Below are 53708 nucleotides of genomic sequence, written 5' to 3'. Positions count from 1 at the left end.
TGGAGCGCCTTCATGACCGGCGACGGCACGCCGATGGCTCATCCAGGCACGGCGCATTTTCCCTATGTCCGCCGTCGCGGACCGCTGGCCCTGGTCGGCGTGTCGACCGCCCGCGCCACGGCGCCGGGCTTTGCCACCGGTCGGGTCGGCGTGCGCCAGACCCGGCGGCTGACCGAGGTGCTGGCGGGGCTGGGCGAGGAAGGCCTGTTCCGGGTCGTGCTGATCCACCACCCGCCGTTTCAGGGCGCGACAAGCTGGTACAAGCGGCTGGAAGATGCCTCCCGCGTCCGCGCGGCCATCAAGCGCGCCGGCGCGGAACTGGTGCTGCACGGGCACACGCATGTCGACAGCCGCACCAGCATCGAGGGGCCGGATGGACCGGTGCCGGTGATCGGCGTGCCGTCGGCAAGCCATGCGCCGGGTGGCCGCAAGCCGGCGGCCCGCTACAATCTGTTCACGATCACCGCCGCCGGGGATGCCGGCTGGACCTGCAGCCTGGAGGAACGCGGCTTCCGGACCATCGATGGCGGCATCGAGGAGATCGACCGGGCCGACCTGACGATCCCGCGCCGCAGACGCTGAGCCGCCGGGCTCAGCCCATCGGATTGGCGAACCAGGCATAGGCCACGAGGGCCACCATGCCGGCGAGGATGCCGCCGAGAAACGCCACCAGCACCGGGCCCCAGGCGGAGGCCGCGCGACCGGAGGCGACGGCTGCCTGCTCACCGGCAATCGCGGCCTTCATGCGCTTGTCGAGCCAGTCCCCCTCCAGCGCGCGCTCGCGCTCGATGATGCGCTCGGCAATGTATTCGGTGACGCAGTCGGCCATGTCGTCCAGATCCGCCGTCTCGAGAATGACGACCCGGCCAAGGCGGGTGTCCTTGAGGAAGCGGTAGGTGCGGCGGTCGCCACCGACAGCGATGTGGCTGGTCATGTCGATCCACAGGCGCGGCGTCGAGCCCGGGACGATCTGGAAGGAGAACTGGTCGTCGTTCTCCGGCACTTCGCGGAAGACGTCGGTCAGCTCGTCGGCCAGCATCTCGAGGCGCGTGCGCTCGGTCTCCTGCAGCTCGATCACCACATCGGCGCGTTCGGCCTCGCCGAGGCGGACCTTGCGAATGGCATCGCGCAGGCTGCGCACCTTCGCGTGGGGCACGACATTCGTGGGGGAGCCGCTGCTCTGTTCGTTGGCCATGGTGATTCCAGGTTCGGGGACGCCACAATCGTTAAGCGGACTTTTACCGGAAGCGGCCGGCGGGAAAACCGTCGGCCCCGTCCCGACTGCACTCGTCCACCGGCAATGTCGGCGGTTTGGTTAACCCTTCTTAAGCCATTTTAACTGTTACCGCCACCACGGCCGTGGCCGGCTGCCAACCCGCGTACCGGGCAGACAGAGGAACCGTCACGTGCCGGCGAAGGGGCCGGGGACGGGGCACGCAAGGGATGGAGCGGGGAGACTGGCTGGCGCGACAGGCCGTCCAGAAAGAGAGGCAAGAAGGACAGGACAGGCCAGTGAGGCAGCGCGCGGGTGGCAAAGTGCGGGCGGCAAGAGTGCCCTTGCGGAGGGGAGAGGGGCACGCGCCCCGGCTCAGGGCCGCAGCAGCGGGATATGCGCGCCGGCGGTCTCCGGCAGCACCCCGAGAAGACGCGGATCGTCGACGATCTCGATCGACCGGCTCACCGGCACGAAGCCGCTGGAGCGGTAGAAGCCGAGCGCGGACGGGCTGTCGCCGGTGCAGGTGTGAACGAAGAAGCGGCGCGTCTGCGGGCGGGCCCAGGCCATGTCGAGCCCCGCCTCCATCAGCCAGCGCCCGAGACCACGGCCGGTTGCCTGCGGCACGAGGCCGAAGAAGGCCAGCTCGACATTTGCCGGGTCCGCAAAGTCCAGTTCGAGAAGCCCGACCGGCTCGCCGTCGGCCATGGCGACATGGATGGTGCGCGTGTCCTCGGCGAGAACGGCGGCCAGGCGCGCGCGCGGCATCCGCACCCGCGAGAACCAGAGCCAGTCATCGCCCACCGCACGAAACAGCGGCAGGTAGGTCTCCGGGTCCGGCTTCACCCAGGGCACGAGCGTGACGCCCTCCGGCGCAGGCAGGGCCCGCGGCACAGGACGCGCCGTCATCTCCAGAAAGGTGACAACGAACGCGATCTTGCCGGCGGGCACGGCAGTGTAGCCGTCGAGATTGAGGCTGGTCATGGGGGCTCCGGACAGGTCTGTCGTGAGGCGCTCTGGGTCTGGCTGTCTGGCAGGGGACAGCCCGGACAGGGGCGGAGTAGCATCGCAAGCCGACCGGCGGCAACCGTCATTCGAAGCAGATTGCGGGCGTTAACCGTGTGTTAACCATGATCGGCCACCCTTTTCTCATGAGCGGCATCGGCAACAAATTCGGACAGAGAAACGAGCGCGTCACGCTGAAGGACTACAATGACGCGTGGGCGGCGCAACGCCGCAAGGGCATCGAAAGAACCCAGATGCTGTCCCAGCAGATCCAGAGTTCGGTCTTCCAGACGGCCGTCACCGTGTCGCAGCAGCAGACCTACAACGCCTTCCAGGGCAGCGCGATCAGCACCGCCTCCGCCCTGTCGCGCCTGAACCTGCTGGTCTGACCCTGCCGGTCTGACCCTGCTGGTCTGACCCTGCTGGTCTGACCCTGCCGGTCTGAACGGGCCCACACCTCAGATCGACCCGATGGTCTTCAGCTTGACGCGGGGATGCACCTCGTTCTGGCTCATGACCGTCGTGTGCGCGCGGAAACGCTCGACGATCGAGCGGACGAAGGGACGGGTCTGCGGCGAGGTCAGGAGCACGGGTACCTCGCCCTGCTGCGCCGCCTTCTCGAAGGCATCACGCACGAGGGTGACGAATTCCTGCAGCTTCGACGGCTGCATGGCCAGCTGCCGGTCATCCCCCTCCCCGACGATGGACTCGATGAAGGACTGTTCCCAGCGAGGGGACAGGGCAACCAGCGGCAGATAGCCGCCCGGCGACATGTTGGCGGCGCAGATCTGGCGCGCCAGCCGCGCACGCACATGCTCGGCGATGGTGTTGGTGTTGCGGGTAAAGCCGGCCGCCTCCGCGACGCCTTCGAGGATCGTGCCCAGATCGCGCACCGACACGCGCTCGGCCAGCAGCGTCTGCAGCACCCGCTGGATGCCCGAGACGGTGATCTGGGTCGGGATGAGATCCTCCACCAGCTTGGCCTGCTCGCCCTTCAGCTCCTTGAGAAGCTTCTGCACATCGGCATAGGTGACCAGCTCGGCAACGTTGGCCTTGATCGTTTCGGTCAGATGGGTGGAGAGAACCGTGGCCGGATCGACCACCGTGTAGCCGCGCAGCGACGCATCCTCGCGGTAGATGGCCTCGATCCAGGTGGCCGGCAGGCCGAAGGTGGGCTCGGTCGTGTTGGTGCCGGGCAGCTTCACCTGACCGCCGGCCGGATCCATCACCATGAAGCGGTTGGGGTAGAGCGTCCCCTTGCCGGCCTCCACCTCCTTGACCTTGATGGTGTAGTCGTTGGCGCCGAGCTGGATGTTGTCGAGGATACGCACCGGCGGCATGATGATGCCCATGTCGGCAGCAATCTGCCGGCGCAGCGCCTTGATCTGCTCCGTCAGCTGGTCCGGCTGCCCGGTCTGCTGGCCGTTGATGAGCGGCAGCAGCGCGTAGCCCAGCTCGATCCTGAGCTCGTCCATCTTCAGCGCGTCGGTGATCGGCGGTTCGGCCGGGGGCTTCGGCGCCGTCTCGACGGCCTTCACGGCCGCCGCCTTGAAGGCCGAGAGTTTCTTGGCGTTGCCGGCCTTGATCGCAAGCCAGGCCGCCAGACCGGCAAGACCGAGGAACGGGATCATCGGGATGCCCGGCAGCAGGGACAGCGCCACCATGACGAAGGCCGACATGCCCAGCGCCTTCGGATAGCCGGTGAACTGGGCGACCAGCGCCTTGTCGGCCGAGCCGCTGACGCCGGCCTTGGACACCAGGATACCGGCGGCGGTGGAGACGATCAGGGCGGGGATCTGCGACACCAGACCGTCACCGACGGTCAGGATCGTGTAGTTCTCGGCCGCCTCGCCGAAGGTCAGCCCCATCTGGGCGACGCCGATGATGATGCCACCGATGATGTTGATGAAGGTGATCAGCAGGCCGGCGATGGCATCGCCGCGCACGAATTTCGACGCACCGTCCATGGCGCCGAAGAAGGTGCTCTCCTCCTCCAGCTCCTTGCGCCGCCGCTTGGCTTCCGCCTCGTCGATGAGGCCGGCAGACAGGTCGGCGTCGATTGCCATCTGCTTGCCGGGCATGGCGTCGAGGGTGAAGCGGGCGGCCACTTCCGCGATACGGCCCGAACCCTTGGTGATGACGACGAAGTTCACGATCACCAGGATCGCGAACACGATCACGCCGATGACGAAGTTGCCGCCCATGACGAAGTTGCCGAAGGACTGGATGACCTGTCCGGCGGCATCGGTGCCCTCGTGACCGTGGGAGAGGATCAGGCGCGTCGAGGCGAGGTTGAGCGCCAGACGCAGCATGGTCGAGATCAGGAGGACGGTCGGGAAGGACGAGAATTCCAGCGGCTTCTGGATGAACAGGCCCGTCATCAGGATCATCACCGAGGTGATGATCGAAATGGCGAGGAAGAAGTCCAGCAGGATCGCCGGCATCGGCATGATGAGCATCACGAGGATGATCATCACGCCGACGGCCAGACCGACGTCGCCCTTGCGGATTGAATCCCAGAACTCCGCCATCGTCGGCAGGCCGAGCGAAGGCACCGGCGGACGCGGCTGCTTCGGTTCAGTCGGATCGTTGGCGGAGGTGTCGGTCATGGACTGTGGCAGGCCCGTTCCTGGTCAGCGTGTCAGACGCCCCGCGCTTCGCCGGGACCGGGCACGAGGACGCCTTCGTCCATGTACTGGTTCAGCTTGTTGCGCAGGGTGCGGATCGAAATGCCGAGGATCTTGGCGGCATGGGTGCGGTTGCCGAGGCAATGGTCGAGCGTGTCGAGGATGAGATCGCGCTCCACATCGGCGACGGTGCGCCCGACCAGCGAGCGCGACACAGCCTCGGCCACCTCGGCGGCACGCTCGACCGGCCCCCGGGCCGCCATCAGCGGCGTGCCGTCGGGCATGCGGATGGCATCGACCCCGATTTCGGGACCGCTGGCCAGCAGCACGGCGCGGTGCATGGTGTTTTCCAGCTCGCGCACGTTGCCCGGCCAGGGATTTCCGGTCAGCGCCCGGCGGGCATCGGAACTGATCGGCCGGTCCGGCAGGCCGTTGGCCTGGGCGTAATGCCGGGCGAAATAGTCGGCCAGCTCAAGGATGTCGGCCGGCCGCTGGCGCAGCGGCGGCAGCTTGAGATTGACCACGTTGAGGCGGAACAGCAGATCCTCGCGGAACGTGCCCTGGCGGACACTGTCAGCGAGATCCCGGTTCGACGTGGCGATGATGCGGATGTCGACAGGAACCGGACGCGTGCCGCCGACCCGGTCGATGACGCGCTCCTGGATCGCGCGCAGCAGCTTGGCCTGCAGGCGCACGTCCATCTCGGAAATCTCGTCGAGCAGCAGCGTGCCGCCATCGGCCTCCTCGAACTTGCCCACCCGGCGGGCGACAGCGCCGGTGAAGGCGCCCTTCTCGTGGCCGAACAGCTCGGATTCCAGCAGCTGCTCCGGGATGGCGGCGCAGTTGATCGAGATGAAGGGCTTGCCGGAGCGCGACGACGAGCGATGCACGTGACGCGCGATCACTTCCTTGCCGGTCCCGGACTCGCCCGTGATCAGGATCGAGGCATCGGAGGGGGCCACCTGCTCCGCCAGCTTGACGACGGCGGCCATGGCCTCGTCGCGGTAGATGAGATCGCCGCGCTCCTGCGCGACCGCCGCCAGGACCGCCGCGATCATCTCCGGATCCGGCGGCAGCGGAATATACTCCTTGGCGCCGGCCCGGATGGCGGCCACGGCGGCACGCGCGTCGGTCTCCACGCCGCAGGCGACGACGGGAACATGGATCCGCTCGTCGGCGAGGCTTGCCAGGATCCCGGCGATGTCGAGCTTGACGTCGACCATCAGGAGATCGGCACCCCGGCCGGACCGCAGCACCTTCAGCGCGGCTTCCGCATCCTCGGCATGGGTGACCTGGGCCCCCCGCTGCATCGCGATCCTGGAGGCTGTCGTGAGCTGGCCGCCCAGCGTACCGACAATCAGCAAGCGCATCGTCTTCTCCTGCCCGAGCGTCAGCGCTCGGCCTTGATGATTTCCGTCATGGTGACCCCGAGCTTGTCCTCGACGAGCACCACTTCACCGCGCGCGACCAGCCGGTCGTTCACGTAGATGTCGATCGCCTCGCCGACCTTGCGGTCCAGCTCGAGCACGGTGCCCGACGCCAGCTTGAGCAGATCGGACACATGCAGGCGGGAATGGCCGAGTACGGCGGAAATGCGCACGGGCACATCGAACACCGCCTCGAGATCCGCCGCCGACTGCGCCGTGCTCACCTGGTCGTCACGGTCGTCGCGACGGCGGCCTTGCGGCTGAAGCTCGTCGAGCGGAAGGCCGCGGTCACTGTCATCGCTCATGATTCAGTCTCCCTGGCACCTGCCTCGGCGCCTTGCCGGGCCTTCGCCCGTGCCGCGGCCTTGGCCTCGAAATAGGACTTGATCGACTGGTCGATCTGGGTTTCCAGCGCCTTGCGGTCGCGCAGGATGCCCCCGTCGGCCCATTCGATGCGGCAATCGCCGCGGGCAATCTCCGGCTCGCCGAGCAGCACCAGCCGCCCGTCGAAGCCCTTCTCCCGCACCACCGGATCGAGCCGCGCCTTCAGCGCGTCCACATCGCGCTCGGCCACGCGGATGACCAGATGCGGCGCGCCGCGCAACGGACCGAGGCACTCGGCCACCAGCGCCACGGTCTCCGCCAGCGGATTGCGGGCGATGAGATGGGCCGACAGGCGCCGGGCGATGAGAAAGGCCAGCGTGGTGGCGTCCTTCTCGGTCTGCTCCCGGTACCCGTCGATCTCCGCCAGCAGCCCGGCCACCACGCGCGACAGGTCGCCGACCTGCTCGGCCAGGCGACGTTCCTCGCCGGAGCGGCCTTCGACCAGCCCCTCGGCGTGCCCCTGCCGGCGCGCCTCGTCGCGGGCGGCAGCCAGAAGGCGCTCGTGTTCGGCGACCGTCATCATCGGTTCGACCGGTTCCGGCGGCGCCGTCACCACCGGCACCTCCGGCTCGCTGAAGTTCTTGTCGAACAAGAACTTCGACGGTTTGCCCAGGCGTGTCATGTGCGGTTCCCACGGTTACCGGTCATCGGGTGTTGCATGTCATCAGTAGATGATCTCGTCTTCGCCCTTCGACTTCGAGATCATGAGTTCGCCGCGCGCGGCCAGATCCTTCGCGGTGTTGACCATGGCCGACTGGGCCTCGTCCACATCGCGCAGGCGCACCGGTCCGAGCGCGTCCATGTCGTCCTGCAGCATCTTCGCGGCACGGCCGGACATGTTGCCGAAGAAGAAGGCGCGCACCGCGTCGTTGGAGCCCTTGAGGGCGATGGCGAGACGGTCCTTCTCGACATTGCGCAGCAGCGTCTGGCACCCGGCCGCATCGAGCTTCATCAGGTCGTCGAAGGTGAACATCAGGTTCTTGATGCGCTCGGCGGACTCGCGGTTCTCCTCCTCGAGGGCGGCAAGGAACCGGGCTTCCGTCTGGCGGTCGAAATTGTTGAAGATGTCCGCCATCATCTCGTGGCTGTCGCGGCGGCTGGTGTTGGTGAGGTTGGACATGAACTCCTTGCGAAGCGTCAGCTCGACCTTTTCCAGCACTTCCTTCTGCACCGCCTCCATCCGAAGCATGCGGTTGATCACCTCGAGCGCCAGGTCTTCCGGCAGGATGCCCAGAACCTTGGCGGCGTGATCCGGGTCGATCTTCGACAGCACCACGGCGACGGTCTGCGGGTATTCGTTCTTCAGGTAGTTGGCGAGAACGTTCTCCTGCACGTTGGAGAGCTTTTCCCACATGTTGCGGCCGGCAGGACCACGGATTTCCTCCATGATCGTCGCCACCTTGTCCTGGGGCAGGAAGGCCGCGAGCAGCCGCTCGGTCGCATCGACGTTGCCCATCAGCGCGCCGCGCGACGACAGCTTGCGCACGAAGTCCGAGAACAGGTTCTGCAGCATGTTGGGCGTCACCGGGCCAAGCTTGGCCATGGCGGCCGAGATCTGGCGGATCTCGATCTCGTCCAGCCGCGCCCAGATCTGCTTGCCGTGCACCTCGCCCAGCGCCAGCATGAGAACGGCGGCCCGCTCCGGCCCCTTCAGCTCGCGCTCGACACCATCTTCGGAGATGGTCAGCTGGTTCTGCATTGAGTCGAGAGACATGGTCAGGCCGCCTCATCCAGCCAGCCGCGCACGATGGTCACGGCTTCCGTCGGATAGTCCTCGATCATCGCGCCGACCTTGGCGATGGAAGAGGCCTGCAGCGCGCCCTCGCGCTTGGCTTCTTCCAGCCACTCGATCACGACGCCGTCGTCCTCGTCTTCGGCCAGCTCCCCGGCCGGCAGCTCGGACTGGGCCACCAGCGTGCCGTCCGGCGCGATCACCAGCTCCTGCGCGGTCTTCTCCTCCGGCGTCACGATGCGCTTCAGCAGCGGACGGACGACGAACAGCAGCAGCAGGAGCGAGATCAGCAGCAGCACGCCCAGCTCGGCGAAGCGCATGATGTCGTCGCGGGTGAAGTCGAACAGACCCTGCTCGGCAGATTCGAAATCGGTCTCCGGCGGGGCGGCGAACTGGAGGTTGACCACCTCGACCACGTCGCCACGCGACTCGTCGAAGCCGACAGCGGAGCGCACCAGCACGGCAATCCGGTCCAGCACCTCCTGCGGGCGCGGCGTGTACTGCATCGCGCCGTCCGCATTGGGCTCGTAAAGGCCATCGACCAGCACGGCGACCGACAGGCGCTTGATGCGTCCGGCCTCGAGCGTCTCGGTCCGGATGGCCTTCGACACCTCGAAGTTGACGATTTCCTCGGTCAGGCTGGAAGCCTCGGCATCACCGGCCCCGCCATTGGCGTCCGCATTGGGGAGCTGGTTGCCGGCCGTCACCCCGCCCTGCTGGGCGTTGCGGGTGGTGTTCTCTTCCTTGGTCTGCGTCGAGCGCACGACCTGGCCTTCCGGATCGAAACGCTCCTGCGTCTCGGTGACCCGGTTGAAATCGACCTCGGCAGCGACGCGCACGCGGGCACGACCCGGGCCGACGACGCTGTTCAGGATCTCCTCGATCTGGTTGCGCAGGCGCTGCTCGATCTCGAAGGTCCGTTCCTGCAGCTCGCCGGACGCCATGCTGTCCGCAGTGCCATCGGTCGCGGTCGCCAGCAGGCGGCCGGTGTCATCGACAATCGACACGCGCTCCGGGGTCAGGCCATCGACCGCAGCGGCGACAAGGTGCTGGATGGCCCGCACCTCGCTGGCCCCGAGCCCGCCGCGCACCTTGATGGCAATGGAGGCCGACGGCGGCCGCACGTCGCGCTGGAACAGCTGCCGTTCCGGGATCACCAGATGCACGCGCGCCGACACGACCCGGTCAATGGAGCGGATGGTGCGCGCAAGCTCTCCCTCGAGGGCTCGCAACTGGTTGATGTTCTGGACGAAGCTGGTGGCCCCCAGCGTATCGGTCCGGTCGAAGATCTCGTAGCCGACCGACCCGCCCGTCGGCAGCCCCTCTTCTGCCAGCCGCATGCGGGTGCGGGCGATCTGATCCTTCGGGATCAGGATCGTGCCGCCGTCCTGCCGCAGCTCGTAAGGGATCGCCAGCTGTTCCAGGTTGTTCACGATCTGGGCGGAATCCTCGATCGTCAGGTTGGAATAAAGCTGTCCCATCTCCGGCGCGGTGACGCGGAAGATGATGAAAGCGAACATACCGACCAGAATCGCGGCCACCGCCCCCATCGCGGCGACGCGCGTTGGACCCAGAGTCCTGATGAATTCGATCAATCCGTTCACGTTTGCCCGCCAGCTGATCCTGCCCCGCCGCTGGTACCGGGGGAATCAAAGTCCCACCCGATGCCGACGACGCATTGTCCGATAGGCAAAATTTGCCCGCCAGAAGGTAAACAAGTTATTAACGAGTATTGACGCCGTTTCAGGAATTGGCGGATTTCCGCCATTTCAGGGCAAGCGGGCGGTTTCGCAAAATGGAAGAAATTGCCTGTTCGCGTTAACCTTGCGGTCAGAATTGCGCCGGAGAGGCACGACCCTTGCCCGAATCCCCGGCACCGGCCTGCAGCAGATGGCCCGCAGCCGTGCCACAGACGGGGCCATAAAAAAAGCCTGGCCGGTGGGCCAGGCTTCAAGGTTTGGAGGTTCGAGCCGTGCGCGCGGGGGGCGCCGGACCGTTAATTGCGGTACTGCTGGATGCGGGTTGCCCGCAGGCCAGCCAGTCCATGGCGCTCGATCGAGCTTTGCCAGGACAGGAATTCTTCCACCGTCAGCGTGTAGCGCTGGCAGGCTTCTTCCAGCGACAGCAGGCCGCCACGCACCGCGGCGACGACCTCCGCCTTGCGGCGGATCACCCATCGCTTGGTGCTCGGAGGAGGCAGATCCGCAATAGTCAGCGGGCTGCCATCCGGCCCTATCACATACTTCACACGCGAACGAACTTGCTCGGTCATTGTACTCTCACACAAACCATGACCAGGTTTAGAAGTGAGATTACATGGCGGGATTTAAAATTTGCCTAAGCAACAATACACGGTTGATTAACCACGAAATTGCAATTTCTTGAGTAGCTATTAAAGCATTCATTGCGATTTGCATCGCCATCTTTCGGACACATTAACGATGCGCTAACCATACCGCGCCAGGTGACGCAGCGGCCCGAACGAAAGCGGCCGGCGCTTGCGGCGCCGGCCGATTGTGAGGATCAGGCTCCCCTGCCCCACGCGCCCAGAGAGTGCGGGAGGGACCTTGAGGGGACCAGGCGGGCCCGGCCAGATCAGATCGCGGTGGACGAGACGGTCTTCACCGCCGAGACGGGGATTCGCACATCGCCGATCTTCAGGAAGGCCGTGCCGCTCGACATGTCGACCTTGTCCACCTTGCCCTTGACCTCCGACGTGACCGCTTCCCGCGCTCCGCCGGTGTCATAGACATCGAACTTGATCGTGTAGGCACCAGCCGCCGCCGTCGCGCCCTCTGACGTCTTGCCATCCCAGGTGTAGCTGCCGTTGCCCTTCGACAGGTTCACCTCCCCGCGATAGACCAGCGCGCCGCCGGAATTGCGCACCTCGACGAAGCCCTTGGCGTCTTCGGCGACGGAGTAGTTCCAGACGGCCTTGCCGTTTTCCAGCATCGTGGAATCGCCGGCGGCCGACACGTAGGACCCGAGATAGGACACGTAGCTGCTGGCCTGACCGGACTGGATGACGCTGAGCAGGCTGGCCAGCTGCTCGTTGGTCTTCAGTCCCTGCTCCACCGTCGAGTATTGCACGAGCTGCTGGGTGTACTGCGCAGGGTCCAGCGGCTCGAGCGGGTTCTGGTTCTTGATCTGGGTGGTGAGCAGCTTGAGAAACAGGTCATAGCTGCCGAACAGCGTCTTGCGGCTCTGATCGGTGGAGGACGTTTGGGACGTGCCTGCAGCCGTCGGTGTGCTGACTGTTGCCATGATGCCTGTGCTCCTTGACTGGCCCCGCTCCGGGGGCCCGGACTGCCGGCCGATCGGGCAGGCATCCGGTACTCAACTCATTGTTCGGCGGGGTCCGGCGCCCCTGTGGCGCGCGGCAGGCCCCGTATCAGATGCGAATGTCGAGACCACCCGCCGCGCTGCCGCGGTAAAGCCGGGCGACACGCTCGCCCGCCGCCGGGTCAGCTGCCGCCGCCTCGGACTGGACCGGCTGGCGCTGGCCACCCTCCTGCCCCTGGCGTCCCTGGCCATCTTGTCCGGCAAAGGAGAAGGAACGCCCGCCCTCATCGCGCAGGGAGAACTGCAGCCCGCCCTGGTCCGCCTTCAGACCGGCCATTTCCAGCGCCTTCTCGAGGCTGCGCTGGTCACGCAGGAACATGTCGAGGGTCTCGGACTTGTCGATGGTCAGCCTGGCCTTGACCTCGCCATCCTTGCTGACGGTCATTTCCACGTCGATCCGCCCGAGCTCCTCGGGATCAAGACGGATCTGGAAGCGGCTCTGGCCGGGGCGCGCCTGCGACTGCATCTGGGCGACGACCTGCGCGGCGGCGGCCTGGGCCATCTGCGGGTTGGACTGGGCGGCGGCCGGATCTCCGGGCATGCCGGTAGCCGCAGTCGCCGTGCCGAGGAAGCCGGTGACGGTCCGGGTGGAGGCTGCGAACTCGTCGAGGAAATCAGCCCCGGCACGCTCGACCGCGCCCTGCGGCGACGCTGCATCCTGACGGGCGTCTGCACCCCCGGCGGCGGACTGGGCCTGCGCAGGGCCGGCGCCGCCCGTATCGGCGGCCGCCGTGCCGCGAGCACCCTCGGCGGCGCCCGGCACCGTCTGGCTCGCCCCCGGCTGGCGACCCTCGGCACCCGCAGACTGGCGCAGGTCCTGGGCCGGATCGACGGCCTCAGGATCGGCGGCCAGTGCGGCATCCCCTTCGGCGGCGGAGAGGTCGGCCGCGCTCGGCTCACCCAGCCCGGCAAGACCCGGCGTGCCGGCCCCGGAGGACGCGGCTGCAGAGCCGGTTCCCTCACCGGCGGCCGCCGTACGCGGCGCACCGGTCAGGCTGCGCCCCGCCTGCAGGCCAAGCACCGGATCCGCGGCAGCATCTGCGGCCGCGCCCGGTTGTGCCTGCGCCAGAGCGGCCGACGCCGGCGCGGCGCTTGTGGTCGCAGTCAGCGAAAAGGCACCGCCGACGGCCTCGGCGAGCCGGGCCACCAGCGGATTGCCGCCCGTCACAGCGGACGGCACGCCGGTGGCATCGGTGGCCTCGGCCACGACGCGCAGACCGGCGGCGGCGGCCTGTGACTGAGAAGGTGCCAGGGACAGGGCCTGAGACGCTGCCTGCGTTGCGGCCTGAGAAACCGTCTGGGGTGTCGTCTGGGGCGTCGTCTGGACCGCAGGCGCATCGCCGCCCTTCGCGGTGGCCGCGCTGTCGGCGGAGCCTGCGGCCATCAGGGCAGCGTCAGCGGCCGCCCTGGCGGCATCCAGGAAGCGACCTGCCCGCAGCTCGTCGGGCGTGGGCACGCGGGTCTCCCAGCTGCCGGGCACCTCGGGCACGGGAATGTCGCTGAGCGGAGCGGAGGCAACGGGCGCCGCACCCGCCTGCGACCCGTCAGCTGCGACCGAAGAGCCGGCCGCAGCCATGGCGGCCGCCGCATCAGCCGGCCGGGCCGGTCCAAGGGGCAAAGCCCCGGCGCCGCCGGCAGCGGTGAAGGCCGGCAACGGCGCCGGCAACGGCGTCTGACCGGAGGCAAGGCCCTGACCCGGCAGCGGACCGGAGGAGGCCCCCGCAGCCGGCGCGGACGCGGTGCCGGGCCCCTCGGCGGAGGCAGGCGCGATGCCCCCGGGCTGACCGCCCGTGGCCGACAGCTCCTGCCCCCCGCCTGCCGCGGGACCGGCCACGGGCAGAGCAGCCGCGCCTCCGGCGACGCCCGGCAGGACGCTCCCGGACGGGATGCCCCCCTGGGACGCCACCTGGGACGCCGTCTGGGACGCCGCCTGGCCAGGTGTCTGGCCAGGCGTCTGGAATGTCGTCTGGGCGGAGACGGGAAGCGGCTGAACGGCAAGCGCCGGGAACGGAGGGACGAGCAGCGATGCGCCATCGGCGGCCTTGTCTTCGCCGGCCGCAGCGTCCGAAGCCGAGCCCCCCGGGACCACGAAGGAGGCCTCGGACGACAGGCCACCCCGCAGGGACGCCGGACCCGCGGCCTTGCCGAGGCCCTGACCACCGTTCTGGCCGGAACCGGAGCCCTGACCTGAAGATTGGCCTGATGACTGACCCGACGACTGGCCAAACCCCTGACCGCCGGCGGCAACCTGCGCAACGAGCGACTGGGACCCGGACAGAGCACCCGTGGCCGCACCGGAGAGCTGCGCCGGAGGCTGCGCGCCCTCGGCAGACGTGGCCTGCTGCATCGCTACCAGCAGATCGGAAAACACGCCGGAGGCGGCCGCATCCGACGCCGCAGCCTCGCCTGCCCCACCGACCGTGGCAGCGGAACCCACCCCCTCAAACCGGATCTGTAACGCCTGCACGAGCACCCTCACACATCAACCGCCACAGGGGCGGACTTGTCTTGCCCTCCCAATGCAATGCGCGCGCCAGTTTTCCACGGGCTAAAATGCTGTTTTGAATCAAGAAACTGGCCATCGAGCAGCCCCGACATCGCCACCGGCGCCCTCCCCGGACGGCAGAAGTTGCTGGCGCGACCCGGCAGAGATTGCCGCCCCGCACCGGGCTGATTTGGCTTTGGCCGCAAGTTTCTGTATAAGCGGCGTGTTTCTCGCAATCGGACCTGCCGGCCCTGACGTGCCTTGCCAAGGGCAAGCCGCCGTGAGGCTGGCCCGTTGCGAGGCGACGTTTCATCCCCGACTGGCGGACCTTGACCCCGCCAAGGCGCAAGGATCGACCTCAGATGCTGAATTCCCTCGACCTGCCGCGTGCACCCAGGGACACGCGTGTGGTAGTCGCCATGTCCGGCGGCGTGGACTCCTCCGTTGTTGCCGGCCTGATGCAGCGCGAAGGCTATGACGTCATCGGCGTCACGCTGCAGCTGTATGACCATGGCGCCGCCGTGCACCGCGCCGGCTCCTGCTGCGCCGGCCAGGACATCCATGATGCCCGCCGCGTCGCCGAACGGCTCGGCATTCCCCATTACGTGCTGGACTACGAGCGCCGCTTCAAGGAAGCCGTGATCGACCGCTTCGCCGACAGCTACATGAATGGCGAGACGCCGGTGCCCTGCGTTGCCTGCAACCAGACCGTCAAGTTCTCCGACCTCCTGGAGACCGCGCGCACGCTGGGCGCCGACGTGCTGGCGACCGGCCACTATGTGCGCTCCGAGCAGGAGGGCGCGCACCGGGCGCTGTACCGGCCGGTCGATCTCGACCGCGACCAGAGCTATTTCCTCTTTGCCACGACGCAGGCGCAGCTCGACTTCCTGCGCTTTCCGCTCGGCGGCCTGTCGAAGCCGGCGGTGCGCGAGCTGGCGCGCGAGTTCGGCCTCTCCGTCGCCGACAAGCAGGACAGCCAGGACATCTGCTTCGTGCCGAACGGCAAGTATTCCGACGTGATCCGCAAGCTGCGGCCCGAAGCCGCCGAGCCCGGCGAGATCGTGCATGTGGACGGGCGCGTGCTCGGCCGCCACGACGGCATCATCCACTACACCATCGGCCAGCGCCGCGGCATTGGGGTGGCCACCGGCGAGCCGCTCTATGTGGTGCATCTCGACGCGCCGAACCGACGCGTGCTCGTCGGCCCGCGCGAGGCGCTCGCCACCCGGACGCTGGAGCTGCGCGATGTCAACTGGCTGGGCAGCACACCGCTTGCCGAGAACATGAGCTGCGAGGTCTTTGCCAAGGTGCGCTCGACCCGGCCGCCCACCCCGGCGCGGCTGACGCTGGAAAACGGCCAGGCGCGGGTGGACTTGACCGACGGCGAGACCGGCGTCGCCCCCGGCCAGGCCTGCGTGTTCTTCGACAGCGACAGCCCCGGCGCGCGCGTGCTGGGCGGCGGCTGGATCGCCAAAGCCCGGCCGGTCGGCCTGAGTGCCGCGCCGGACTTTTCCCGCGCGGAGCTGCGCACCCATGCGGTGCCCGTGACCGCCACGCCCGTTCGCGGCTGAGACCCACTCTTGATGCGCCGCGCTCACCGAGAGCGGGTCAAGCCCGAGCGGCGGTTGAGCCTTTTCAAGGCGTGATGCGTCAGCATCGCAGCGCCTTGGCATAAGCCCCGCCCGAGACCCGGAACGCCGGGGGCAGGTCGCCCCCCGGCACCCCCCCCGGCACCGCTCTTCCAGCACCGCTCCTCCAGCGCCGTCCCCTCGCGCCGTCCCTGCTCACGCTGTCCCTGCCCGCATCGCCCCTGCCCGCCTCGTCCTTGCCCGCCTCGTCCTTGCCCGGTGCGACGACCGGCGAGGCCAGGCCCGCCCCCTGCCGCGTTCATCCACAGCCGGCAAAAAACTCTGATGCGGGAGGCCGCAAGCGCGCTTGACAGGCCGCCCCGCTCCTTTCTATAAGCACGCCACATCCGGCGTCGCCCAAGACGCTGGTCCATCCGACCCCGGCAGACCGGCAAATTTGCCCCGTCTCGCCCGGACCCCGGACCGGATGGCGGAGTAGCTCAGTTGGTTAGAGCAGCGGAATCATAATCCGCGTGTCGGGGGTTCGAGTCCCTCCTCCGCTACCATCCATCCAGTTGATTTTCATCATCTTTCCCGCTCCACAAATCTCGTTTTACGTCAAGTTTGACGTTTTTAGGCTGTCGGTTTGACACTTCCTGTTCGACGGTTGTTCACTTCGGTCTCGAATTTCTCGGCAACGCCGCCCATCTTGCGCCGCAGGTTCGCGGCCTTGGCGTAGTGCCGGGCCATGGCTTCCGTCTTCTGCCCGAGCGCATCCGCGATGGCGCGTTCATCCAGCCCGGCTTCCCGAAGGATGGTCGCCACGGTGTGCCGCAGGCCGTACAAGGTCAGGTGAGGTTGCACGCGCCCGGCCGCTTCCAGATCGCTGCGCAGCGTGCGCCAGCTCGCACGGAAGCCGGATGCGGTCCAAGGCCGCCCATAAGAGTTGGCACACAGCGTCAGGGCATCATGAGCCGGAGCGTCATCAAGGATCGCCTTCAGCGGGGCGATGACAGGCCAGGACACGGCAACGCCGGTCTTGTTGCGCCGGACTTCGATTGATCCGCCCTGCCAGCAGCCGCGCGGCAGGCTCAAGGCATCGCCAGGCGCAAGGCCGGTGAACATCATGACGGCCAGCGCCGGGCGCATGTGCGGCGGGGCAGCGGAAAGAACGGCATCCCGCTCGCTGTCGCTCCAGGGCCGATTTGCGTCCGGGCGATCCTTGCGGCGCTTGACGCCCTTCACGCCCTTGGCGGGATTGTCCGCCACGAAACCACGTTCCCGCGCCCATCCGAACACGACAGACAGCACAGCTTTGACATAGGTTCCGAACCGCTCGCCCCGCTTTTCGTGCGCGCGATCACGCAGCTTGACGATGAAAGGCGTCGTAAACCGGGTCAGTTCCGTGTCGCGGATCGGGTGAAGGTAGTCGAAGACTTTCTGGTAATCCGCGCGCGTGCGCGGTGCCAGGTCGAGGAAAGCGCGGCTGCCGCGATAGCCTTCAACGATCGCGGCCAGAGTGCCGGGCTTCACCGTGTCCGGCGCGTGCGCCGCGTCCAGTCGGGCGCATTCGGCATAAAACGCCGCTGTCTTGGGCGGGAACTTCACCAGGTCGACCATAACGCCGCTCTTGCGGTGCTGGCATCGCGCCCGGAACGGCGGCTTTTTGTCGACCCAGACGCGGAAGCCTTTGGGCCACCATTTTCCCGCCTTCATCGCTCACCCCAATTTGTCCAGAATGTCCGCGTCCGTGTCCGTGGCATTGGCCTTCAGGCCGTCAATCCACGTGTCAAGATCACGGGCATCGAACACCTTCTTGCCGGTCGGCAGCGGGATCGCCGCGACAGGACACAGCGCCTCGAAACGCTTCGGCGGCAGGCCGCAATAGGCTGCTGCATCGTCGCGAGACAGAAGGCGAAACGGCTTCGCTTTCACTTCGATGACCGCGCGATTCATTCGCCCCGCTCCCCTTGTTCGGCACCCGCCGCCGTCATGTTCAAGGGCGATAAGTAATCGTCGCCGCCGTCGATCTTGGGCAGGTTTTCCCATGCCCGAACTTCGTTCACAGACAGCCAACCGCCGTTCCGCCCAACGGCATAAGCCGCGTATCTGGCCGCCATATCGCCACGCAACAGCCCGGCCAGGTCGTGTTCAATGAACAGGCTTTTGCGCGCGTCGGCCGTCAGAAGGGCGGCATTCATGGCCTGTTCGATCCGCTTGGCCATGGGCGCCAGGCAGCGCACGACGAGCGCGCGGCTTTCTTGATCCGTATTACTGTAGGTCGCGTGATCGGTGATGCCGACCACGGTTGGCGGCACGCCCCACACGCGGCAGATATCAAGATTGGTCAGCTTGCGGCTTTCCAGAAACTCGGCATCGCGCGCGGAAAAGCTGAAGCTTTTCCAGTCGGTGCCGCCATCCAGAACCAGCACGCCGCGCGTGCCGTTGGTCGCGTTGATCTTCGCCTCAAGCTGGTCAAGCACCTGTTGCCGCTGCTGGCCTGCAATAGGCGAGGGAAAGACCAGCGCGCCTTCAGGCTTGAAGCTGTTCGCCGCCTGTTTCGCGGCGGTTTCCTGTTGCTGAAGCGCCAGCGCGAAGGTTTCGCGGGCAATGGCAATGGGCGACAAGCCCATGACGCCGCTGCGGTCGAGGCGATAGCGCAAATGCAGCATCTCGTCTTGCAACAGCACCTCGCTGGATGCCGCGCCCGTGCTGACACGGTAGCGAAGCCGCCCGGACGGCAACCGCTCGACCGCGACCGAGCCCGGATCAATCGGCCACAGCGCCGCCACTTGGCCGCGCCCGTTCCATTCAATCCGCGCGAAGGCATTGCCGGTGATCAGGACAGACGCCATCAGCACTTCACGGGCTTCAAAGGCGGTCATGTTCGGGTTCGCCATGTCATGGAGCACGCCATAGAGCGGATGATCAGAAGCCCGCTCACGTCCGCCATCCTCGGCGCGCCGGTACAGGTTCAACGGAACCGCCGCCAGGTTCTGGCAGATGCTGCTGACACAGGCATGGGCAACAGAAAGCCCGCTGGCCCGCGCCGGATCCACAGCCGCGCCAAGGCCCGCGCGCTGGCCGAAAAATCCGGCCAGATAGGCGTCATCGGAGCGGACGGCGGCGCGTTTCTCACGGCCAAACAGACGGTCTAGAAGGCTCATTTTGTCAGCTCCAGAATGCGCAGCGTCCGGGCAATGCGGGCGCGCAATGCGTTCTCCCGTTCCCGCGCACGGGATTGGATCACAGTGCCCTCATACGCAGGCCAACCCAGCACCACGGAAATCTCATGCAGCTCGACGGCCCGAAGTTCGCGCCGGTCGCCGTCGCGCTGTTCGTCGAGGGCGGTGAAGCCGAAGGACATGCCGCCGATGTCGCCACGTTCGGCCAGCGCCAGCACGTCGCGGCCCGCCGCGGTGTCGGGAACGTCCAAGTCAAAGGCAAGGCCGCGACTATCCTCGGAGAGCCGCAGCGTGCCGGAGCGTGTGCGCGCCAGGACGCGGCCCGGATCGTGATCGACCAGGGCGAGGATGTCTTTTCCGGCGCGCAGGGAGCCCGCGAAGGCCCCCGGCGAAATGGTCTCAACGAAGCGGCCAGCGATGATCGCCGGTTGCCGGAAGGTGGCCGCATAGCCTTCCAGTTTGCGGCCCTTGGCGCGCAGTTCAAGCGCCGCGCCGCGCTTTTCAAACGTGCTGGTCATACCCCGAGCCTCCGATAAGGCGCGATCAGGCGATCAACGCCAAAGGCAATCGGGAAGGAGTCCTTGCCCGTTGCCTCGCGATTCTCGTAAAAATGGCCAAACAGCAACAGCCAAGCCTGTTTGACGGCTGGCGGCAGGGGGCTGGCGTCGATATCGACGCCAACCGACTTCAGGTGATCGCCCGCCGCCGCGACAGCCTGCGCAACGACAGCGTCGTCATAGGTGCCTTCGATCCTGCTATGCGCCTTCGCCTCGTCGAGCGTGACCATGCTCACACCTCCGCGTAAGCGAAGGCTTCCGGATGCCGGACGGCAACGTCCGCATCGAGGAAGGCATGAAGCAGCGCGCCGCCGTTGGAGGCGACGTCCGGGTGATAAGGGTTGATCAGGATGTCGACCGCAGACCAGTAGCCCAGGTACAGTTCCGCCCACTGGCCATAAATCAGCGCCGACTTGTCATCGCCCGCGCCAAGGTCGTTCGGCACCTGTGTCGAGGTTTCAACCCGGCCGCCGTGGAAAAGCTCATTCATCTGAATCACATGGCCCTCGCCGTCCTTCAGCGTCCGCGCAAGGCGCATGACGTTCGGGTGGGTCAGGAAGGCCGTGGTGCCGGTCACGTCATCGCGCTCCAGTTCGGCCATGAGGTTGGCGGTCGTGTCCGACAGCGCGGCTGCGGTCGTGACTTTGGTCACGCCCGAAGTAGCCAGCAGGCCACGAGGCTCGGCCCCGGTTCCGGTGCCAGCAATCGCCGCGCGGTCGAGACCCTGCGCCAGCATGAAGCCAATATCCCGGCGAAGGATGTCTTCAATCGCCGCGCCGCTTTGCAGCATCAGACGACGGGACAGGCGATATTCTGCCGTGATCGTCTTCGGCCCCATCGACACCTTTTCAAAGGCTGCCGCCGACCGGGTCGCATTGCCATTCTCGGCCACCCAGGACGCGGAACCGCTGGAAGCAAGGTTCGGAAGGTCGAGGAAGCCGGTCAGATTGCGCAACACGGTCGCGCCCATGGCCTCGACCTTCAGCGCCGGGCGGAACCGGTCCGCAACGGCGGCAATGGTCGTCGGCACCGTGAAGCCACCCGCCGCACCCGCGCCCACCGTCTGGCTGCGGGTCTCGCCAAGCAGCACATCGACTGGCACCGCCAAGTGAATGCCGGACGCACCGGAGCGGCTTTCCCGCCCCCGCTTCAGCTCGGCATCAATCTCAGCCTCGCGGCCCGTCAGGCGGCCGGACAGCGCGCCCTGCACCGCAGCGGCCAGCGAATAGGCCCGCGCCTCGCGGCCATACTCGCCGCCGTCCACCCGCTCGCCGCCTTCGGCCTCGCGCTCAAACGCGGCAACCCGCTTTTCGCGGGCAATCGAGGTATCAAGCGCGGTGATTTCACCGTCGAGCGTGTTGAAGCGCTGCTCCTCGGCGGCATCAAGCGCAGCCTTGGCGTGCAGGGCCCGGATTTCCGTCACCTTGGCGGCACGCTGCGACAAAAGTTCCTGAAGTGTTGGCATTTTCTACACCTTTCGTTCCAATTTTGGCCACAATCAGCCCTTGCGTCACCTTCACCCGGTACAATCTTGGCGGAGAGTACTTTCAATTTGCGCCAGCCCGGCCCCCTTGACCGTGATCAAGGACTGCTCCCGCGCCCCGGAGGGGGCCTTGTCGCTGTTGGCCCGCTGGCAGGGCCTCAATGAGTAGCGCGGGAATTCCGGATCAATCGTCTTCGCCAATAATCGACAGCTCCTCGGCAATCAGCTTGTCCAGCACCTGACGCGCCGCCACGACATCGAAAGAAAACCGCTGCAGCAAACCTTCGGCGCGCGGCGGACGCTGGTTCGCGGGAAGCCGGTTTTCCACCAGCACTTCGCCCCTGTTGTTGAAGTAGCGAAGCAACATCACGTCGCCTTCGTCTTCGGCCAAATCGTCCAGTCGAGAGCGAATGCGGCAAGCGTAAAGACCGGCAAGGCGCGGCGGAAACTCCTGATCCAGGAACGTCCGGTAAAAGAAAAGCGCAACAAGATCGTTGTAGTCCATCAACCTTGTTGCACCACGAGCCACTTCGGGGGCGCAGCCATAGTGACCAGCGGCAACCGCTTCATTGAAACGCTGCGGATCAATACCCACAATCCGGCATGCAGCCTTCACGCGGAACTTCAGTTTTGCATATGGATTTTCCATGTCGTCGCTCCTATTGAGATTTTCAATAGGCTGAACTGGAGCGCGAGTTATGTCAACGACAAAACACGGATAGCGATCAGCGTGCCGCAGTTTCCCCAGCGCTAACGGCTATCAATGCCGCTTGAACTCGCGGAACGCTTCCTGCCTTGCTACGTCAAGCGCCGCCTCGATCAACACCAGCTTGTCGCGGCAGGCGGTGACGATGGCCTGAAGCGCGCCCGCGCGGGGACTGTCGAGCCCGTCCGCCAGCAGCGCAAAAGCCTCCAGCAGGCCCGACAAATCAATGCAGTGACCTTCGGCATCAACGAAAGCGTCGATCCGGTGGCGCGGCCCTCTGGCCTCGTTTTGGTCGTTGGTGGCATCGGTCATTGGCTTCACTCCTCGTCGGTCTCATTGGCGTCCGGGTCGAGGTCGTCTTCCTCGTCCTCGTCGATCTCGCAATCATGGTGATTGTCATTGGTGGCATGGGCGCGCCAGGACAGCGGCGCGCCCCAGCGCTGCACCTCCGGCCAGCCCAGGGACGGTTCCTCCTCGTCCGTGAGGCCATGACGGACACAGGCGTCCGGCCCTTCTTCCGGCCAGCCCAACGCGGGCTCAAGGTCCGGGTCGCCGTCGATGATATCGAGCAGGGCAATCAACTGTTCCGCCGCCTGCTCGATGCGGCGGCGCGTCTCCGGCTCGATGGTGAGCCAGAGCGGGACAAGGTTCGACCGTTCGCGCAAGGGATGGCCCATCGCGTTGCTCCTGTGATAGTGTTGCGAAATCGAAACTTCGTTGCGAAAATAGCCGCGCTATTTCGCTTCGTCAACGCGAAATCGAGACAGTGTTGCGATGAATGCTATTCAATGCAAGATGGCCCGGGTGGCGCTAGACTTATCGGTCAGAGACCTTGCTACGCTGGCGAATGTGTCAACAAACACCATCTCACGCCTAGAGCGTGGCGACGAACTTAAGCCACGCACGGTTGACGCGATCCGCGCCGCCCTCGAAACTGCAGGCGTGATCTTCATCGACGAAAACGGGGAAGGTCCGGGTGTGCGACTGAGGAAGTCCTGAACTTAACACGCTAGAGGACTCTAAAGCCATAATTGCAATCCTAAATCTGGCCACCGACCCCAGAATAGAACCCGGAGATTCAATGATGGAATTAGATCAATTTTATTCATTTTTCTCTGATCTTTACTTTATGTCAGCATCTTTTCTCAAAGAAAATTATAGCGGAGTACTATCGGTATTTTTTGGAGGGTTGCTTGCGGCCATTGGGCAATACTGGTCTTCAAGGATGATATTAAATAAAACAGTGAAAATGGACAGAATATTGAAGGCGCATAGAATTACTCTGAGGATCAGTCAAATGTTGAGCTGGCTCATACATCTTCAGAACGCTTCAACAGATGCAATAAAAAGACATCAAGAAAGCAAGCTGGATTCAGAAATTTGGGGATACTCCCATAAAATTCCCGGCCTTCAAAGAATGATAACTTCCATTGATTCAAGTGACTATAGTGTTTTTATTGATGCAAAAAGACCGGATCTTCTATCTAAGATCGAGGAATTTGAAAGAAGGTACAATTCAATTATTGAATCGGCAATTGAATACTATCAAGAAAGGGATTTCTTAATGCCTCTAGTTATGAGCAATCAATTCGACTCACAAAGAGAAGCTTGGAATATTAATGCTTCACACCCGCAATTTGTAGAAATAATGGCTAGATCCGATGCGCTAGCAAAATTTTTCAACGACATCTCTTCTTGCGTAAATTCGGAACTATCTTCCGGCGCCGCAATCGCAACCGAAATGGGGCTGTGTCTTCAAAATCTGCTTAAAGATAAGACGTTTCCGATCATCGAACGCATAGCAGCTGAACCGCAAACACACGGGTGACATGGTGTCACCCGTCATCCAAAAACTGCGCCAGACACGCCGGGAGAGGTTCCTCCTCCTGCCGCCCGCTGACTGCCAACGCCATGGCGAGCGCCACCAGGCCGTCAATCCGCCCGTTTGCCTTCGACTTGTCCAGCTTGCGATTTCCCGCCGGATCGCGCGTGACCACAGCGTTCGTCGCACACATCTTCAGCACCGGGTTGCCACCGTGTCGCAGCAAGCCTTCCGCCACGCAGCGTTCCAGAAGGTCCACCGCAGGGGCCATGTCACGGAAGCCCTGACCGAAGGGCTCCAGCGGCAACCCTGCGCCCAACAGGCTCAGCTCGCGCCGCAGGTCTTCGATGCGCCAGCGGTCATAGGCGAGTTTCTGCAAGTCATAGAGGCTCGCAGCCTCGGCAAGCTCATGGGCGACAAAGCCGGGATCAATCGTCGCGCCAGGAATGAGCGTGATGAAGCCTTGCCGCGCCCACAGGTCATACGGGACACGATCCTCTTCGGAGCGTTCCTTCACCGCCGCCTCGGGGAAGTAGAACTTCGGCACCACGTCAAACATGCGCCCTTCGCCGGGAAACACCAGAACGAACGCCGTCAAGTCGCGCCCGGCTGACAGGTCGAGGCCGCCGAAACACGTGCGGCCGCGCAAGGCGGCCAAGTCCGGCGCGGCGCTGCACTTCTCCCATTCGACCTTATGGATAAACCGCGACACGGCGGCCACCCGCTGATTGAGGATCAAATTGCGAAAGGCGGATTCCTTCGACGGCACCAGGCGCGCCTGTGCCGCCTGCCGGGTCACATCATCGAGGCTGCGGAAGTCGCCAAGCGCCGGATTTGCCGCCTCCCAGGTCTCCGCCTCCCAAGGATCGGCATCAGCCGGCGCGGCATAGAGCGTCAGGTGAAACGAGGGGTCGTCCACATCGCCCGCCTGCACCTTCAGCCCGTAGTCGATCAATTCGGAAAACACGTGATGGTCCGCCGCCGCCTGCGTTGAAATGCACATCATCAGCGGGTTGTCGCGCGCGCCGGTGGCCGTATCCAGCGCGTCGAACAGGTCACGGTTCGGCGCGCTGCCAAGCTCGTCATAGACCACGAAGGACGGGCTCAACCCCATCTTCGATCCGGCATCCGCCGACAGGGCGGCATAGATCGAGCCCGCGCCATCGCCAAAGAGCACTTCCACTTGCTTGCTGTGACGGATCACGTTCGCCCGGTCGTCCAGCTCTGGATGCGCTTGCAGGATCGCGGTCATCTCTTGAAAAAGTTTCGCGGCCTGATCGCGTGTCAGCGCCGCCGAATACACCTCGCCACGCGGTTCGGCTTCCGGCCCCATCAGGTGACACAGCGCCAGCCCGGCGGCCAGCTGCGTCTTGCCGTTCTTGCGGCCCATGGACAGCACCGCCGTCCGGACCGGACGCCGCCCGGTCTCGTCTTCGGCATAGACTTCCTCAAGGAACGCGCGCTGCCAGGGGCGGATTTTCATCGTCGTCCCGGCGAGGCTTCCCGCCGTGATCGGCAGATCCTCGAGGAACGCGATGACGCGCCCCGCCCGCGTCAGCCCCGGTTCCTCCCAGGGCTTCACGGTCCGAACCTCGATCTTGCCGCGCTCCGAAAGCGGCTTGGCCCCTATGCCCCGGACAGCCATTCAGGCAAACCCCAAATCGTCAACGTTATCAGAGGTTTCATCCAATTTTCTGGACGAAACTAAGTGGAAGTTCTGGTTCCCAGTCGGTATTCGGGCTTTGCCGTTCTGGTGATTTTGCCCGCCCCCGCCCCCGGTGTGCCACTCGTCCGTGTCATCGAGCGGGTTTCCGTCCGCGTCAAAGCCCTTGATGCGGCGGGCAAAGGGCAGCGCGGTCTTGCGGTCAACGGCTGCGGTTTTGCTGTTGTGACACGGGACGCACATGGCGGTCAGACCGTCGAGCGGCGGGAACGGATCGCCTCCGGCGTTGATCGCGGTGTTGTGGTCAACCACGCGCGCGGCCTCGACCACGCCGCGCCGGGCGCACACTTCGCAGACGGGGCTTGCCGACAGCTTCACCAGCCGCAGCCGCTTCCATGCGCGGGTGTTGTACGGCCAGCCGGGCATCAGTTCACCCCTTCCCAGCCATCGGGCAGCGCCGCAGACGCCTGCCGGTCGAATTCGTCGAAGATGTCCAGAGCGAACGAGTATCCAGCCTTGCCACCCGGCCCGAAGTTGGCCTCGATAACGAACGGCGGCCTTTTGCGGATCCGTTCGTGAATGGCCGCAAGCGTCGGATAGCGCGGATCGTCAGTGGCGACGAAGCGCGCTTTCGGCTCGGGAAGCGGCTTCGGCTTGGAAGGTCCAGGTACTGGCCTGCAGCGTTCCGGCATGGCCTCGCGCGTGCCCGCGCCTTTGGTTTTTTTATTTATATTATTTATTCTAGTTAGGGGGCTGTTTTTGTCACCCTTTCCGGCAGGATTTGTCACCCTTTCACGGTAGCTTTTGTCACCCTTTCGTTCGGGTTCACGGTAACTTTTGTCACCCTTTTCCAGTGCCTCGACAGGGGCAGGGCCATCAGTCGGCAGCGGTGCAACATCCGCATCGACCGGCTGGAACGTGTAGACATTGCAGCTCCCGCGACCGCTCCCCTTCTCAAGCGACAGGTAGCCACGCGCCACCAGCGCCTTCAGGCCGCGTGTCACCGTCCGCTCGTTCAGGCCCGTGACCTTGGCAAGGGTGGCGTGCGACGGCCAGGCGCGACCGTCCTGTGTGTTGATATAGCCGGACAGGACAACAGCTATCCGCAGATCAGACGGGGTCAGCTCAAGGTCCGTTGCGACCTTGCCGATCCAAGCCAACTTGTCGCTGTACTGGATTGTATGCACGGCGGAAGGACCGCGTTCGCGCCGGAGAGGGAGCACGTTTGTCATGCCGCCCCCCTTGCCGAAAGGGGCGCAAACCGGTTTGACAAAGCCCGGCTAAGCCATTGATTTTCCGTACCGGGTTTGACAGTATTTCGGGGCTTAAAGTATTGCGCGCACAGGGTTGTGCGCTGCATCATAATCCGCGTGTCGGGGGTTCGAGTCCCTCCTCCGCTACCATCTTCTTCCGACAGTTCCCGATATGTTGGTGACTGTAGCCCGACGCGAAGTTTTGCAAATTTGACGCGTGATTTTGCAGCACGGCGCTTTGCTTTGATTTGGCTTTGAACCGTGTTTGAAGGACCCTCGAGCAGTTCATGACCTCGGGAGGTTCGGGCCTGCTATTGTGAGCGAGCCGCCTTTGTGGCCGCAGGCGGAACAGACGAGCGCTGCACTGATCCTTTGGTCTCGAACAAAGCGATGATCGGCACCAAACCGCTCGATGAGTTTCTCGATATCGAGTTCGCGGCCTCGGGCACAACGGAGGTTTCGGCAATGCCCAAACAGCCGGTAGCCGTGAGCCTTCAGTTCACCAATTGTGGCTAACGAGATCTGACTATTCATAGGGCGGCACGCCGGTATCTGCGTTCGCCTTGGGCAGACGTCATTCGCCGGATAGTCCTTCCAATTCCAGGAGCAGGCCGGACCAATAATCAAGCAGCTGCCTTGAGATGGGATACAGCTCTGCCGTCCTGTCACCAACGGTCACAATTGGATCGGGTCCGCCCCCGTAACTTCCAAGCCCAAAGCCGCCTATTCCAAACCCGCGTCTCTCAATCGCGAACTCTTCGATACCTCGCATCTCGGTCGATGGCCCTCCCTTTCCTTTGGCTTCCAGTTTGACGTGTTTCGAGCCATTGGTCATGTCGCGGATGTAGCCAAAGTCTGGGTTTGTTTTCTGAATGCAGCGCCAGAAGCCACCGGGCGTTTCAGCCTCTGCCCCATACTTCAGAAGTAGCTTTTCCTTGAACTCACGGTGCAGCCACTCATGGAAGTGAAAGAGCGAGGTCACAAGGTTGATCGTCGATGCGGGCGTTCTGGACTGACCGAAGAACAGTTCGGCATTGGGCGTAAGGACATGCTCGAAATAGGCGCGGCAGCCATCCAGTCGCTGCTCAAGCCGGCCATTGTTTTCGGTAAGTCCTGATGTCATCTCGTCTGCCCCTGTTGGTTAGAGCCGTTTTCGCGCTTACCGCAGTCTCTAGCAAAGACAGAAGGTTCGCGGATTGCCAAGCCGGAACCTGACAATCCGCTTTTGCCTTACGCGCTCTTTGAAAGCCGCTCGCAGGCGATGTCGAAATAGGCCTCCTCGCGCTCGCAGCCGACGAAGAACCGGCCACTGCGCAGCGCCGCTACGCCGGTGGAGCCGGAGCCGGCGAACGGGTCGAGGACCGTGCCCTCGGGGCATGCCTTCATGAGGTCATCCATCAGCGGCACGGGCTTGCCGGTCGTGTGCAGCTTGGGGCCACCGGCTGTGACCGAATGGCGGAACACGCCGGGCAGCGCAGGCCCCTCATTCGAGTGCCAGGCTCCCTTTGAGCCCCAGATGACGAACTCCGTCTGGGCGCGGAACCGGCCCTTCTGCGGCCGGCTCGCCTCGGTCTTGTCCCAGGTGACGACCCCGCGCCACGTGAAGCCGGCCGCCTGAAACGCGCTGGTGATCACCGGCAGCTGCCGCCAGTCGGTAAAAACCAGCGCCGTTGCTCCCGGCCGCAGCACGCGGAAGGCGTGGGTCATCCAGAGCGTCGACCATTGCAGATAGGAGAACTGGTCCCGGTTCTCGCCACTGAACTCCGGGTACTTCTCCGGCGAGGACAGGTATTTGTTATTGGCGCTGTCGGCCGTCCGGGTGCCTGCGTGCAGGCCGCCTGAGGAATAAGGCGGGTCGGTGACCAGGGCGTCGAACTGTTCGGCGGACTGGTCGATCAGCCAGGGGATGGCGTCGAGGTTATGCAATTGCCAGCGCATGGGCCGGGCTCCGTGTCGGGCGCTGTGGGACTGTCGCGCTCAGGTGCGGGCTCGGGCGGCCTCAGGTGATTGATCGTGCCGCAGCGGCGGCACTTGATCTCGATGGCGGGTGCGGATGGCGCGGACGCCATCCGGAACAGCAGGGCGCGGCAACAGCCGCAACGAATGTCTTTCATATAACCGGACGACTCAGCCACACTGCCGGCGCTCGCGCGAGCAGCGGGTGCGGCGGTGATCCTGATCGGTCTGCCGGGCGGAGCCTGCGAATGGTCCCCGCCGTTCGGGCCGTTGGCGCGGCCCGGACCGCCCGTCGCGGTTAGCTGATCGTCGCCATCACGGCGTCGTAGATCTCCTGGCTGCTGGCGCTCTCAGGCAGCCCCTCCAGCACCACATCACTGGACCGGGTCCCGGCGTGGTCGGCCCATTCAAACCGCACGTACCAGGTATCCGGCCGGCCCGTGTCGCCAGGCTCCTCGGGGTCCGGCAGGCGGCCGGGGCGAAACTCGGTGGAATGGATCAGCAAGGTAATCATCGGCGTTCTCCTCGGCCGTTAGGTTGCAGTGTAGCCCTGGGCGTTGAACCGGACGGTGCCGGCAGCCCCGAGGTTGACGTTGAGCGCGGTGTTGGTGCTGACCTGCAGCCCCGTCGGCAGCTGCACCGACACCGGCACGTTGACCGGGAGAGGCATGCGCCATCTCTCGGTCGTGCCGTCGAGAATGATCAGGTCGACCGAAGCTGCGCCGGTGTTGATGGCCTGAATTGCCGTCAGATGACGCCGGAGACCCGACCCGGCCGCACCCTGGATCGTCTGAGCCGTGGTGGACGTCAACGCGATGGACATGGACCACTCGGCATCGGCGATGGAATAGGGTTTGACGACCAACGCCCCGATCATCGTGGCCAGCGCATGGACCGCGTCACCGGATGCGGACATGGGCGAGGGGTTGCTGGAGCGAGCCCGCACGCCGATCTGGACGGGGTTAACAGAGCCCGCGCTCGCGTCCTCAGCGACTGTCCCGGCCACTGCGACAGAACCACTCTGGCACGTGACCGGAAATGCATCGCTGCTGTCACCGCCTGGCCGAGGCAGCGCCTCGACGCGCAGACGCTCGAAATCAATCAGCCGCAGGAACGACAGCCGGACATCGCTGCGTTTGATCACTGCGCCACCGCATGCGATCGCGGAAATGTCACCGCCGCCCGGCGAGACATCGGCATTGATCTGCTCGAGGATCAGCGTCGCGCCATTGATCTCCCGGACCCTATACGCTCCGTCGACGCCGACCGACGCTCCGAGCGGGGCGGTGGTGCGCCGGCACCCGACCACATTGACATAGTCTCCGTGCACCAGGCCGGACCAACTCGCGGAGCCCGTCAGCGTCACGACATTCTCGGCCCTGGCGACCGAGATGATCGACTGAGCCACACCGCCGGCCTGACCCTGCCCACCCTGCGCCAGCGCAACATAGCCACCGTGCGACGTTGCAGTCGCGGACGCCCCGATTGCAACCGTGAAGGTGGTGCTGTTGACAACGCTGGCGACAGTCGTCGGGGCGGCCAGCGCCGGGAAATTGACGGCATCTGCAATGCCCAGGATCACGACCTGACTGCTGGCGTTGAGCCCATGCGGCTGATCGGTCACGATCGTCGCTGTCGCGCTGCCCGATTTCACGGCGCTGACGATCTGCGCGACCGGCCGGGTGTGCGACTTGTTGGTATGTGCCCGCAGGCGGACCTTGTAGTTCCGCGTCTCGTCCGGGATGACCTGGGACCGGCGCGACCGATTGGCGGCCTGCGACGAGCTGTCAGCACCGACATCCGAGATCTGGACGCTGTCCACGCGAGCGACAATGCGCGTCTCGACAGACGGCAGGAACGCATAGGTCCGGGCAGCGTTGATCGGCGCCTGAGACGTCGTGCTGCCAGTCGTGATGCGCTGGTCACCGTTGACCGTCCCGGACGGCAACAGGTCTCCGCTGGCACTGCGCAGGTAAACGGACGCGGAGGTCTGAGATGCCCCTTCGTAGACCAGAGCGACACCGTTCTGGGCTCGCCCCATGCCCGGCCGCTGATAGACCGAGCCGCCCGTGAGCGGCCCGGCCGTCAGGGACGGCAACGTGCCCATGACGCCGGCGGTCACCGTCAGCGTGGTCGCGGTCGGCGCAGTTGCAACAACCAGCCCCGCATAGTTGAGGCGGCTGTCTGCGACATCGCAAATGCCGATGCGTTTGCCCGGCACGAGCCCGTGCGGCACCGTCGTCGTGATCGTCAGCACCGTGCCGGCCTGGCTGATCGACGCAATCGGCAGATCAGGCGCTTCGGGGAGCGGGGCCTCATCCGACACAACCTCGATCGCGGCCTCCAGGCCCACGGCACGCTGCGACATGTGCAGTCCATACGCCAGATCGTACGGCATCGTGAACAGGGTCCGGCCGGTGACAACGGTCTCGGTGCCGGAGCTCAGCGGGTCCTTCGAGACAACGAGATAACTGGCGCTGATCGCATTGCCGTCGACGGTGACGATGTCGCCAGCCGCGAGGTCGAGCTGCCATCGCTCGCCCGAGAACGTCTCGAACGCCTCGCGGAATTTGCCGACGACGTTTGTCGCCGCCACCGACGTCAGCGCAACCTCCTCGAACACGCGGACGGCCTGGCCGGCACCGTTCTCCCGGACCGACACGCGCATCTGGGGCATGCGCGCCAGCCGCGCCTGGCGCTGGCCCTGCCGCGACAATGTCACCAGCGGCAGCCACGGTGCCGCGTCGTTGACGCGCCCCTCAATGTCCACCAGCGCGCGCGGGTCGGCGCAATCTGCCTGCAACACGACGTCGCCGGAGGGGCTCCAGGGCGGCGAGATGGCGGCGGCGGCGGTTGTCGAAAATCTCTCGGTCATGATGGTCTCTCAGGTCTGCGCGGCGAGCTCGACGGTCATCAACCAGCCGCCGCCCTCGTCGAATGTGAACTCGTGGGTGATGGACGTGGCGACTGCCGCCGCGCCGCCGTAGCCAGGCAGGATCACCGGCGCACCGGCCATGGCATCGGGATCGCCGATGGCTGTCACCGAGCCGCTGACAGAGCCCCGGCCGAGGTCGAGGACAGCCGCAGCGGCCGAGACCGCCGCCTCGACGGCCGAGGCGGCGGGATGCAGCAACAGCGCCTGCGCGGCCTTGCCGATGCCGGCGGCACTGGCCAATTGCGACAGCCCGGCCTCCGGGTCGAACCAGGGCTGTTGCGCCTGGCCGAATTTCGGCCGCTCCTCCTCGGTGATCTCGCAGCCGGTGACACGCTCGGGCGGGATGACCAGCGGCGGCAGCGGCGTGCCGCCAGCGGTCTGGCCGCTGTTCTTTTTTGTCACCTGCCATTGCCCGTTTGCGGGTTTGAGGCTGCCGCCGATCTCGTCGGCCAGCGCCTGGGCAAAGCCGAGCGGTGATTGCCCCCAGTTGAGCCGATAGGGCAGTTTGATATTGGCCAGCGCAGGATGCACCCGCGCGGATTTGCCGGCCGACCCGGCGAGGCGTTGCATGATCTCGCCGACCGTCTGCTCGTCGAAATGCGCTGTTTCACCCGCCTTGTCGGCGTCGAGAAAATCCGCCGACCGGGCGACGACGGTCAGCGTCCAGCCATCGTCCGGTGCGTAGCTCAGCGACGACGACTGGACCGTGAACGAGCCGGCATCGCGCAGGCCTGCCTCATCCCAGCCATAGAGCAGCCGGTAGCTGGTGCCGGAGGCCGGCCGGGACGCGCCGGGGCCGTCGACCGAGAACTCGATCTCGATCTCGTCGGCATCCGCGCCCTCGTTGTCCGTGTAGCGGACAGCCCGCAGCGCAGGTCCCCAGCCGGGGACGAGGTTGCCGCTCATGGCTCCGATGACGTGGACGACGGGTCGCTGCATCGCTTACTCCCAGGCCAGCACGCGCCGGCCGCTTTTAGCCGGGCGGTAGGTTTCGGGGATCTCGATCGACGTGCCGGCCGGCACCGTTGCGCCATCGAGCAGGGTTGCGAGGCCCGGATTGGCGGTCAGGATCGCCTCAACCGTGCCGCCACGCTCGCTGCGCAGCGTCTCGCGTGCGATCTGGTCGAGCCGCCTGCCGCCATAGGGCACGGTGTAGCGCATCAGATGAGCCCTCCGAGATCCGCGATCCGGCCGGGTTGCGCAAGATAGCTGTCGGCCGGCAACAGCAGGAGGCCGAGGCTCACGTCGATCTGGCGGCCGACGCCGTCGAACGGGTGCAGCCGCTCCTCGTCATAATCGAGCGTCTCGATCGCCACCATGCCGCCGCTCTCGCCGAGGTAGTTGCCGCGCAGGCGCACATAGGGGACGATTGACTGCGCCCGGTGATACCCTTTGAGCAGCGCCAGGGCATCGAGACCGCCGACCACATGCGGGAATGTCACGGCCTCGATCGTCAGCCGCTCCTGGCCCGCGCCGGTGATTTGATATGCGATGCCGCCCTGCACGGGATGCGCCGGGAACCGGGCCTCGCTGGCATAGCTCAGCCGCTGCGGGTTGAGCCCGACCGTGTAGAGGATCGCCGACCCGATGGAGAACAGCGCGCCGGTGTTGGTGAGCGCAGGTGTCATGTCGGCACCCTCGCCAGATCATGCTGGGCACGGGCAAAACTCCGGTTGACCGCGCGGGCCTGCTCGCGCCGGGCCTTGGCGGCCGCGTGCGACGGGTTGGGCGAGGTGATGTGCTGGGTCACCCGCAGGTTTTGCGAGGATTGCAGAGAGGAATGGCGCTCGCCAGCGGTGGCCGGCGCAGCATCAGACCCACCGGAGCTGCCAGGGCTGCCGGGTGCGACATAGGTCGGCGCGATGGTCGGACTGACGGTAAATCCAAGGAGCGCCTTGATCCGGTCGGCGATGGACGCGGCCTCCTGCTCGGCCGCCGCGCCCTCGCTCGCCAGCCCCTCGACATAACCGCGCATGCTGGCCTCGGCCTCGGGCCGCAGATCGTCAGAGAGCGGCGAGCCGCCGATGCCCCACATCGTCTCGCGGCGTTTGCGTGCTGCGTCCCGCTCCAGTCCGGCCTCGTAGTCCTCGGCGCTGTAGCGTTCGCCCTCTGCCCGGGTGCGGCCGTACTCCTGATACGCATCGATCACGTCGAGCCGCTTGGAGGCCTCCGACGGCTCCCAGCCGAGCAGCTGCTCGAAAAACCGGTTGGCGCGGTGCGCGTTGTCGGTGCGCGCGTGCATTTCCTGCTGCAGAGCGCCGGAGGATCCGGGCGGGGCCTTGAGCGTCGACGGCTCGTTCGTGCCGCCCTCCATCGCAGCCGACAGCGCGTTCATCGCCTCGGTCAGCAGCGGCAGTGTGTTGGCCGCCAGGCCCTTGGCCTTGGCTGCGACATTGGCCGAAAACCGGTCCCAGGCGGCGCTGGCGTTATCCGTCGCGATGGCAAAATCTTCCATGACGGTGCCGGGTGCCGCGTCCATGTCTTTCATGAGATCCTTGGCGGCCTGCAGGCCTTTCAGGCTCGCCTCCAGACCTGCGAGCGACTCGACGTCAGGCATCAGTTTGGCGAGGGCAAACCCGTCCGTTCCGACCGTGCTCTGGATCTCCTCGAGGAGAGCCATCACCGGCGATGTGCCGGCTGCCTGCGCGCCCTGCAGCGTTTTCTCGACGTCGATCCCGACCTCGGCTGCATTGGCGATGAAATCCTGAGCCCGAAATTTTCCGAGCATGTTTTCAAAGTTCGTCGCAGCCTCATTCGACGAACCAGCCGTCTTGCGGATCTGCTGTCCCAGGGCGACGAGCAGCTGCGTGCCCGACATGCCACCCTCGCCGAGCGCGCTCATTTTGGCCGCGATCGACGGGAAATGCTTGGCCATGTCCCTGACCTCGAACTGGCCGGCCTTGCCGCCAAGCGCCATCGCGTCATAGGCCGCCATCAGCTGGTCGGAGCCGATCCCGAAATTGTTTTTGAGCGCGATCGTGGTGTTGGCCGCGTCTTCCGGGCTTGCCTGAGTGGCCTTGCCGAACACGATGGCGCTTTCGGTCATCGCGGCCGCCGCCTCCGCGTCGAGACCGCCCGACATCAGGAGGCCCATGACGCTCATCGCGCCGCGGGTGCCCACGCCCTTGCGCGCGCCGATCTGGGCCAGGATCTGGTCATATCGGGCCTGATCCTCGGGGCCATAGCCCCCGAGGACGCGGAGCTGGTCAGAGGTAAACTCGTCGCCGGCGGCGGCCGTTATCGCATGACCGGCCACGATGCCGGCGCTGGCAAATGCGCCGCCGACTGCATAGCCTGCCCCTGCCGTCAGCGGGATGATCGCATCGCCGCCCAACCGGTCGTAGGCCGCGCCAGCAATACCGGTGCCGCCTGTGATGTCGGGCCGGACGGGGCCGTAGCCTGAGCCATTGAGCGGGCCACCCATGCGCAGCCCGGCGAGCTTTGCCCGCTGCGCATCGGCGGCAGCCCCGATGTCCTTGATTGCCTGCTCGGCCGCGTTGGCATCGGCGCGCAGCCCGTCGAACGCGCCATCGTCGATCCGGCCGAGCGCCTGGCGCACGGCCTGGGCTTCCGTCCGGATGCCCCGGATCGCCTCCTCGGCGCGCTGCGCATCCGCCCGGATGCCCGAGGCACCGTCGCCGATCCGGCCAAGCGCTTGCCGGGCCTCGTTGGCCGATTGAGTGATGCCGCCGAGTTTGCCTTGGGCAGCCTCGGCATCGCGGCCGAGCTGCTGCAGTCCGGTGCCGAGCTCGGCTCCGACGCGGGTGCGGCCGAGCTGCTGGGCGGCCCGGCCGAGCTGCTGCAGATCCCGCTCGGCCTCCTCGGCAGGACGCGAGAGCTGGTTGACCAGGCGAAGGCGCAGGGCGACGTCGAGATCACTCATCTGTTGCGGCCCCCATAGCTGCCCCCACCGCGCCCCCACGTCTCGTCATAGATCGCCCGAACCTCCGGAAACCATCGCAGCGCCTCGTCCCAGGGCATGTCGAGGAGCGCCGGCAGCGGCGTCGAGAACGAGCTGGCGAGACGCGCGATATAGGAGCGCCAGCGCGGCAGGTCGATCACGACACGGTCTATTGGCCGGTCGCTGTAGACGTCGGCCGGAACACGGGGGGCAAAAAATCCCAGCACACCTCCACCACGCGCCCACCGTCGCCGGCCTCCAGCCCGCGCAACACAGGGGCCGGCAGCTGCGTCATCTCGGCGTAGATGTCGTACAGGTCCGGCGCGCTCGTCCGGCTGCGCCGGTCGAGGATGTCCCCGACCTGGCCGACCGTCAGCCGGCGCACGATGACGCTGGCGATGTGGCCGAGTTCCGGGTGGTCGAATGCGAACTCCAGCGGCACGGTGGTCGCCGTCGACCGGCTGAATGCCAGCTTTTCCACCTCGCGCATGGGCAGCGCCGCAGCCGGCGCGGCAGGTGCGCCAGTCGACGGCTTTGCACTGCCCGAACTCTGCGCAGAGTTGTCCAGCTCGGCCCAGAGTGCCGGCGGCGGCATCGGGATCTCCGACACGGCCGGAGCCTCGCCGGCCGCCTGCGGCACATTCACGATCGCAACGGGTGTTTCAGTCACGTTCGAGCCCATCTCGAATGCTCCTCAAATCGGCCTGTCAGGCGGCGATGATGCGGTTGTGCTCGGCGGTGTAGTTGACGCCGTTGATGATCAAAACGTTGTTCGGGATGTCGAACTTGTGCACCGTGTTGCCGTCGATGATGTCGTGGTAGAGCACGATCGAGGACCAGCGCAACTGCGTCGGTGAGGTCGACTTCTGCCCCTTGACGCCGCCCTGTTTGTAATTGTTGAGCAAGCCCTTGAGCATGACAACACGGCCGCGCATCTGAACTTTCGACCCACTGCCCACTTCCCCGGTCGAGTTTGCCGGGAACACGTTGAGGAGGTTTTCGTAGTACGCAAGTTCGGTCCAGTCGCCGGGCTCGCGGCCAAAGCGGGTCTTGAGATCCTCATGAACGCCATTGACCGTCATCTCGCAGGTCAGCGCCGCGATCTCGGCCGGCAGTTCAAGCCCGAACCAGCTGCCGCCCATGACATATTGCATCATGTCACGTGACAGATCCGGGAGGATTGTCTCGTCGATACGCTGGCGCTGGTTGATCTGATTGCAGTACCAGTTGGCACCGCGAATGATGCGATCCATGGCTGATCTCCTTAGGCGGTGACGCGGATGTTGGACGAGCCCAGCTGCGACAGGGCAGAGGCGATCGCTGCCTGCAGCACGTCGAATGCCTCGGGCATCGGCTCGTCATAGAGCTGCAGGTCGATCAGGTCGGGCGTCTCGGCCCACCGCATGCGGACCCTCATCGCGCCGGCCGACAGCACAGATGCCGGGTTGGACGACTTGGACCACAGCACCTCGTAGTCGATGAGCGCGCCGAGGGTGACGAGGTCGGAGAGGAACTGGTCGAGCGCGCGGTAAATCAGCGTGACCATGTGCGGGGTGATATCCTCGGACAGATACTGACGCATCGGCCGCAGCATCGCTTTCGAGACCGCCAGGCGCGTGCGGATTTTCTTGATCGACCGCCAGCTCGCCACGGTCGGATCGGTGGCCGTCGTGAACGGCGCCCAGAGCTGACTGCCCTCGATTACCGTGCCGACGCCGGCCTGGGCGAGCTGGTTGGCCTCCGACCCGGCATCGCCGTCGGTGTATCCGACCGGGACGGACGTCCCGAGCACGCCGTTGAGAGGCCGGTTCCAGAACGCCTTATAGGGACCGCCCGTCTCCTTGTCCCGCCGCACCATGGCGGCCGCGACCGAGGCCGACAGCGGCCGGGTCACGTTGCCCGCGCCGAAATTGTAGACGCCGGCCGGGTACATGCCGATGACGTTGAGCGCGGTCTTGAAATCATTGGCCCAGGTGATGGCATTTGCGACCGACGTCGACGGCGTGTCGGCAATGACCATGCAGTCGATGATCCGGTCTGCGACCGTGCGCGCCGCCGCGACGATCGCATTGGCCGCGTTGCCGATCCGGTGCGCGGTATAGCCCGGCGCGAGGATGCAGCCCGGCTCCAGTTTGAGGTGGGATTTGGCCTCCAGCAGCGCCCAGACGCCGGTGCCGGCCCCGGCCGAGCCGACGATCGAGTTGATCTCGGCCTCCAGTTTCTGCTGCGCATCGACCAGGGCGGAATGCTGGGAGCGGACAAACACGATGTCGGTCGAGATCCCCTCGGCCTTGATCTGGTTGACCGTGTCCTGGGCGACGCCGGCCCCGAGCTTGGTGAACTGGTCCACATCATCGGTGGAGAGCCGCACCGGCTCGTTGATCGGAAACGCCGTGTTGTCGGCGAGCGGTGCCGGCAGCACCAGCCCGATGACCGTGCTGTCGCGCGTGTCGATCCGGGCGACGGTCGACCGGAGGTCGGAAAATCGGCGAACGCCGACGAAATTCGTGGTGCCGGACATGATCCATCCCGTGTGTGATCAGTGAGCGATCTGCTGGGATGGAGAGTACGGCTGGCGCAAAAACAAACGGGCTGACACCAGTCAGCCCGTTCACAACAAGGAATGAAAAGCGATCACCGGAACATAGCTTGTCCGTAGGATCGTATCAACTCATGTGCCGTTATAGGTTCAATCGATGTGATGTACTTTTTTTCCATAAGGTCATATCGGACTACGCTAGCTAACGGCTCGGCCATGCCAAAGCAAGTGCCATATGCCCGGCGGGCTCGGTCATCTTTAGGGAGGGTATCGTCGAAAAGTAACGCCATGTTCTGTTCGTAAAACTGAAATCCCAAGAACGTTAGAACCTTAGCTTGCCTTATCATTTCAGTGGCACGCGCCTGCGTGTTGATCTCTTCGCTGCGTGCTTCGGAGAACGTGACAAGCTGCTCATCCACCCGCGAAGGCAATTTCTCAGGATTGGGCTCTCCATAGTCGCAGCACTCCGCCAATCCGTCTTCAATCGGTTTGAACCTGCCTGCTTGTCCGTACATATGTATAATATCTAACTGCCGGAACATGCGCCTCGCCTCGTCCGGCTGCAGGTTAAAATAATGCATCAAAGTGTAGTAGAAAAACTGCTCTATGCTTCGATCATAATTGAAGACAACAAAGCCGATTCTTCCCAACAGCGCCTCTACATCGCGCTTTTTTCCGGCGCTTACAATCAGCTGCCAAAGCTGACCGAGCCAAGTGTTCCGAACTTGTGTTTGTGCGAACTCTTTTCGGTCAACCAAGCTGGTGAGCCGCATCACACTGCCTGTCGAAAGGCCCTCGCCCCTCTCGTTCCTTAAAATTTCATATGCGATTGCGATCTTAGCGACGGCCGCGACTGCTCTATCTTCGTTGTGGTTATTTACAAAAACATCGATTGAAGGGGTGTAGGGCATGCCGGTCACGATCAAGTTTACCGCGCGCTCGACCTCCCAAACTTCAAATTTTTTGCTGTCACTTAAGCGCTTAAGCCAATGCTCGATCCCGGTGTATCTATAACCGTACGCTTCGACTTTTGTGTACTGTACTGTACCTTGCAAGGTTTTTTTGATGTTTTCTGCCAAGCCGGAACCCACAGGAAAACCAAACTCTGCGCTAGCGCCTGCGCCAACAATAAAGACCGTTTCTCTTGCAGACGTCATGTTAAACCGCTCCACCGTGGTCGAGGGTGGAAAACTGGCATATCAAGAGCTAGTTCGCTAGGTGCAGCTTCTTCCCTGACAAGTTTTCCTGGCAAGCGCGCTCAAATCCTCTCCCGTCTTCCACGCGCGCTGTTGCCGCCCTCGTCGGTCTCGATCGCGGCGAGCCAGTGCCGGCGCAGGAGGGCCGGCCAGGGCACGCGGGCGGCCCAGCCTCCGGCAACGAGGCTCTTGCCGATCCGGCCCGACAAGCTCTCGTCCGGGTCGCCGCCGATCAGCACGTTGACGAGCTGCGACAGGGCGACGTGCAGATTGTAGAGGTAATTGAGGATGGTGGTCACAGCGCCGCTCCCGTGCCGATCTCGGCCGCACGGGCCGGGGTGATCAGGTTTTCGGAGGCGAGGTAGTCCAGCCCGTCCCGTGTCGACCGCCGCGTCACGTCGACCTCGGACAGGCGCGGATCCTCCAGGATCGCCAGCCAGTCAGCAATCACCGGATTGCTCGGCCGCGCGGCGCGGATCGCCACGCGCTCGGCCGCCGTGAACAGGAGGAGGAACTCGGGCGGCGTGAACACGGTCCGGCGCGGCACTGCGGCGGCAGGCGTCTCGGCCGGAGCCTCGGGAGCCGCCCAGGTGCTGCCCTGTTTGCGCCAGCCGCGCTCGACCTGGGCCGGTACGCTGACAAACTGGCTCGCCACGTCCGGATGGTAGAGGCCGGCCGGATCGGCGGCGACGACATCGACCGCGATGCCGTCGATGATGCGTGCGAATTTCGTCATCTCACCACTCCACAACCACAAATCCGTTGCCGCCCGCGCCGCCGTTGCTCGAGCCGGAGCCGAGCGATCCGCCGCCACCGCCGCCGCCATGACCGAACAATGCAGCACCTCCGGCTCCGCCAGGATTTGCGCTCCCGCCTGCGCCGCCGCCGCCTGCGCCGCCGCCTCTGCCGAGGCCGCCTGCGGCCGGAGCCATCGAAAGCGGCGAGCCGGTGCCGCCGCCGGCACCGCCGCCGGCCTCCGCCGAAAATCCGGGAGATGCGACGTTGCCGCCGGTAATGATCCCGCCCTCACCACCGGAGGACGTCTCCAGATCGGTAACGAACCGCGGTGTAAACGGCCGGGTCGCCGAGATGCCCGCGCCAGTTGCCTGGATCACGCCGTCGGCATTCGGGCCGGGTGTCGATGTCGCGGTGCCGGGACCACCGACGCCGCCGCCACCGGCTCCGTTGTAGCTCGTCGCGGTGGTGAGCGTGCCGCCCGCATTGCCGGCCGCGCCGCCGCCGCCGCCGCCGCCATTGTCACCCTGGGCGGACAGCGCGCAGCCGTTGCCACCGGCACCGCCGATGCCGAGCGGACCACCGGCCGCGCCGCCACCGGCGCCTGACCCGCCAGTGCCTGCACCACCATTGCCACCTGCGCCGCCCGCGACATTGACAGCGCCACCAGCCGACAGACCGCCTGCTCCGCCTGCTCCGGTCGTGATGCCCCCGACGCCGCCACCACCACCGGTGACCGACAACATCGTGCCGAACGACGAGGTGCCGCCTGCCGTGCCGTTGCCACCCGCCGATCCGGCTGCGCCTCCAGAGCCGACCGTCACGGGGATCGCCTGGCCAGGCACCACCGTAAACACGCCGAGGCCGAAGCCGCCGCCGCCGCCACCGCCGCCGCCACGGCGGTTGCCAGACCCGCCGCCACCGCCGCCGCCGCCGCCGCCGCCACGGGCGCGAACACGGATCGCGGTCACGCCCTCCGGCACCACGAATGTGCTGTTCGTCGTGATCACCCTGTACTGACCGATCCCGAACACGTCCTGGCCGAGGCTGGCCGTGCGCGTGACCGCGAGCAGGGAGACGTTGCCCGTCAGCGAGCTGCGGCTACTGCCGAGCCGGCCTCGCGGGAACCCGTTGAGCCCGAAATTGGCCATCAGAACTGCCCTCCAAACGCCATCACATGGAACGTCTCTGCGACATGGGTGCAGGCGCGCAGCGAATGGCCGGCCGGCAGCACCAGGCCGTATGCCGAGCTCTCGCCGGTCGCGAAATCGATCACGGTCTCGAACGAGGCGACCGTGGCACCGACCGTGATCGCCGGGACAGGGATCTCCGTGATGCATCGCGCAGTCGTGCCGTCATGGACAAACAGCCTGAGCATGCCGGCCGTGGTGTTGCCGGTCGCCTTGAGCACCGCGCGGTCGATGCGGCCACCACCAGCCGGCAAAGTCAGGACCGTGGCGAGCGTTCCGGAGCCGTCGCGGTTGGTGTTGGCGGTCGAGACGACGGCAGAGCCAAACAACGGGGTGCCGGTGAATTGCGGAGATGCGGCCATGTCGGTTCCTCACAACAGAGTTTCGAAGCGGTAGATCACGTCGCCCTGCGGCGGCGGCAGCGCCGCCAGGGCGGCATCGATCATGGATTTGACGCCGGCCGGGTGCGTGGCCTTTGCCGAGATTGTGCCGGCCAGATGCTCGGGCGCGGTTGCCAGTTCCAGCGGATCAGGCAGGTTTGCGACCGCCGCGTTGATCATCGCCGCGACGCCGGCCGGGTGCGCTTTTTTGGTCGAGAGTGTGCCGGCGATGTGCTCGGGGATTGTCGCAAACGGCGGGATGCGCTGATCGACGTAGTCCTGCGTCGCCCAGCTGCCAGGGTGTGCGACCAGCGTGACCTGCGCGGTCTCGGAGACGACCAGGACCAGCTCGATGGTCAGCGTCGTATCGACGCCCTGGGCCGTCGTGTTTTTCCGGGTGTCCGGATAGTCGGCAATGGCGACGAGCTGGCCATTGCTGGCAAACAGCCCGATCTCGCGGATCGTGAAAGGCCCGGCATTGGCCGGGATCACCGCCGTGACGATGATGTAATTTGCATTTTGCGGATCGGTCAGAGCCGACTGGACGCCGGTGCGATAGACCTCGCGGACGAGTTGCGTCGCGGTCTCGACCGGGGTGATCGCCGCCCCGTTGCCGTCACCGACAGCAATTGCGGCGAGCGGCACAGCGGTGCCGCCCTGGGCGGCCGCCTGGGCAAACAGGGCCTGGCCCTGCAGTGTGACAATGACGCCCATCATGCGCCTCCTGCAATGCGGGTCGACTGGCGGACACGGACCGCACCGCCGACGTGGATGTAGGGTCGCGCCTGGAGCGCGCCGGGGAGGATCGGACCGACGCGGGCGCGGCTGCGGATCGAGACCGACCCGCCGATATAGAGCGGGGCCTCGTTGCGCCGGACGAGCCGGATCAGCTCCAGCCGCGAGCGGGTGTTTTTGGTCCGCAGCGCCAGCCGCGCCAGCATCTCGCCGGCCTCGCCCGTCCAGGGTTCGACGGGTCCGAGCGTCACGGTCAGGCGAAACCGATAGGGCGCACCGCCGTACTCGAACCACTCTTCGAGCGCGGCGGCATAGCCGGTCGCGGCGATCGCGGTCTGCACCGCCCAGGCAGTGCCTTTATGCCGGTGGACATCGGGGGCCGCCTTGATCACTGCGCGCTGGACGGCCACTGGCCAGGCCGGATCCCACTCATCGACCGACCAGGCCCAGGCGAGCAGCGGCAGCCAGGCGGGCGGGCAGAGATCCGGATCATGGACACGGCGGATGATGTCGACGTCGATGGCGCGGATCCGCTCCGCGTCAATCGCTGCCAGCGCCTTGATCGGCTCGGGCGAGTTGCCGGGGACCGTGGGCGCACTCATCAGATCACCTCGACGGTGAGCGTGACGGCGGTGACGCGGGCGAGCTGCCTGGGACCAGGCATCACGTCACTGACAACCTGACCGGCCGCCGTGATCACGATGTCAGCGTCCTCGACCAGGGCAACGCCGGCCGCGTCTGCGACATGCACCGCCGCAGCGATGGCCGTATCGGAGAGCATGCGGGCGATGCCGCGCCGGCTCGCCAGGTAGGCGGTCAGGCGGGTCAGGGCGAGGGTCCGCAGGGCCGACGGATCCGGACCGCGCGGCACCTTGAGCGTGACGCCGATCGTGCAATCCAGCGTCGAGCAGGCCTCAATGATCACCCGGTCCGTGAGCGGGCGCAGTTTCTGCCGGCGGGTCAGCGCGCGGACGCGCGGGCTGCCGACCGCATAGCGGATCAGCCCGGCGTCGAGGAACTCGGCCATGGCATCGAGCACGGCCGGCGTCGGCACGCCGTCGCCCTGGCTGGAGGCCACGACGATCAGCACCTCGCCGTCAGCGGCGAGACCCGAGTGCGGGTCATAGACCGCCACATCGAGCACGTGCGGATGCGCAGCGAGCCCGAAAAACAGATAGGCCCCGTCGGGACCAGCGGTCGAGAACGCCTCGATCGCGAGCTGGCGGCGACGGCGCAGGCTCTCGTCGCTCTCCATGATGGCAGGGGTCGGCGGTGTCGCTGCCGGGTCGGCCGGGACCAGCACCTGACGCACAACGCCGAGATCGGCCGCGCGCTGCTCCAGATCCGCGCCGCGCGCAAACGCCAGATGCGTCGCCTTGACCGCGTCATTGACGGCGGCCATCAGCTGCACCTCAAAAAAAGCGCCATGCTGCAACAGGATCGCGGCCGGATCGCTGTCGATCGTGCCGACATCGAAGGGCTGACCTGCTGCGGCCATGCGCGCAATAAACTCCGCCAGGCGCCGCTGGAATACCGCCTCGTGATCGAGTGGCTGCAGCGCATCGGGAGCCGGCAGACGGGAGAGATCGATGTCGACAAACCGGCTGGTCATCACGCGCCTCCCGCAATCGCGCCGAACGGCACCGCGATCGAGTAGTCGTTAAACCGGCCGTGCGGGTAATAGAGACCGCCATGCCGGATGCCGAGGACGCCGGTATCAGTCAGGCGGACGAGCTGCAGCGATGTGATCGCCGCCTCCGGCTCATGCCGGGCGGCCGAGGCAACCATCTCGCTGTAGATCTGCAATGCGATCGCAGGCGTCAGATCCTCGCCGAGCGCCGAGCGCAGGTCAGCACCGAATGTCAGCCGCATCAGCCGCGATCCGGGGCGCGTTGCCCAGATCCGGCCGAGCGACTGGATCAGATGCGGCAGGCCGGTGAGCGGCTGCAGCGTCCGCTCATTGAGGCCCTGCCGATATCTGATTGCGCCTGCCATTTAATGCCTCGTCAACGCTCGATCACGCCGGTTTAAATGAGCCGTTAAACAGCTGGCCGGATGTGCAGGGCGATCAGCTCGGAGCGCGCCTGGTCCTCGGTCAGCTGCAGGATGTCGCCTGCGGCCACGCGCCGGCCGGCCACGCGCGGCGGCGCTGTATCGGTCACGATGTAATCAGCAACGCCGCCCGGATCGGGGCTGACAGGTGCAGGGGCGACGGGCTCGGACTTGCGTGTCATGGGTCAATGCCTCTCGGTTGATGGTCTCTCAGGCGGGCGGGCCGGTGAGGGCCGGCCCCGGTATGACGCCGGTGTGTTTGTGGGTGTCGCCGATGTCCTTGCCGTTGTGGTTGACGTGGCTGCCCTTGATGTCGACGGCACCGTCGATCCTGACCGGCCCGACCAGGCGGATCTTGTCGGAGATCTCGATCCGGACATCGCCGCGCGCGATCACCGTCGTGTCGCTGGCCTGCGACGGGGCCGGATGGTCGCGGTCAAATGTGGCAGGCACGGCAATCGAGGCGGTGCCGATGGTGCCGGAGCCGGAGACGAGCCGCATCTGCTCGCCGACGGCCGGCTCGCTGTGGATCGACAGCGCGCCGACGCCGGGCTCCTGCCAGCGCACCCAGGGCGAGAGCACCGGCTGGCCCTTGGCATCCTGGCCGAGCTTGAGCCGCAGGCGGCGCTTGGCCGGATCCACCTCATGCACCTTGCCGGTGAGATCAGCCATGGCCAGCCGGCGCTCGATCGTCGCCATCGCCGCTGCCTGCCGGCGCAGCGCCAGGGCGTAGGGATCACGCATCGCCGGCCTCGCTGTCATCGCTGTCCGGCACCTGCCGCGCCGGTACCCACCGGGCGATCTCGTCGAGATCCGCCGCAGTGTCATAGATGATCAGCCCGGAGGCCTCGCCATAAGTGCCGGCCGCATCGGGCAGGATCGGCGCTCCGAGATCGGCGATCACCTGCGTCCATGTCACCGCGTAATAGACCGTTCCCTGGGCCTGATCGCGGACCGTGAACATGGGCTTGAGCTCGGGCTGCGGCGAGGTCTCGGGCGGCAGGATGCCGGTGAGGCCCCAGGTGCTGGTCTCCATGTCGCCGAGGATCGCCAGCAGCCGGGAACCGATGGCGAGGCCGACCGCCTCTTTTTCAACGCGACGGCGGGCGACCACACAGGCCTCGGCGACGACATAGGCGACCCACTCGACCGCCAGGCAAAACGCGCCATCGACCATCGCGGTCTCACGGATGCGGGTAAATCCGATGCCGACGCCGGGGGCCTGGACGACCGTCCTGGCGACGAGCTCCGAGATGTCGACCTTGCCCGGATGCGCGACGACGGAGACGCCGGTGATCAGCTCGCCGATGCGGCGCACGATGGCCGTCTGCGTCTGCGCCAGGCGGTCGGTTGCAATCAGGGTTTCGAGGGTTGCCGGTGCGATCACACGAGGCCTCCGAGATAGTCGGTCACCAGGTCCAGGATCTCGGCCTCGTTGTCTGGCGAGAGACCGACAAGCGGCCGGGCCGGGATCGTGACTTTCTGAGCGGCGATCGTGCGGCCGCCGAGGTTGAACATCAGCGCCCTGGCGTCTTTCGGCACGATGACCGCGCCCTCCTGATGCACATGGGCGAACTCCCAGGACGCGCCCCATTCGGCCTCGCTGGCCGAGGCGCGCCAGGCGACAGAGGCCAGCAGATGCTGGCCGGTGGCGACGAGGATTGGCGTGCCGGCCGCGTTCGGGGTCCAGGGCGTCCCATCCGGGCCGGTCTTTTCCTCGGTGATGCGGCGGCGGGTCTGGCTTTCGCCGAGCGCGGCGATGCCGGTCATCAGTTCCTCGGCATCGAAATCGAGGAGCGGGCGCAGCCGCTGCATCGCATCGGCCATGTCGCTCGCGTCAATGACGATCGAGACGCTCATATCCGGTCGAGCCGTTCGCGGGTGAAAATGCGGCCGGGCGCGGTCAGGATCACCTCGTTCGCACCGATCCCGTCGGCCTCGCCGGGCGCACCGCTGTTGTTGCTGATCGCGCTGGTCAGCGCGCCCTTGCCGGCAGCGATTGCCTCCAGGCGCTTCATCGCGGCGGCATGGCGCTCCTTGATCGCCTCGGTGCAGCGGCTGAAATCCAGGGCGATCCGGAAAAACGCGATGTCGATGCAGTAGAGGCGGAGCACGGCAAGCGAGGCCTCGTCCAGCTGCGCCAGCTCGGCGGCCGAGTAGCGGGCGGCGAGGATCGCGCGGATCTCCGCCGACGCATCGGTCAGGCCGCTGGTGATGCGCGCATCATCGCGCAGGCCCGTCTGTTCGTTGGCCGCGATCAGGGTCAGCTGATCCGGATAGCGGGCGTCGATGTCGGCGATGCTGGCGTAGAGTTGCATGATCCTGTCCCATCAGATCTGCGGAGCGGGTCAGCCGGCCGGCTGCTCGACCAGGCGCACGGTAACGCGCAGCATCGGGTCATCGCGCAGGCGCTTAAGCGTGGCGTCGATATCAGGGCCGAGATCCGCCTCGGTCAGCGTGAGAGGTGCGGGGCCGAAGGCGATGCCGGAACGGCGACGGGGGCCGGCCGGAGCCGAGACATCATAGACCGGCACGGTGACGACGTCGGCCGGAGCGGCGGGCTCGGCGGCAGTCTCGGCCTGCGCCTCCGCCGGGGCGGTCTGTTCGGCCTCGGTCGCCGGAGTGCGCTCAACGGCAGCGCTGTTTTCAGCGGCCTCGACCGGAGTTTCAGCCGAGGCCTTGCTGCGGATGCGGGTCATGGCGATCTCCTGAGCCATTGTCGATGTCTGTGCCGGGTTGTCGGGCGAGCGGGCGGCGCTCGCCGGAAAACCCGGCAGCCTGGCATTCTGCGGCCAGGCTGCCGGCCAGTGCTGCGGTCGATGGGCTACTGCAGCATGGGTGCCTCAATGATCGAGACGAGGTTCTGGTCGACGTTGGTGGTCGCGCCGATCTGGGCCGGCAGCAGCAGGTCGCGGGCCTTGAAGAGGTTGCCGCTGCCGACGATCAGATGGGTGGGCTTGATGTTGAGCTTGCGCCCCTCATCGTCGGTGAAATTGGTCATGGCGGTATAGGCAGCGCGCAGGTTTGCCGAGGTGAGCTCCGCCTTGGAGCCGAAAGCCATCTGCCAGAACCCATAGCCGGCCGCGACGCGCGCATCGACGCCATAGAGATACTCGTCGCGCATGAACACATGGTCGGAGGTGTTGGCGTCCTCCTTGCGGGCGAAATTGTAGTCGCGGCGCCGCTGGAAAACCCAGGGCTTCAGCGGCCGGCTGAAATCGGCGAGGATCCAGGTCTCGCCCGCTCCGGCCTGCATGTTCGAGACCGAGACCTGCGCGCCCTCGGGTCCGACCGGATGGTCCGTGTCGAAAAAATTCTGGCCGTCGTAGCACGCCGAGACGAATGCCTTGTTGATGAGCTCGAACAGGATCTCGTCCGGGTGGCTCGCCGCCGACTGGCCCATCATCTCGAAACGCGGGGCATAGAGGCCGAGACTATCGTCCTCGATATCCTCCCGCCGGACGCCCACCGTCATCTCGAATGTGCGGTTGCGGATCGAGTAGCCTTTGGCCGACAGCTGCTTGACGCGGCGGTCGCCGATCCACTCGCGCATTTTCGGCATGTCGCCGAGCCAGGAGTAGACCTCCTCGCGAGCCGTCGAGGTGATGACGGTCGCCAGCGAGGTATAGAGCGACGTGGAGCTGGCGAAGCCCCTCTGATAGGCGGTTTTGAAGCCCTTGAACGAGGCCTCGATGATTTCTGGCGTAATGACGCGAGGCATGTCTGGTATCCCTGATTGCGGCGAGGGTCAAAGACCAACGCGGACGAACACGACCCCGTCCTCAATGTCGACGACACGGCCGGCGACAGAGCGGGTGTTGGTGGCGGAGGTGCGGGCAACCGTCTGGTCGTCGACGATCCAGCAGTCAGCGCCGATGTCGCTGGCGGTCACCGCGTCGGCCGGGTGATTGGCAAATCCGAACACGCCGCGCTCGATCGCAACACTGGCGGCACCGTTTGCGCCAGCGTTGACGACGGTGACGCGGGAGAGGCCGACGGCGCGCAGATTGACGGCGACGCGGCCGGGACAGGCCCAGCCTGCGTCCATCACGACGAGGCCGCCCTGGTAGATCGTCGTCGCGGCCTTGACCGGGACGGTGGCATTGCGGCCCTCGATCTCGACGATCTTGCGGGCCTGTGTCAGTGCGGGCATCTCAGCCTCCAGGATAGGCCGGCGCGGCAGCGCGGGCCGGGTCAGTTGGGATCAGTCAGGCAGCGGTCAGACCGTTGGCCTTGCGATACTCGTCCTCGCTCAGTCCCATCTGGCGCATGACCTCGCGGTCCTCCGCGCTCAGGGTGGCGAGATCACCGGTCAGCTCACCGGCCGGGACCGTCCGGGCGTCGAGACGCGAGGGCGTCAGGGCCGCACCGAGGGTCGCGAGCAGCGCCTCGACCTGGGCGAGCCCCTCGGGCGTGGCGCAGAGCGCCTCATAGGCGGCACGCTGGGCCGGGACGATCTTGCGAGCCTTCAGCGCGCCCTCGATCGTCGCGGAAACCTTGGCGTCATGCGCCGCCTTGCCGCGGGCTGCCAGCTCGGCCGAGAGCTGCGCGCAGCGCGCCAGCGCCTCGGCATGGACGGCCGGATCGACACGGGCTTTGAGCGTGGTGATTGCCGAGAGGCAGGACGTTTCGCCGGCATCGGCAGTGAGGCCGAGGGCGAGGGCAATTTCCTTGGGCATGTTGGGCTCCTGAGGTGAGGGATCAGCCGAGGCAACGGCGGGCATGGACACGGCCGGGGCCGCAACCAGGGCGGCCGAATGCAGCCACACCGCGCGCTTGGTATCGTCGAGCTGCAGGACCGGCGAAATGTAGCGGTGGGTGCGGGCGGCGAGGACGCGCAAGCCCTCGTCGAGCCAGTCGACCGCGCCATAGAGACCATCGGCGCGGGCCTCGAGCTGCGTCACCCAGCCGACAGCCGGAGCAGCCTCGCCGGCAGCAGCCCGTTTGACCGTCGCATGATCGAGATCGATCGGCAGATGGACGTCATCTGCCGCGAAGCGCTCGACCAAAATTTCCGGGCTGACATCGAACACACGGCCGTCGCGCGCCGTAAACCGGCCGCGCGGCGCAATCTTGATCGATGCCGGACCGGTCGACCGGGCAACCGCATCCGGGTCGGCGGCGAATGCGTCGACGACCGTCAGGCCGGATGCCATTTCGGCGGAGAGGCAGTGGAGGGGGCGCGGTGTCATCATGCGACGACAGTGCCACGCGACACGGCAGGCGCCTGGCTGACAGCTGTCAGCAGCGCGAAATCAGGGGCAGCGATTTTTGGGAAAGGCTCGCGGGACGAACGGTGTCCCGTCCGGCGATGCCCTCATCTAACGCGGGACAGGGGCGAGGATCAAGAGCCGTTCAAAATTTGAAGCGGATTTGAAGCCCTTGGACGCGTTTTAAAGGCCCCGGCCCTATGGCGGGGGCTCCGAGGGGCTTCTCGCGCGTCTGTGGCGCTCGTATAACAGGCCAGTTGACCGGAGCCTGACCATGATCAGCCGCCTCGCCACCGCTGTGTTTGCCGCCGCCGTTCTCGGCCTGCCGATCCCTGAGCCCGCTGCAGCCGCATCAGATTGGCCAGCGGCGGAGACCTATCTCGCGGTGCCTGGTTGCGCGGCGTCGTCGACGCAGCAGGCCTGCCTGAAGACCCGGGTGTTGTTCGTGGAGTACTATGAGCGCGCAAAGCTCGGTGACCGCGACGCGCAATTCGCTGTTGCGACATGCCTAAGCGAGGGCTGTTTTGGCTCGGTCACGATAGACCGGGTGGCAGCCTGCGCATGGCGAATGGTGATGCTCACCAAGGACCCCTCGGAGAAGTACAACAAAACAATCCGCCAGTTCCGGACTGACTGCGGGCAGCTCGATGATAACGGCAAACGACGAGCAGACGAATTAGCGTCAGGCCTGCTCTCGAAGCTGCCAGGCACAGATTGATAGCGAGCCTGTTTCAGCGTATTTTGAAGTAGCGCGGCGGAGAAGTCCGTAGCCCACGATGGCCCTTGGGGGAGCCGGGTCAAGCCCCGGAAGCGGTCCCCCCCGCCGCGCGTTTATCCCTTACCGTCAGTCCCAGGGCCAGCCCAAGCCTGCGCGCGTGATCTGCTTGCGCAGCTCGCTCTCGCCCTTTTGGTGCAGCGAGTTGGCGCGTAGGTAGCCGTTGGCCGAAACCGCCACAAACGACCGCCAGATCGTCCTTCCGATCCGGTGCAGGACCGTGCGAACACGGCTGTCTCCCGCGATGTCAGGCAGGATTGCACCCTCGGTCAGGATCTGCGGCAACAGCGCGAACGCTGTCACATCCATCTTGTGCCGCGTGATCCGGTCAGCGATTGTCTCGCTGGTGATCGAGATCACCGGCGACACAGCCCCGAGCTCGGCCGCCAAGGCCGGATTGTGCCCGGCCGGCAACCAGACCTTTTCCGGCAGGAGCGGCGCGAGCCGCAAATAGGGATCAGCCCAGAGCTCGGTCAGCACGCGGTTTGCGTCGACCGGCGCGGCCTCGGCGAGTTGCGCCTCCAGATTGGCGATCAGCGTCGATGCGCGGGCGAGGCCCGGATTTGTGTGCCAGCCCGGATCGATGCCGGCCGGGATGCTGGACCGCTCGCCCGTGCGGCGGTTGATGACGTCAACCGGAGGGCCGAGATCCGGCGCGGTGTCACGGTATTCAATCGTGATGTTGGAGCCGTCCGGGTTCCGGCCGACAATGCGGGTTGTGCCGATGAGCCGCTCGGCCTCTCGCGCCGAGATCATCCGCACCTGGCATTTGCAGCCCCAGCCATTCGGCGGCCAATACGTTTTCCAGAACGGGTGATCGACCGGCAGGATGGTGCCGACCAGGGCGAGGTGTTCGGGCCGGGGATCGCTGCTGGTCGTCGCCACGTAGAGAGCAAACGGAAGAAATTTTTTCGACCGCTGCGCGCGCTCCCATTGCCCGGCCGAGCGGGCGGAATTGACGTTCGACCAGAATATGGTCTTGAGCCGGCGCGGGCTGGAGAAATCAACCCGCACCGGGTCATCCTGGCCGGTCGGGTCCATGACCAGGCGCGGCCCCCACCAGCCGAGTTTTGTCAGCTCCGCCTGGATCAGCGGCCGCCAGCTCTCGATGCCCTGGCCCTCGGAGAGCGCCTGCGAGATCGTGCGGCGAAACGCGTTGAGGAGATCAAGCTCGGTGGCTTTGGCGACGGTGAACCGGTAGGCGTGCTCCTCGGCCCAGACGTCTGCCCAAGAGAACGCCGGCCGGTTCGTCTTGCCGTCGAAATAGCCTGTCACCTCGGGAGGGGGCGCAAAGCCGCGCGTGGGGCTCGGCATCAGTCGGCCAGGTCGCCGATGCCACGCGCGATCGCGGTGAGCGGGCCGAGCCTCTCGGCGAGTTTTGCCGCGTCCGGAAGCCGGGTTTCAAGCATCGTCAAGGCCTCTTCCAGGGATCCTGCCTCGCGGATGATCGCGGCCAGCGGCGCGAGCAGCGGATCGGCAACGGCCTGCCAGTCGTCCATGGCTCCGGCGAACAGCGCGTCGACCTCGGCCATGGCGTCCGGCTGGCTAGCCTCGGCACTCAGCAGCGCGGTGCAGGCGGCGCAGCTGCAGGACCGCTTGTGGTCGGAGACGATCGCAGCAAGCGCCGCCTGGCGCTGGTTCTGGTCTTGTGCGGACCTTGTGGTTGGCTTCTCTTCCGGCTTTTCTTTGGCGGGGTCGGCCTTGGCCGGCGTGCTCTCCGCCTCGTCTGCCGAGGTGCCGGCCGGTGCCGGGGGCGCGCTTGGGGCCGGGGCCGCGAGCAGCTCGTCGTCGTCGGACGGATCGGAGAGGCCGAGCTTCTCGCGGATCTCGCCCTGGGCGACCTTGAACCCCAGCGGAACGAGGATGCCCAGGCTCTCGGCCAACGCCTTGACGTCCTCGGGATCTGGGACAGGCAGCTCCAGGAGCGGATAGACCTCCTGCGGACCGAAATTGAGATCGACAAACGGACGGATCAGATCGCGGTTGAACGTCGCCGCGAGCTGGCGGCAGTCGGCGCGCAAAATGTCGAGGCGCACCTCGTTGTGCACCTTGGCCTGCCCGAGCGACGAGCCGTCATCGCTCGTCATTGTCTGGCCGAGGACCAACTTGGAAATCTGGCGGTCGACATAGTCCAGGAGCCCGGAGAATACGGCAGCGCCGTTCGCGCCGTTGACCTCATGAAACTCGATTTCCATCCCGGCCGGGATGATGGCTGCCGCGTCATTGGCGATGGACGCCACAGCCCGCAACAGCGTCCGCTTGTCTTCCGGGCTGGCGGCGATGTTGTACTTGCCGACGCGCAGCGGCATCCCGTAAACCTCCGAGAATGCCGCCCAGTCCTGGGCCGTAAACTGGTGGATCAGATAGCCCCAGGCCGCAGGTCTGGCCATGCCACGCCGCAGCGGCAGCCCAAGGCGGGTGCGCGGCATATGCCTCAGGAATTTGGCCGCCGGCAGCGGTTCGCCGTCGACAGAGCCGTCGACTTCGAGCCGCAGCGTACGCAGGGTCAGATCGTCAAACCGGAAAAATCGCGGGTCGCGGTCGACATAGGCGACCGGCCGCAGCGCGCCGCGCTCGTACTCCCACATCATTTCCGAGACCGCGAAGCCCTTGGCGATCCCGTCTGGGAGATGATCTCGCGCGTCCTCGAAGCCGTCATCCTCGATCAGGCTGTTGACGGCATCGACGATCCGCGCCGGCACGCCCTCGCTCTCGATCGTGAAGTCGACAGAGCGGATCGCCAGACGGCGCGTCTGCAGCTGCGACGCATAGTGGAGGTATCGCTCCTCCATCTCCTCGGCGAGCGTGAGATACGCGCGGCCGAAGCCCTTGGCAGCGTCCCGCAGGATCGTGCCGAGCCGCTCTGGCGTGAGGTCCGCAGCGACACGGTCTTCGTGCGTGCGACGGACGCCGGCGACCGTCGGCGTGGCTACTTCCTTGGCCAGCTCGGAAACCACAATTGGCTCACCGTCAGGTCCAAGGATCCTGCTCTTGCGGGTTACCAATGCTTCCTCCCAAAACTGGATCCAGTGTTGTCATCATCATCGTCGTCGTCGAAACCGGATCGGCCGAGGCTGCGCACTGACTGGTACGCGTACTGCATCGGCTGTACTCCAGCCGCCTGGAGCGCGAGCGCCAAGGCCCAGAACCGGTCCGCGTGCCCGTCCGGCGTGCGCTCGGCCGTGAACCGGACATTGCCGGCAGCAGTGACCTGCTTCGTCACTGACCTAAGGTCGGCGCGAATGTCGCGATCATAGGGGATGCGCAAGCGCCGCTCCTCCATGTGCGACCGGACCGGATAGGCCAGGGCCTCCTTGACGCGGGTCGTGAAGGTGACCGCCTCCACCGCATGGTCGCCGAACTTTGCCTGCGCATCGTCTGCCCAGCCGATGCCGAGACCGGTGGCGTCGACACAGGACCGAACGCACCGGTCCAGCCAGGGCCACAAAACCTTTTCCTGATCCGGCTTGCTCATGTTGCGCATGGTTTCGACATGGCGCGTGTAGAGGACGTCGCCGAGGCGCTCGAGGATCCAGATGACGGTCAGGTCCTTTTTGCGGCCGATGTCGATGCCGGCATAGAGCTGCCGTCCCTCAATCGTTGTCCAGGCGGTGCCCTCCGGGTACTCGCAGGCAGCGATCAGGTCGTATTC

General features: G+C 65.8%; 63 protein-coding genes and 1 tRNA gene (2 of these 64 cut by a window edge). 7 read left to right on the top strand and 57 right to left on the bottom strand.

Annotated elements, in window-relative coordinates; translation table 11 throughout:
* Positions 1–582: the 3' portion of a metallophosphoesterase family protein gene (locus GWI72_RS01105; protein WP_161674963.1), read on the top strand. 342 nt of this gene lie to the left of the window's left edge; 582 of the gene's 924 nt are visible here — the last part of the coding sequence; its start codon lies beyond the left edge, outside the window; its stop codon occupies positions 580–582.
* A 10-nt stretch (positions 583–592) separates the two neighbouring features.
* Here the strand turns inward: GWI72_RS01105 and GWI72_RS01100 are convergent, their stop codons facing one another.
* Complete coding sequence (locus GWI72_RS01100; RefSeq protein ID WP_161674961.1) at positions 593–1195, bottom strand: hypothetical protein; 603 nt, start codon at positions 1193–1195, stop codon at positions 593–595.
* A 393-nt stretch (positions 1196–1588) separates the two neighbouring features.
* Positions 1589–2197 (bottom strand): GNAT family N-acetyltransferase, encoded by a 609-nt coding sequence (locus GWI72_RS01095; protein ID WP_161674959.1) that lies wholly within the window; start codon positions 2195–2197, stop codon positions 1589–1591.
* A 146-nt stretch (positions 2198–2343) separates the two neighbouring features.
* Here GWI72_RS01095 and GWI72_RS01090 point away from each other — a divergent pair, with 146 nt between their 5' ends.
* Positions 2344–2607, top strand: a complete 264-nt coding sequence (locus GWI72_RS01090; protein WP_161707636.1) for a hypothetical protein — start codon at positions 2344–2346, stop codon at positions 2605–2607.
* Between the two features lie 69 nt (positions 2608–2676).
* Here the strand turns inward: GWI72_RS01090 and flhA are convergent, their stop codons facing one another.
* The 9 genes from flhA to GWI72_RS20365 all read right to left on the bottom strand — a co-directional run bounded on the left by flhA (position 2677) and on the right by GWI72_RS20365 (position 14167).
* Positions 2677–4827, bottom strand: a complete 2151-nt coding sequence (gene flhA, locus GWI72_RS01085; RefSeq protein ID WP_161674955.1) for a flagellar biosynthesis protein FlhA — start codon at positions 4825–4827, stop codon at positions 2677–2679.
* 32 nt (positions 4828–4859) lie between these two features.
* Positions 4860–6215 carry a sigma-54-dependent transcriptional regulator FlbD gene (gene flbD, locus GWI72_RS01080; RefSeq protein ID WP_161674953.1) on the bottom strand — a complete coding sequence of 452 codons (1356 nt, stop codon included), beginning with the start codon at positions 6213–6215 and terminating at the stop codon, positions 4860–4862.
* A gap of 20 nt (positions 6216–6235) precedes the next feature.
* Positions 6236–6577, bottom strand: coding sequence for a flagellar motor switch protein FliN (gene fliN / locus GWI72_RS01075; RefSeq protein WP_161674951.1), 342 nt, complete (start codon positions 6575–6577; stop codon positions 6236–6238).
* A complete protein-coding gene (locus GWI72_RS01070; RefSeq protein ID WP_161707634.1) occupies positions 6574–7278 on the bottom strand; it encodes a FliH/SctL family protein in 705 nt (234 codons plus the stop codon). The genes fliN and GWI72_RS01070 overlap by 4 nt, the downstream gene beginning before the upstream one ends.
* Positions 7279–7320: 42 nt before the next feature.
* The gene (gene fliG / locus GWI72_RS01065) at positions 7321–8370 is read right to left on the bottom strand and encodes a flagellar motor switch protein FliG (RefSeq protein WP_161674948.1); all 1050 of its coding nucleotides are present in this window, start codon (positions 8368–8370) and stop codon (positions 7321–7323) included.
* 2 nt (positions 8371–8372) lie between these two features.
* A complete protein-coding gene (gene fliF, locus GWI72_RS01060; RefSeq protein ID WP_244314252.1) occupies positions 8373–9938 on the bottom strand; it encodes a flagellar basal-body MS-ring/collar protein FliF in 1566 nt (521 codons plus the stop codon).
* 446 nt (positions 9939–10384) lie between these two features.
* Entirely contained in the window at positions 10385–10660 is a 276-nt protein-coding gene (gene sciP, locus GWI72_RS01055) for a CtrA inhibitor SciP (RefSeq protein WP_161674944.1), read from the bottom strand.
* Between the two features lie 323 nt (positions 10661–10983).
* Positions 10984–11652 carry a flagellar hook assembly protein FlgD gene (locus GWI72_RS01050; protein ID WP_161674942.1) on the bottom strand — a complete coding sequence of 223 codons (669 nt, stop codon included), beginning with the start codon at positions 11650–11652 and terminating at the stop codon, positions 10984–10986.
* 127 nt (positions 11653–11779) lie between these two features.
* Positions 11780–14167, bottom strand: coding sequence for a flagellar hook-length control protein FliK (locus GWI72_RS20365; protein ID WP_161707632.1), 2388 nt, complete (start codon positions 14165–14167; stop codon positions 11780–11782).
* Between the two features lie 410 nt (positions 14168–14577).
* Between GWI72_RS20365 and mnmA the strand changes: the two genes are divergently transcribed.
* Entirely contained in the window at positions 14578–15786 is a 1209-nt protein-coding gene (gene mnmA, locus GWI72_RS01040; protein WP_161707630.1) for a tRNA 2-thiouridine(34) synthase MnmA, read from the top strand.
* Between the two features lie 486 nt (positions 15787–16272).
* Positions 16273–16349: transfer RNA gene (locus GWI72_RS01035), tRNA-Met, on the top strand.
* 67 nt (positions 16350–16416) lie between these two features.
* On the opposite strand, the gene GWI72_RS01030 is transcribed toward GWI72_RS01035, so the two are convergent.
* The 9 genes from GWI72_RS01030 to GWI72_RS00990 form a co-directional block, all read right to left on the bottom strand.
* Positions 16417–17403: a tyrosine-type recombinase/integrase gene (locus GWI72_RS01030; RefSeq protein WP_244314185.1), complete on the bottom strand. Its 987-nt coding sequence runs from the start codon at positions 17401–17403 to the stop codon at positions 16417–16419.
* Between the two features lie 99 nt (positions 17404–17502).
* Positions 17503–17739 carry a hypothetical protein gene (locus GWI72_RS01025; protein WP_161707625.1) on the bottom strand — a complete coding sequence of 79 codons (237 nt, stop codon included), beginning with the start codon at positions 17737–17739 and terminating at the stop codon, positions 17503–17505.
* Positions 17736–18950 (bottom strand): phage portal protein, encoded by a 1215-nt coding sequence (locus GWI72_RS01020; RefSeq protein WP_161707623.1) that lies wholly within the window; start codon positions 18948–18950, stop codon positions 17736–17738. Before GWI72_RS01020 ends, GWI72_RS01025 begins: the two co-directional genes overlap by 4 nt.
* On the bottom strand, positions 18947–19486 hold the full coding sequence (locus GWI72_RS01015; RefSeq protein WP_161707621.1) for an HK97 family phage prohead protease: 540 nt from the start codon (positions 19484–19486) through the stop codon (positions 18947–18949). Before GWI72_RS01015 ends, GWI72_RS01020 begins: the two co-directional genes overlap by 4 nt.
* Complete coding sequence (locus GWI72_RS01010) at positions 19483–19755, bottom strand: head-tail connector protein (protein ID WP_161707619.1); 273 nt, start codon at positions 19753–19755, stop codon at positions 19483–19485. The genes GWI72_RS01015 and GWI72_RS01010 overlap by 4 nt, the downstream gene beginning before the upstream one ends.
* Positions 19756–19757: 2 nt before the next feature.
* Entirely contained in the window at positions 19758–20990 is a 1233-nt protein-coding gene (locus GWI72_RS01005; RefSeq protein WP_161707617.1) for a phage major capsid protein, read from the bottom strand.
* A 202-nt stretch (positions 20991–21192) separates the two neighbouring features.
* Positions 21193–21657, bottom strand: a complete 465-nt coding sequence (locus GWI72_RS01000; RefSeq protein ID WP_161707615.1) for a hypothetical protein — start codon at positions 21655–21657, stop codon at positions 21193–21195.
* A gap of 111 nt (positions 21658–21768) precedes the next feature.
* The gene (locus GWI72_RS00995) at positions 21769–22026 is read right to left on the bottom strand and encodes a hypothetical protein (RefSeq protein ID WP_161707613.1); all 258 of its coding nucleotides are present in this window, start codon (positions 22024–22026) and stop codon (positions 21769–21771) included.
* Between the two features lie 5 nt (positions 22027–22031).
* Positions 22032–22391 carry a hypothetical protein gene (locus tag GWI72_RS00990; RefSeq protein ID WP_161707611.1) on the bottom strand — a complete coding sequence of 120 codons (360 nt, stop codon included), beginning with the start codon at positions 22389–22391 and terminating at the stop codon, positions 22032–22034.
* Positions 22392–22488: 97 nt separating this feature from the next.
* Between GWI72_RS00990 and GWI72_RS00985 the strand changes: the two genes are divergently transcribed.
* Entirely contained in the window at positions 22489–22713 is a 225-nt protein-coding gene (locus tag GWI72_RS00985; protein ID WP_179955999.1) for a helix-turn-helix domain-containing protein, read from the top strand.
* Positions 22714–22795: 82 nt separating this feature from the next.
* Positions 22796–23542, top strand: coding sequence for a hypothetical protein (locus GWI72_RS00980; protein WP_161707609.1), 747 nt, complete (start codon positions 22796–22798; stop codon positions 23540–23542).
* Between the two features lie 7 nt (positions 23543–23549).
* Here GWI72_RS00980 and GWI72_RS00975 read toward each other — a convergent pair whose 3' ends face one another.
* The 34 genes from GWI72_RS00975 to GWI72_RS00815 form a co-directional block, all read right to left on the bottom strand.
* The gene (locus GWI72_RS00975) at positions 23550–25181 is read right to left on the bottom strand and encodes a terminase large subunit (protein ID WP_161707607.1); all 1632 of its coding nucleotides are present in this window, start codon (positions 25179–25181) and stop codon (positions 23550–23552) included.
* A complete protein-coding gene (locus tag GWI72_RS19885) occupies positions 25182–25625 on the bottom strand; it encodes an HNH endonuclease (protein WP_179955998.1) in 444 nt (147 codons plus the stop codon).
* Positions 25625–26431, bottom strand: coding sequence for a helix-turn-helix domain-containing protein (locus GWI72_RS00965; RefSeq protein WP_161707605.1), 807 nt, complete (start codon positions 26429–26431; stop codon positions 25625–25627). Before GWI72_RS00965 ends, GWI72_RS19885 begins: the two co-directional genes overlap by 1 nt.
* A gap of 595 nt (positions 26432–27026) precedes the next feature.
* Positions 27027–27575 carry a hypothetical protein gene (locus GWI72_RS00960; RefSeq protein ID WP_161707603.1) on the bottom strand — a complete coding sequence of 183 codons (549 nt, stop codon included), beginning with the start codon at positions 27573–27575 and terminating at the stop codon, positions 27027–27029.
* Between the two features lie 107 nt (positions 27576–27682).
* Positions 27683–28390 carry a DNA-methyltransferase gene (locus GWI72_RS00955; RefSeq protein ID WP_161707601.1) on the bottom strand — a complete coding sequence of 236 codons (708 nt, stop codon included), beginning with the start codon at positions 28388–28390 and terminating at the stop codon, positions 27683–27685.
* Positions 28348–28566, bottom strand: a complete 219-nt coding sequence (locus GWI72_RS20405; protein ID WP_161707600.1) for a Com family DNA-binding transcriptional regulator — start codon at positions 28564–28566, stop codon at positions 28348–28350. Before GWI72_RS20405 ends, GWI72_RS00955 begins: the two co-directional genes overlap by 43 nt.
* Positions 28567–28706: 140 nt before the next feature.
* The gene (locus tag GWI72_RS00945; RefSeq protein ID WP_161707598.1) at positions 28707–28922 is read right to left on the bottom strand and encodes a hypothetical protein; all 216 of its coding nucleotides are present in this window, start codon (positions 28920–28922) and stop codon (positions 28707–28709) included.
* 18 nt (positions 28923–28940) lie between these two features.
* Positions 28941–31283: a hypothetical protein gene (locus GWI72_RS00940; protein ID WP_161707596.1), complete on the bottom strand. Its 2343-nt coding sequence runs from the start codon at positions 31281–31283 to the stop codon at positions 28941–28943.
* A 9-nt stretch (positions 31284–31292) separates the two neighbouring features.
* A complete protein-coding gene (locus GWI72_RS00935; RefSeq protein WP_161707594.1) occupies positions 31293–32282 on the bottom strand; it encodes a phage late control D family protein in 990 nt (329 codons plus the stop codon).
* Positions 32283–32285: 3 nt separating this feature from the next.
* Positions 32286–32504, bottom strand: coding sequence for a tail protein X (locus GWI72_RS00930; RefSeq protein ID WP_161707592.1), 219 nt, complete (start codon positions 32502–32504; stop codon positions 32286–32288).
* On the bottom strand, positions 32504–32971 hold the full coding sequence (locus GWI72_RS00925; protein WP_161707590.1) for a phage tail protein: 468 nt from the start codon (positions 32969–32971) through the stop codon (positions 32504–32506). The genes GWI72_RS00930 and GWI72_RS00925 overlap by 1 nt, the downstream gene beginning before the upstream one ends.
* Positions 32968–35226, bottom strand: coding sequence for a phage tail tape measure protein (locus GWI72_RS00920; protein WP_161707588.1), 2259 nt, complete (start codon positions 35224–35226; stop codon positions 32968–32970). The genes GWI72_RS00925 and GWI72_RS00920 overlap by 4 nt, the downstream gene beginning before the upstream one ends.
* A complete protein-coding gene (locus tag GWI72_RS19880; protein WP_179955991.1) occupies positions 35223–35405 on the bottom strand; it encodes a hypothetical protein in 183 nt (60 codons plus the stop codon). Before GWI72_RS19880 ends, GWI72_RS00920 begins: the two co-directional genes overlap by 4 nt.
* A gap of 8 nt (positions 35406–35413) precedes the next feature.
* Positions 35414–35926 carry a hypothetical protein gene (locus GWI72_RS00915; protein WP_161707586.1) on the bottom strand — a complete coding sequence of 171 codons (513 nt, stop codon included), beginning with the start codon at positions 35924–35926 and terminating at the stop codon, positions 35414–35416.
* 25 nt (positions 35927–35951) lie between these two features.
* Entirely contained in the window at positions 35952–36497 is a 546-nt protein-coding gene (locus tag GWI72_RS00910; protein WP_161707585.1) for a phage major tail tube protein, read from the bottom strand.
* A gap of 11 nt (positions 36498–36508) precedes the next feature.
* On the bottom strand, positions 36509–37765 hold the full coding sequence (locus GWI72_RS00905) for a phage tail sheath protein (RefSeq protein WP_161707583.1): 1257 nt from the start codon (positions 37763–37765) through the stop codon (positions 36509–36511).
* Positions 37766–37878: 113 nt separating this feature from the next.
* Complete coding sequence (locus GWI72_RS00900; protein ID WP_161707581.1) at positions 37879–38940, bottom strand: hypothetical protein; 1062 nt, start codon at positions 38938–38940, stop codon at positions 37879–37881.
* Positions 38941–39041: 101 nt separating this feature from the next.
* Entirely contained in the window at positions 39042–39278 is a 237-nt protein-coding gene (locus GWI72_RS00895; protein WP_161707579.1) for a hypothetical protein, read from the bottom strand.
* A complete protein-coding gene (locus tag GWI72_RS00890; RefSeq protein ID WP_161707578.1) occupies positions 39275–39715 on the bottom strand; it encodes a hypothetical protein in 441 nt (146 codons plus the stop codon). Before GWI72_RS00890 ends, GWI72_RS00895 begins: the two co-directional genes overlap by 4 nt.
* Position 39716: 1 nt before the next feature.
* Positions 39717–40865 (bottom strand): hypothetical protein, encoded by a 1149-nt coding sequence (locus GWI72_RS20270; RefSeq protein ID WP_161707576.1) that lies wholly within the window; start codon positions 40863–40865, stop codon positions 39717–39719.
* On the bottom strand, positions 40865–41266 hold the full coding sequence (locus tag GWI72_RS00880) for a hypothetical protein (RefSeq protein WP_161707574.1): 402 nt from the start codon (positions 41264–41266) through the stop codon (positions 40865–40867). The genes GWI72_RS20270 and GWI72_RS00880 overlap by 1 nt, the downstream gene beginning before the upstream one ends.
* 9 nt (positions 41267–41275) lie before the next feature.
* Positions 41276–41998, bottom strand: a complete 723-nt coding sequence (locus GWI72_RS00875; RefSeq protein WP_161707572.1) for a phage tail protein — start codon at positions 41996–41998, stop codon at positions 41276–41278.
* Positions 41998–42621: a phage tail protein I gene (locus tag GWI72_RS00870; RefSeq protein WP_161707570.1), complete on the bottom strand. Its 624-nt coding sequence runs from the start codon at positions 42619–42621 to the stop codon at positions 41998–42000. Before GWI72_RS00870 ends, GWI72_RS00875 begins: the two co-directional genes overlap by 1 nt.
* Complete coding sequence (locus GWI72_RS00865; protein ID WP_161707569.1) at positions 42621–43631, bottom strand: baseplate assembly protein; 1011 nt, start codon at positions 43629–43631, stop codon at positions 42621–42623. The genes GWI72_RS00870 and GWI72_RS00865 overlap by 1 nt, the downstream gene beginning before the upstream one ends.
* Positions 43631–44014, bottom strand: coding sequence for a GPW/gp25 family protein (locus tag GWI72_RS00860; protein WP_161707567.1), 384 nt, complete (start codon positions 44012–44014; stop codon positions 43631–43633). Before GWI72_RS00860 ends, GWI72_RS00865 begins: the two co-directional genes overlap by 1 nt.
* Positions 44015–44058: 44 nt before the next feature.
* Entirely contained in the window at positions 44059–44253 is a 195-nt protein-coding gene (locus tag GWI72_RS00855) for a lysozyme family protein (RefSeq protein WP_161707565.1), read from the bottom strand.
* A gap of 28 nt (positions 44254–44281) precedes the next feature.
* Positions 44282–44815: a phage baseplate assembly protein V gene (locus GWI72_RS00850; RefSeq protein ID WP_161707563.1), complete on the bottom strand. Its 534-nt coding sequence runs from the start codon at positions 44813–44815 to the stop codon at positions 44282–44284.
* A complete protein-coding gene (locus GWI72_RS00845) occupies positions 44808–45458 on the bottom strand; it encodes a hypothetical protein (RefSeq protein WP_161707561.1) in 651 nt (216 codons plus the stop codon). The genes GWI72_RS00850 and GWI72_RS00845 overlap by 8 nt, the downstream gene beginning before the upstream one ends.
* Positions 45455–45931: a phage virion morphogenesis protein gene (locus GWI72_RS00840; RefSeq protein WP_161707559.1), complete on the bottom strand. Its 477-nt coding sequence runs from the start codon at positions 45929–45931 to the stop codon at positions 45455–45457. The genes GWI72_RS00845 and GWI72_RS00840 overlap by 4 nt, the downstream gene beginning before the upstream one ends.
* The gene (locus GWI72_RS00835; protein WP_161707557.1) at positions 45928–46389 is read right to left on the bottom strand and encodes a gp436 family protein; all 462 of its coding nucleotides are present in this window, start codon (positions 46387–46389) and stop codon (positions 45928–45930) included. The genes GWI72_RS00840 and GWI72_RS00835 overlap by 4 nt, the downstream gene beginning before the upstream one ends.
* Positions 46390–46419: 30 nt before the next feature.
* The gene (locus GWI72_RS00830) at positions 46420–46770 is read right to left on the bottom strand and encodes a hypothetical protein (RefSeq protein ID WP_161707555.1); all 351 of its coding nucleotides are present in this window, start codon (positions 46768–46770) and stop codon (positions 46420–46422) included.
* A 125-nt stretch (positions 46771–46895) separates the two neighbouring features.
* Entirely contained in the window at positions 46896–47792 is an 897-nt protein-coding gene (locus tag GWI72_RS00825) for a Mu-like prophage major head subunit gpT family protein (protein ID WP_161707553.1), read from the bottom strand.
* A gap of 27 nt (positions 47793–47819) precedes the next feature.
* Positions 47820–48224 carry a hypothetical protein gene (locus GWI72_RS00820; protein WP_161707551.1) on the bottom strand — a complete coding sequence of 135 codons (405 nt, stop codon included), beginning with the start codon at positions 48222–48224 and terminating at the stop codon, positions 47820–47822.
* Between the two features lie 55 nt (positions 48225–48279).
* Positions 48280–49266: a phage protease gene (locus GWI72_RS00815; RefSeq protein ID WP_161707550.1), complete on the bottom strand. Its 987-nt coding sequence runs from the start codon at positions 49264–49266 to the stop codon at positions 48280–48282.
* Positions 49267–49555: 289 nt separating this feature from the next.
* Here GWI72_RS00815 and GWI72_RS00810 point away from each other — a divergent pair, with 289 nt between their 5' ends.
* Positions 49556–49999, top strand: a complete 444-nt coding sequence (locus tag GWI72_RS00810; RefSeq protein WP_161707548.1) for a hypothetical protein — start codon at positions 49556–49558, stop codon at positions 49997–49999.
* Between the two features lie 126 nt (positions 50000–50125).
* Here GWI72_RS00810 and GWI72_RS00805 read toward each other — a convergent pair whose 3' ends face one another.
* The 3 genes in view from GWI72_RS00805 to GWI72_RS00795 are tightly spaced (each overlapping or abutting the next) and all read right to left on the bottom strand, a layout consistent with a single transcriptional unit that may run on beyond the window.
* Positions 50126–51370: a phage head morphogenesis protein gene (locus GWI72_RS00805; protein WP_161707546.1), complete on the bottom strand. Its 1245-nt coding sequence runs from the start codon at positions 51368–51370 to the stop codon at positions 50126–50128.
* On the bottom strand, positions 51370–53061 hold the full coding sequence (locus tag GWI72_RS00800) for a DUF935 domain-containing protein (RefSeq protein ID WP_161707544.1): 1692 nt from the start codon (positions 53059–53061) through the stop codon (positions 51370–51372). The genes GWI72_RS00805 and GWI72_RS00800 overlap by 1 nt, the downstream gene beginning before the upstream one ends.
* Positions 53055–53708 carry the 3' portion of a phage terminase large subunit family protein gene (locus tag GWI72_RS00795; protein ID WP_161707542.1) on the bottom strand. It continues 771 nt past the right edge of the window, so 654 of the gene's 1425 nt are visible here — the last part of the coding sequence; its start codon lies beyond the right edge, outside the window — the gene reads right to left on this strand; its stop codon occupies positions 53055–53057. The genes GWI72_RS00800 and GWI72_RS00795 overlap by 7 nt, the downstream gene beginning before the upstream one ends.

The sequence above is a fragment of the Pannonibacter sp. XCT-53 genome (genome assembly GCF_009915765.1).
GTDB classification, from domain to species: Bacteria; Pseudomonadota; Alphaproteobacteria; order Rhizobiales; family Stappiaceae; genus Pannonibacter; species Pannonibacter tanglangensis.
This window is presented reverse-complemented; position numbering and strand designations above follow the sequence as displayed.

What these genes read in the sequence shown, in the direction of transcription:
- GWI72_RS01100 (WP_161674961.1), bottom strand. Translation starts at nt 1,195, where the DNA reads ATGGCCAACGAACAGAGCAGCGGCTCCCCCACGAATGTCGTGCCCCAC.
- GWI72_RS01095 (WP_161674959.1), bottom strand. Translation starts at nt 2,197, where the DNA reads ATGACCAGCCTCAATCTCGACGGCTACACTGCCGTGCCCGCCGGCAAG.
- GWI72_RS01090 (WP_161707636.1), top strand. Translation starts at nt 2,344, where the DNA reads ATGATCGGCCACCCTTTTCTCATGAGCGGCATCGGCAACAAATTCGGA.
- flhA (WP_161674955.1), bottom strand. Translation starts at nt 4,827, where the DNA reads ATGACCGACACCTCCGCCAACGATCCGACTGAACCGAAGCAGCCGCGT.
- flbD (WP_161674953.1), bottom strand. Translation starts at nt 6,215, where the DNA reads ATGCGCTTGCTGATTGTCGGTACGCTGGGCGGCCAGCTCACGACAGCC.
- fliN (WP_161674951.1), bottom strand. Translation starts at nt 6,577, where the DNA reads ATGAGCGATGACAGTGACCGCGGCCTTCCGCTCGACGAGCTTCAGCCG.
- GWI72_RS01070 (WP_161707634.1), bottom strand. Translation starts at nt 7,278, where the DNA reads ATGACACGCCTGGGCAAACCGTCGAAGTTCTTGTTCGACAAGAACTTC.
- fliG (WP_161674948.1), bottom strand. Translation starts at nt 8,370, where the DNA reads ATGTCTCTCGACTCAATGCAGAACCAGCTGACCATCTCCGAAGATGGT.
- fliF (WP_244314252.1), bottom strand. Translation starts at nt 9,938, where the DNA reads ATGGGGGCGGTGGCCGCGATTCTGGTCGGTATGTTCGCTTTCATCATC.
- sciP (WP_161674944.1), bottom strand. Translation starts at nt 10,660, where the DNA reads ATGACCGAGCAAGTTCGTTCGCGTGTGAAGTATGTGATAGGGCCGGAT.
- GWI72_RS01050 (WP_161674942.1), bottom strand. Translation starts at nt 11,652, where the DNA reads ATGGCAACAGTCAGCACACCGACGGCTGCAGGCACGTCCCAAACGTCC.
- mnmA (WP_161707630.1), top strand. Translation starts at nt 14,578, where the DNA reads ATGCTGAATTCCCTCGACCTGCCGCGTGCACCCAGGGACACGCGTGTG.
- GWI72_RS01030 (WP_244314185.1), bottom strand. Translation starts at nt 17,403, where the DNA reads ATGGTCGACCTGGTGAAGTTCCCGCCCAAGACAGCGGCGTTTTATGCC.
- GWI72_RS01025 (WP_161707625.1), bottom strand. Translation starts at nt 17,739, where the DNA reads ATGAATCGCGCGGTCATCGAAGTGAAAGCGAAGCCGTTTCGCCTTCTG.
- GWI72_RS01020 (WP_161707623.1), bottom strand. Translation starts at nt 18,950, where the DNA reads ATGAGCCTTCTAGACCGTCTGTTTGGCCGTGAGAAACGCGCCGCCGTC.
- GWI72_RS01015 (WP_161707621.1), bottom strand. Translation starts at nt 19,486, where the DNA reads ATGACCAGCACGTTTGAAAAGCGCGGCGCGGCGCTTGAACTGCGCGCC.
- GWI72_RS01010 (WP_161707619.1), bottom strand. Translation starts at nt 19,755, where the DNA reads ATGGTCACGCTCGACGAGGCGAAGGCGCATAGCAGGATCGAAGGCACC.
- GWI72_RS01005 (WP_161707617.1), bottom strand. Translation starts at nt 20,990, where the DNA reads ATGCCAACACTTCAGGAACTTTTGTCGCAGCGTGCCGCCAAGGTGACG.
- GWI72_RS01000 (WP_161707615.1), bottom strand. Translation starts at nt 21,657, where the DNA reads ATGGAAAATCCATATGCAAAACTGAAGTTCCGCGTGAAGGCTGCATGC.
- GWI72_RS00995 (WP_161707613.1), bottom strand. Translation starts at nt 22,026, where the DNA reads ATGACCGATGCCACCAACGACCAAAACGAGGCCAGAGGGCCGCGCCAC.
- GWI72_RS00990 (WP_161707611.1), bottom strand. Translation starts at nt 22,391, where the DNA reads ATGGGCCATCCCTTGCGCGAACGGTCGAACCTTGTCCCGCTCTGGCTC.
- GWI72_RS00985 (WP_179955999.1), top strand. Translation starts at nt 22,489, where the DNA reads ATGAATGCTATTCAATGCAAGATGGCCCGGGTGGCGCTAGACTTATCG.
- GWI72_RS00980 (WP_161707609.1), top strand. Translation starts at nt 22,796, where the DNA reads ATGATGGAATTAGATCAATTTTATTCATTTTTCTCTGATCTTTACTTT.
- GWI72_RS00975 (WP_161707607.1), bottom strand. Translation starts at nt 25,181, where the DNA reads ATGGCTGTCCGGGGCATAGGGGCCAAGCCGCTTTCGGAGCGCGGCAAG.
- GWI72_RS19885 (WP_179955998.1), bottom strand. Translation starts at nt 25,625, where the DNA reads ATGCCCGGCTGGCCGTACAACACCCGCGCATGGAAGCGGCTGCGGCTG.
- GWI72_RS00965 (WP_161707605.1), bottom strand. Translation starts at nt 26,431, where the DNA reads ATGACAAACGTGCTCCCTCTCCGGCGCGAACGCGGTCCTTCCGCCGTG.
- GWI72_RS00960 (WP_161707603.1), bottom strand. Translation starts at nt 27,575, where the DNA reads ATGACATCAGGACTTACCGAAAACAATGGCCGGCTTGAGCAGCGACTG.
- GWI72_RS00955 (WP_161707601.1), bottom strand. Translation starts at nt 28,390, where the DNA reads ATGCGCTGGCAATTGCATAACCTCGACGCCATCCCCTGGCTGATCGAC.
- GWI72_RS20405 (WP_161707600.1), bottom strand. Translation starts at nt 28,566, where the DNA reads ATGAAAGACATTCGTTGCGGCTGTTGCCGCGCCCTGCTGTTCCGGATG.
- GWI72_RS00945 (WP_161707598.1), bottom strand. Translation starts at nt 28,922, where the DNA reads ATGATTACCTTGCTGATCCATTCCACCGAGTTTCGCCCCGGCCGCCTG.
- GWI72_RS00940 (WP_161707596.1), bottom strand. Translation starts at nt 31,283, where the DNA reads ATGACCGAGAGATTTTCGACAACCGCCGCCGCCGCCATCTCGCCGCCC.
- GWI72_RS00935 (WP_161707594.1), bottom strand. Translation starts at nt 32,282, where the DNA reads ATGCAGCGACCCGTCGTCCACGTCATCGGAGCCATGAGCGGCAACCTC.
- GWI72_RS00930 (WP_161707592.1), bottom strand. Translation starts at nt 32,504, where the DNA reads ATGCGCTACACCGTGCCCTATGGCGGCAGGCGGCTCGACCAGATCGCA.
- GWI72_RS00925 (WP_161707590.1), bottom strand. Translation starts at nt 32,971, where the DNA reads ATGACACCTGCGCTCACCAACACCGGCGCGCTGTTCTCCATCGGGTCG.
- GWI72_RS00920 (WP_161707588.1), bottom strand. Translation starts at nt 35,226, where the DNA reads ATGAGTGATCTCGACGTCGCCCTGCGCCTTCGCCTGGTCAACCAGCTC.
- GWI72_RS00915 (WP_161707586.1), bottom strand. Translation starts at nt 35,926, where the DNA reads ATGGGCTCGAACGTGACTGAAACACCCGTTGCGATCGTGAATGTGCCG.
- GWI72_RS00910 (WP_161707585.1), bottom strand. Translation starts at nt 36,497, where the DNA reads ATGGATCGCATCATTCGCGGTGCCAACTGGTACTGCAATCAGATCAAC.
- GWI72_RS00905 (WP_161707583.1), bottom strand. Translation starts at nt 37,765, where the DNA reads ATGTCCGGCACCACGAATTTCGTCGGCGTTCGCCGATTTTCCGACCTC.
- GWI72_RS00900 (WP_161707581.1), bottom strand. Translation starts at nt 38,940, where the DNA reads ATGACGTCTGCAAGAGAAACGGTCTTTATTGTTGGCGCAGGCGCTAGC.
- GWI72_RS00890 (WP_161707578.1), bottom strand. Translation starts at nt 39,715, where the DNA reads ATGACGAAATTCGCACGCATCATCGACGGCATCGCGGTCGATGTCGTC.
- GWI72_RS20270 (WP_161707576.1), bottom strand. Translation starts at nt 40,865, where the DNA reads ATGGCCAATTTCGGGCTCAACGGGTTCCCGCGAGGCCGGCTCGGCAGT.
- GWI72_RS00880 (WP_161707574.1), bottom strand. Translation starts at nt 41,266, where the DNA reads ATGGCCGCATCTCCGCAATTCACCGGCACCCCGTTGTTTGGCTCTGCC.
- GWI72_RS00875 (WP_161707572.1), bottom strand. Translation starts at nt 41,998, where the DNA reads ATGGGCGTCATTGTCACACTGCAGGGCCAGGCCCTGTTTGCCCAGGCG.
- GWI72_RS00870 (WP_161707570.1), bottom strand. Translation starts at nt 42,621, where the DNA reads ATGAGTGCGCCCACGGTCCCCGGCAACTCGCCCGAGCCGATCAAGGCG.
- GWI72_RS00865 (WP_161707569.1), bottom strand. Translation starts at nt 43,631, where the DNA reads ATGACCAGCCGGTTTGTCGACATCGATCTCTCCCGTCTGCCGGCTCCC.
- GWI72_RS00860 (WP_161707567.1), bottom strand. Translation starts at nt 44,014, where the DNA reads ATGGCAGGCGCAATCAGATATCGGCAGGGCCTCAATGAGCGGACGCTG.
- GWI72_RS00855 (WP_161707565.1), bottom strand. Translation starts at nt 44,253, where the DNA reads ATGACACGCAAGTCCGAGCCCGTCGCCCCTGCACCTGTCAGCCCCGAT.
- GWI72_RS00850 (WP_161707563.1), bottom strand. Translation starts at nt 44,815, where the DNA reads ATGCGTGATCCCTACGCCCTGGCGCTGCGCCGGCAGGCAGCGGCGATG.
- GWI72_RS00840 (WP_161707559.1), bottom strand. Translation starts at nt 45,931, where the DNA reads ATGAGCGTCTCGATCGTCATTGACGCGAGCGACATGGCCGATGCGATG.
- GWI72_RS00835 (WP_161707557.1), bottom strand. Translation starts at nt 46,389, where the DNA reads ATGCAACTCTACGCCAGCATCGCCGACATCGACGCCCGCTATCCGGAT.
- GWI72_RS00830 (WP_161707555.1), bottom strand. Translation starts at nt 46,770, where the DNA reads ATGACCCGCATCCGCAGCAAGGCCTCGGCTGAAACTCCGGTCGAGGCC.
- GWI72_RS00825 (WP_161707553.1), bottom strand. Translation starts at nt 47,792, where the DNA reads ATGCCTCGCGTCATTACGCCAGAAATCATCGAGGCCTCGTTCAAGGGC.
- GWI72_RS00820 (WP_161707551.1), bottom strand. Translation starts at nt 48,224, where the DNA reads ATGCCCGCACTGACACAGGCCCGCAAGATCGTCGAGATCGAGGGCCGC.
- GWI72_RS00815 (WP_161707550.1), bottom strand. Translation starts at nt 49,266, where the DNA reads ATGATGACACCGCGCCCCCTCCACTGCCTCTCCGCCGAAATGGCATCC.
- GWI72_RS00810 (WP_161707548.1), top strand. Translation starts at nt 49,556, where the DNA reads ATGATCAGCCGCCTCGCCACCGCTGTGTTTGCCGCCGCCGTTCTCGGC.
- GWI72_RS00805 (WP_161707546.1), bottom strand. Translation starts at nt 51,370, where the DNA reads ATGCCGAGCCCCACGCGCGGCTTTGCGCCCCCTCCCGAGGTGACAGGC.